The following is a 57671-nucleotide window of genomic DNA, read 5'->3' as shown; positions in this document are numbered from 1 at the left end:
TACGGTCCGTGGTCAGCGATTAACTACAACCTGAAGGTGGATGATGTGCTGCGCCAGCAGCTGCGTGACGAAGCGCGCCAACGCCTGAAAGAGTGGATTGGCCGCAACCCGGACAGTGACAAAAACAGCGATGCGAAAAAGTTACTCAAGGATATGTAAAAGCTGAAGGGTCGACCATTTTTTGCGGTCGACCCGTGCGGATGTTTGCACCGGGCGGACCGAAAAAGAGGGGCCGCCCCTACAGTTATGGGTTGATATTTAACGGAACGATCTGCACTTTCTGCACCCGGTGGCTGTCCACCTGCAGGGTACGGAACAGATACTGGCCCACCTCCACCTCTTCTCCCTCCTGCGGCACGTGCTGCAAATGTTCCATCAGCAGGCCCGCCAGGGTGTGGTACTCACGCTTATCATCCAGTTCCAGCGGCAGATGCATGGCTAAATCATCCAGCGGCATATGGCCGTTGGCGGTCCAGCTGCCGTCGCTGTGCTGCTCAATATCATAGCGCGGGTCGGTTTTCTCCCCCTCATTGGGCAGATTACCGGCAATGGTTTCCATGACGTCACTCAGCGTGACCACGCCCTCGACCGAACCGAATTCATCGACCACAAAGGCAAAGTGGGTACGCGCGTTGCGAAACTGCTCAAGCGCGGGCAGCAGGGAGAGCTGCTCCGGGAACACCAGCGGCTGGCGAATTAACCCCCGCAGGTCGAGATCGTTGCCGTGCAGCGCCTGCTTCAGCAGGTCAATGACATGTACCACGCCGAGCGGGTCGTCATTGCCCTCGGTAATAATCAATCGCGTGTGCTGGTTATTATCCAGCAACGCCATAATTTGCTGCGGCGTTTCGGCGAGATCAATATGCTCAATATCGTGGCGTGAAGTCATAATGCTGCTGACGCTGCGCTGGCCCATGGCCAGCACGCGTGCAATCATCATGCGCTCCTGCTTATTAAAGATCGCTTTACGCCCCGGATTATCGGCCACCAGCGAGGCGGTCTCAGCATCCAGCTCTGACTCTTCATGATGCCCGCGCAGCAGGCGCAGGACGGCTTCTGCGGTGCGTTTGCGCAGCGGGGCATTGCCTGACAGGAAGCGTCGGCGGTTAAAGTGCGCCAGCTGGTTGAGCGCTTCAATAATTACCGAGAAGCCAATCGCCGCGTACAGATAGCCTTTCGGGATCGCGTAGCCAAAGCCGTCAGCCACCAGGCTAAAGCCAATCATCAGCAGGAAGCTCAGGCAGAGAATAATAATCGTGGGGTGGCCGTTGACGAAGCGGGTGAGCGGCTTACTGGCCAGCAGCATCAGCAGGATCGCGATAATCACTGCGGCCATCATCACGGCCAGGTGGTCCACCATTCCGACGGCAGTAATCACCGAGTCGAGTGAGAATACCGCATCCAGCACCACGATTTGCGCCACCACTGGCCAGAAACGTGCGCCACGCTTCTGCGGCCCCTCTTCATCATCCTTGCCTTCCAGCCGCTCATTCAACTCCATGGTGGCCTTAAAAAGCAGGAATAATCCGCCGACCAGCATGATCAGATCGCGTGCACTAAAGGGGTGCGCGCCCACGCTGAATAATGGTGCGGTCAGTGAAGAGAGCCAGGAAATTGAAGCCAGCAGCAGCAGGCGCATCACCAGCGCCAGCAGTAATCCGGTTACGCGCGCCCGGTCGCGCAGGGCAGGGGGGAGTTTTTCCGCCAGAATGGCAATGAACACCAGGTTGTCAATGCCCAGCACCAGTTCCAGTACCACTAACGTGACCAGGCCAGCCCATATTGACGGGTCGGCGATCCATTCGAACATTGTTTTCACCTGAACAGCATTTGCAATATTTCAATGATGGGACGCTTTGCCGGGCATTTCAACCTGCAACGGCATTTCTGCGGCTTTTGCTTAGCAGGCTGGCGAACAAAAAAACAGCAATCACGCTGTGTTATTAACCCATTACTTCCGAAATTCTTAATCTGATGGCTTTCAGGAATAATCGTATAGGGGCTATCTGATTAAAGCGTGATACTTAACGGGTAATAACGCACCGAGCAGGATTAGTCTTAAATTGCTATATGGGCTAATTCCGAATTTTACTGTGTAAGGGGTGGGGCTATGAGTGGTACTGACACAGTCGTAAGGTAGTCTTATTCCTAAAAGAAGGTACGGGCGCAGGGAGCCTCTTGTAAACAGGCCAGTTATAACTAGTATAGCAACGTGTTACTGAATGTCTGCGTGGATGTTGTATTTAGCGCAGTGCTGAGCGGTTGGATGTTGATTTATGTGATTCGACACGCAACTTGCTGATAAACGCTAAAGCCTGCCGTAAGAGATGACGGGTGAACAACATGATACGGAAACATTTACAGCGCATTGGCAGCTACAAGCCAGGGGCGGTAGCGTGTCCTGACGAGTCTTGAGACTGTTCAGGAAGCGCCGCGGACAGTAAACGTTTATGTTGATTTTATTGCCAAAATCTCTTGCCGCTATGCAGCTATAATGACCTTTTTGCCAGACTCCCTAAATAAGTTTCCTGTGTAATAACCGCCGTGTTGCTAAGACACGCATCTTCAGGTTTGAAACCAATAAAACACAGGCTTCCTAAGATAAAAATTACGAGTTAACTATGCGCGATATTGAATTTACCTTTAAAGGGTTGTTAATAAAACTGTCATTGGCTCTTTCAGATCTCATCTGTTTTAATGCAGCATTGGCAATTGCCATTATGCTGATTAATAGTTTGCCTGGTGATATTCTGTCAGAAATACCGGCTCACGATCTAAACCTGAAAATAGCAACACATATTTTACTCTCTGTAGTTTGTGTTGGCTGGTTCTGGGTGAGATTACGCCATTACACTTACCGCAAGCCGTTCTGGTTTGAGTTAAAAGAAGTCTTCAGAACAATTCTGGTGTTCTCCATTGTTGATCTGTCGATTAGCGCACTGTCCAAATGGGAACTCTCCCGCTGGATCTGGGTATTAACCTGGCTGCTGGCGATGGTGATGATTCCAATCGGGCGCTCGGTAGTGAAACGCGTGCTTAACCGCAACAAGTTATGGAAGAAACAGTCCATTATTCTTGGCAGCGGTAAGAATGCGGAAGAGGCGTATAAAGCGCTGCAAAGCGAAGAAGTGATGGGCTTCGACGTGGTGGCATTCTTTGATGTTGACGGTAGCCAGCCTGCTCTGGAGCTGTTTGGTATTCCGGTACTCAAAGATGAGCAGCAGCTATGGTCACTGGTAAACAGCGAAACGCAGTTTATCGTGGCCGTGGAATATGAGCAGAGCCAGTCGCGCGATCTGTGGCTGAAAAATCTGGCTAAACATAACTGCCGTTCTGTTTCGGTCATCCCTTCTTTACGCGGCGTTCCGCTTTATGGCACGGATATGGCATATATCTTCAGTCATGAAGTGATGATCCTGCGCGTAAATAACAATCTCGCCAAGCGCACTTCGCGTTTCCTGAAACGCAGCTTCGATATTGTGGGTGCGCTGAGCATTATCACCATGCTGATGCCCGCATTGGCTGTCCTGATCTTTATGGTCTCCCGCGATGGTGGGGCGCCTATCTACGGTCACGAACGCGTGGGCCTTAACGGCCGCAAATTCAAATGTCTGAAGTTCCGCTCAATGGTAGTGAACTCCAAGGAGGTTCTGGAGGAGGTGCTGCGAACCGACCCGGCAGCGCGTGAAGAATGGGATAAAGACTTTAAGCTGAAAAATGACCCGCGCATTACCCGCGTTGGCCATTTCATCCGCAAAACCAGCCTTGATGAACTGCCGCAGCTGTGGAACGTGGTGCGCGGTGAGATGAGCCTGGTGGGTCCACGTCCGGTGATTGAAGCCGAACTGGAGCGTTATGCGGGGGATGTTGATTACTACTTTATGGCTAAACCAGGCATGACTGGATTGTGGCAGGTGAGTGGGCGTAACGACGTGGACTATGAAACCCGTGTTTACTTCGACTCCTGGTACGTGAAGAACTGGTCACTGTGGAACGATATCGCCATCTTATTTAAAACCGTCGGCGTGGTGTTGAAACGCGATGGGGCTTATTAAAACGAAGCCAGGGGGCTAAAGATAATGACCAACAGTACCAGTGCCTGATTTGAGCAATTAGCTACTTTTAGACGCTACACAGCGGCGGTCTCGCCACTATCATTCAAATTACTGATAGCGATGAACTAGATGATTACAATCAAAACTAAATTGATACCCCTGCTGGTATCGGCAGCACTCCTTTCCGGCTGTACTATCGAGCCGGGCAGTCATCTCTCTACCATGGGGAAAGATGTCGTCAAGCAACAGGACAGCGACTTCGACATTGATAAATACGTCAATGTCTACCCGCTGACGCCAAGCCTGGTAGAACGCATGAAGCCGAAGCCCGTTGTGGCGCAGGCCAATGCCGGTCTGCAGCGCGAGGTGCAGAACTATGAATACCGCGTTGGTGTGGGCGATGTCCTGACCGTGACCGTCTGGGATCACCCGGAACTGACCACGCCAGCCGGTCAGTATCGTAGCGCCAGCGACACCGGTAACTGGGTACATTCCGACGGCACCATCTTCTATCCGTACATCGGCCGCGTGCGCGTTGCCGGCCGTACCGTGCAGGAAGTGCGCGATGAGATTGCCCGCCGTCTGGCGCAGTACATCGAAAGCCCGCAGGTGGATGTCAGCATCGCCTCGTTCAAATCGCAAAAAACTTACGTGACCGGGGAAGTGACCACCTCTGGCCAGCAGCCAATCACTAACGTGCCGTTGACGATTCTGGATGCGATCAATGCCGCGGGTGGTCTGACTGCCAACGCCGACTGGCGCAACGTGGTGCTGACGCACAACGGCCAGGAGCAGCCGATCTCGCTGCAGGCGCTGATGCAGAATGGCGACCTGTCGCAAAACCATCTGCTCTACCCGGGCGACATTCTCTATGTGCCGCGTAATGACGATCTCAAAGTGTTTGTGATGGGTGAAGTCAAGCAGCAGGCCACGCTGAAAATGGACCGCAGCGGTATGACGCTGTCGGAAGCGCTGGGTAATGCACAGGGTATGGACCAGACCGTGGCAGATGCAACGGGCGTCTTCGTTATCCGTCCGATTCGTGGACAAAACCGCAGTAAAATCGCCAACATCTATCAGCTTAATACTAAAGATGCCGCCGCGATGGTAATGGGAACTGAGTTCCAGCTAGAACCTTATGACATCGTTTATGTCACCTCGACGCCTCTGGCACGTTGGAACCGCGTGATTTCACAGCTGGTCCCAACCATCAGTGGTGTTTACGATGCGACACGAACCGTGCAGACGCTTCATAACTGGTAACCCTCGGGGATCATTATGATTAATTCAATCTTAGTCGTTTGTGTAGGCAACATCTGCCGCTCCCCGACCGGGGAACGGCTGCTGAAAACCGCACTGCCTGAGAAGAATATCGCTTCCGCAGGGCTGGGCGCTCTGGTTGATCACGCTGCTGACGAAACCGCCAGCAGCGTGGCCAGTGAGCATGGTGTGTCGCTGGAAGGTCATGCGGCACAGCAGCTCACCTCGAACATGTGCCGGGATTATGACCTGATCCTGGTGATGGAAAAAAAACATGTCGACCAGGTGTGCCGCATCAACCCCTCCGTACGTGGCAAAACCATGCTGTTTGGACACTGGATCAATCAGCAGGAAATAGCGGACCCGTATAAGAAAAGCCGCGATGCCTTTGAAGCCGTGTACGGAATCCTTGAAAACGCTGCCCAGAAATGGGTCAACGCATTAAGCCGATAGTTGGGACCTCCATGAAAATAAAAAGTAAGGCACCGTCAGCGCCTAAAGACGATTCTAGCGGATTCGATCTGGCGCACCTTGTGGGACAACTTATTGACCATCGCTGGATCATTGTGGCTGTCACAGCGCTGTTTATGCTGATGGGCACGCTGTACAGCCTGTTCGCAACACCGATTTATAGCGCCGATGCGATGGTGCAGGTGGAGTCGAAAAACGCCAACACCGTCCTGAATGATTTGACGCAGATGATGCCGAATTCACAGCCGGCCTCCGCGACCGAAGTGGAAATCGTGACCTCGCGTATGGTGCTGGGCAAAACGGTTCAGGACCTTGGCCTCGACGTGCTGGTGCAGGAAGACTTCTTCCCGCTGATCGGTAAAGGTTTGTCGCGCATGATGGGCAACAAACCGGCGCAGATCGCCATCTCGCGCATGAAAGTGCCGGCGGTGTGGGAAAAGCGTCAGCTGACCGTTGAAGTTGATGGCCCGGACAGCTACACCGTCAGCAAAGATGGTGATGAGCTGTTTAAAGGTAAAGTGGGTCAGTTCGAGCAGCACGGCGATGTCACCATGCTGGTCAGCGACATTAAAGCGGATGAGGGTACCAGCTTCACCGTGACCAAACTCAGCGACCTGCAGGCGATCAAACTGGTCAGCAGCAACCTGACCGTGGCCGATATGGGTAAAGACACCGGCGTGCTGGGCCTGACCTATAACGGTGAAGATCCGCAGCAGATCAGCCTGGTCCTGAACCAGATTATTAACAACTATCTGTATCAGAACGTTGAGCGTAAATCTGAAGAAGCCGAGAAGAGCCTCGAGTTCCTTAAGCACCAGCTGCCGGAAGTGCGCGCTAAGCTGGACCAGGCTGAAGATAAGCTCAACAGCTACCGTCGCCAGAATGACTCGGTGGATATGTCGCTGGAAGCCAAGTCGGCGCTCGACTCTTCCGTCAGCATCCAGAGCCAGCTGAACGAGCTGACCTTCCGTGAAGCAGAAGTGTCCCAGCTGTTCAAGAAAGATCACCCAACCTACCGTGCGCTGCTGGAAAAACGCCAGACGCTGGAAGATCAGCAGAAAAAGCTGAACGGCAAAATCAGCCAGATGCCGCAAACCCAGCAGGAAATCGTGCGTCTGACGCGTGATGTGCAGGCCGGGCAGGAGATCTACATGCAGCTGCTGAACCGTCAGCAGGAACTGAACATCAGCAAAGCCAGCACCGTCGGTGATGTGCGTATTATCGACCATGCGGAAACTGCCGGTACGCCTGTGGCACCGAAGAAACTGCTGCTGATTGCCGCCAGCCTGATTGTTGGCCTGGTGGTCTCCGTAGGCGTGATTCTGCTGAAGGCACTGTTCCACCACGGTATCGACAACCCTGAGCAGCTGGAAGAGCTGGGCCTGAGCGTTTACGCCAGCGTGCCGCTCTCCGACTGGCAGCGTAAGAAAGATGCTGAAGCGCTGGCCAAACGCGGCCTGAAAGCCAAAGCTGACCCGCACAATACGCTGCTGGCGCTGGGTAACCCGACCGACCTCTCTATCGAAGCGATCCGCAGCCTGCGTACCAGCCTGCACTTTGCGATGATGGAAGCGAAAAACAACATTCTGATGATTACCGGTGCCAGCCCGGGGATTGGTAAAACCTTTATCAGTACCAACCTGGCGACACTGGTGGCTCAGGCCGGTCAGAAAGTGCTGTTCATCGATGGTGATATGCGCCGTGGATACACCCACGACCTGCTGGGTGCGGAAACCAAAAGCGGTTTGTCGAACATCCTGTCCGGTAAAACACCGCTCAGCAGTGAACTGGTGCAGCACGGTCCGTACGGCTTTGACTTTATCGCCCGCGGCCAGGTGCCACCGAATCCGTCCGAACTGTTGATGCATAACCGCATGAGCGAGCTGCTCGACTGGGCCAGCAAGAACTACGATCTGGTGCTGATCGATACGCCACCGATTCTGGCTGTGACCGATGCCTCGATCATCGGCAAGATGGCAGGGACTTCACTGATGGTGGCGCGTTTCGAAACCAACACCGTGAAAGAGGTCGAGTTCAGCTACAAGCGCTTCGCCCAGAATGGTATCGATATTAAAGGGGTGATCCTCAATGCCGTAGTGCGTAAGGCCGCTAATTCTCATGGTTATGGCTATGACTATTACGACTACAGCTACAAGCAGGATGCGAAAAGCTAAGTAAACCCTGAGGAACCTTCTTTGAAGGTTCCTTTATTTTTTAGAATGTTGTTTTGGACGATTAAAAGGTGCCTGACAATGAAGGATATTTTATTTTCCATCGTCATTCCTGCATATAATGCATCCGAATCTATCGTGACCACCCTGGATTGTGTGGCAGCGCAGAGTTACCAGAATTTTGAAGTGATCATCATTGATGATAAATCCGCCGATGCCGAACAGCTGGCTGCGGTGGTGCAGTCAGAGCGTTACGCGCAGCTGAAGATCAACCTGGTGCTGTCGCAGGAGAAGCTCAACGGCTCCGGCGCGCGCAATAAAGGCATCGAACTGGCGACCGGCGACTATATCAGCTTCCTCGATGCCGATGACGAATGGCACAAGGACAAGCTGCAGGAGAGCCTGAAGCTCATCCGGCAGCTGGAAGGGCAGGGTAAGCAGAAGTTTATTATCTATAGCCAGGTTAACATTATTCAGGACGGTCACTTCCTGAAAGTGCTGCCGCTACAGCAGGTGTCGCGCACTGAAACCGTGGCCGAATATCTGTTTGGCTGCTACGGCTTTATCCAGACCAGCACCATTGTGCTGAAGCGCGAATATGCGCAGGAGATCCGCTTTGATCAGAAGTACATCCGCCATCAGGATTACGATTTCTGCATCCGCGCCGATCGCCTTGGCTATGAGTTCGTGATGATTGCGCAGCCGCTGGCGAACTATCATCTGGTGACCAAGTTTGGCTCCAAGCATAAGGGTGAGTCGGTGAAGTACTCTTACTTCTGGCTCGATAATATGAAGCCGTACCTGACTCGCCGTGATATCCACACCTATAAAGCGTACAAGCTGCCGTTACGTTATAAGATGGATGGCAAGTCATTTCAGGCCAGCCTCAGCTTTGCCCGCTACTTTTTCTTAACCAATAAAGATAACCGCACTTACTTCCTTAATCGTCTGAAAGATAAATTCAGGGCGCGTTTAGGGGGGAAGTAGCACTATAAGAATTATAAAGAACGGGCGGATTAGAACATGGCAATATATTGGATAATTAGCTACACCATTCTCGTTTTCTGTTTTTTTGAACTGGCATCGATTAACCAGGCCAATGAACCAAAAATGAAGCGCGTGCTGACCTACTTCTTCTTTATTGGTACGGTGGCGCTGATCATGTTTGCCGGTTTCAGGGGGCCAAATTCGGGTATCGATGACTGGCAGTATCTTGGCTTCTTCCACGATTTCTCGCGGCAGACCACTATCAGTGGCTACGCCACCGTGGCGGATATCTACCGCTATGAAAACCTGTTTATGCTGCTGGCATGGGTGCTGGGCTGGTTCACGCATGAAAGCTACTACTTCCTGCTGTTTGTCGCATTTATTGCCGTATCGACCAACGCCTGGATTTATAAGAAGTATTCGCCGTTAATCCTCTGTTCGCTGTGCCTGTACTCAGCGCACCTGTTTATCAACAAGGATATGAACCAGATCCGTTTCGGCCTGTCGAGTGCTTTCGCCGTGGCCTGTATCTGTTCGGCGGCCGGGCGCAAGTACTTCATGGCGTTTGTCTTCCTGGCATTCAGTACCCAGTCGCACTCCACTGGCTATGCGGTGCTGATGGTGCTGCCGTTCCTGTTCCTGAAAGAGCGTAAGTACTTCGGTCTGGCGATGGTGTTTGCCGCTATCCCATTAGGCCTGGTCGGCGGTAAAAAGCTGTTCCTTGACTCGCTGGGTATTGTGCCGGTGATCGGCGACCGCGCCATGGGCTATAGCGGTACGGTGTTTGATGCTGCCTCGCCGGTGTTTGGCCTGGCGAACCTGAAAAACATCGCCTTTATTGCCTTCTTCACCGTGGTCTACTTCCGCCAGCCGATTAAAGAAGAAGATCGCATCGCCTATATTCTGTTTATCGCCTATTCGGCGGGTGCGGCGGTGCGTATCGTCTTCTCAGACTTCTCAATCCTGGGTGGGCGCGTAGGTAACCTGTTCCTGCACTGCGAGCCGTTGCTGCTGGCCTTCCTGATGATGCGCATCCGTAACGTGCTGCTGAACTTTGGGCTGCTGTTTGCCATGACGTCTTATTACCTGGCTTACAACACCATCCTGTCGGTGCAGTCGATTAACGGTTACAGCATCGCGCCAATATTCAGATTGTTTTAATTAACGTCGCGGCCGGGCATACCCGGCCCTGAAAATTTAATAATTTATAAACCTCAGATTCAGGGTATCAGATGAATAATCAAATCGGCACGGTCGGGATTATTATCCCCATGTACAACGCGCGCGCGACCATTTTGCGGGCGGTGCAGTCGGTGATTGATCAGACCTATACTGACTGGCGGATCTACCTGATTAACGATAAATCTACCGATGATTCACTGGAGTTCGTGCGCCAGCACTGCACCGACGAGCGCATCACGATCCTCAGCAATGAGGTCAACCTCGGCGCGGCGGAAACCCGCAATGTCGGCCTGAAAGCGGCGCGCGAACCGTTTATTGCTTTCCTCGACAGTGATGATGAGTGGTTCAGTGACAAGCTGATGCTGCAAACGCGGGCGCTGGCCTCCGGCGACGATCTGGTGATCAGCGATTACAGCTACCGTTCGCGCACCAAATCCTATGACGTGCGCTACGGCAAACCCTATCTGATGCAGGATAGCTTCGTGAAAAAGCAGTTCCGTATCTGCTTCTCTTCCGTCTGCTATCGCCGCCCGGCGAAAACGGTGCTGTTTAAGAAAAAGGGCCACGAAGACTTCCTGTTCCTGTACGAGCTGTTTGAACAATATAAGCAGGCGCGGGTGATCGATAAAAATCTGGTGACCTATTACGAGATGGGTGACTCGCTGTCGCGCAATAAAAATAAAGCGGCCAAATGGCATCTCGACCTGTTGAAGTTCATTTTTAAAAATAACCCGCTGAAAGTCTATTACTACTATGTCTGGTACATGGTTAATGGCGTGTTGTTCACTTTGAAACACAGATAAATTTGGCAGTTCTTGAGGTGGTTTTAATCATGAAAAAAATCGTGCTGGTTATCAAAGATGCCTATTCCTATGCCGGAACGGAGAACATCTGTAACTTTATGTCGGAGTGTTTAGGCCCGCAGCATGAGGTTACCGTCTATTCGCTGGAAGGCTCGGGGCAGCCGTTCTATCCCTTTGAGCATGTGCAGCAAATTGTCAGTTTTGCCGGTGAAAAGCAGCCGCTGAAAAGCGTGGTGAAACGCATTCATCAGGAGCAGTTTGACGCAGTGTTTCTGATCAGCATGGGGCGCCTCAGCGTGATGTTTGCCCTGTACAGCATGATGACGCTGAAAAAGAAAACGGCCAAAGTGTACGCCTGCGAGCACGTGGCGATTAACTCCTTCAGTAAACCGATCAAACTCCTCAAGTACCTGATGCTGCGCTATTACGACCGCGTAATTGTGCTGACGGATAAAGACCATCAGGTGTTCAACGGCTGGAATATCGCCAGCAAAACCATCCCCAATCCTGTGGTGTACAAAAATCATCACCGCACTCAGCGCCACTACCAGGCGCTGGCCGTCGGCCGTCTGGATCATCAGAAAGGTTTCGATCTGCTGCTGGATGTCTGGCAGGGCTTTGTGGCGACCAATCCTGACTGGAAGCTGGTGATTGCCGGTGACGGTGAGTTGAAAGAGCAGCTGATAGCCCAGGCGGCGCGTCTGAATATCAGCAACAGCGTCAATTTTGTCGGCCGCGTCAGCAATATCAACGACTACTATCGCGACAGCGATATGGCGCTGATGACCTCGCGCTATGAAGGCTTGCCGCTGGTGCTGCTGGAAGCGAAATCCTGGTCCCTGCCGGTGGTGGCGTATGACTGCCCGACCGGGCCGCAGGAGATCGTTAATCATCAGCAGGATGGATTCCTGGTGGCGATGAACGATAAAGCGCGCTTTATCGAAAGCATGAATCAGCTTGCCCATGACGATGAGCTGTTTTACGCCATGAGCGCCAGTACCCAAACGACCGCCCTCAAGTTTGACGGCAAGGTCATCAAAGAAGCCTGGCTGTCGCTGATTTAATGACGGCACGGGCTCGCGCCTGACCTCTGGAAGTCTGTTTCATACCTGCTGTGCTGCAGGACCAAAAATTGACCACGGGACAACATCATGAAAAGAAGAGAATTACTCACTGCGTTCTCATCGATTCTTGCAGGGTTCACTGTAAGCTCATTCACCGCTAATGCGGCCAAAAGTAACCCCACACTGGCCCTGAAAAGTGTCAATCCTGGCGATCTGCCGAAGGGTGATGTGCCTATTCTGACGCCGGAAAATGTCTTTACCATGCCGGATCAGTTCTGGAAAAATTTCAGCGGCAAACTCTATATCGGTAAAGCCGGCAGCGACCCGACCCAAGCGGGCAATCTGATTAGCCTCTACCTGCGCGATGCCAAAGGCAACGTGTCTGAAGTGCAGCAGCCGGTGGCGCTGAATAAAGGCAGCTTCGAACAGTTTATTGCCGATAATGCCGCGCTGATTGCTGACCCGTCGCACTCGATGGCGGTGGTGGATGACGGCGGACAAACGCTGTTTAACATCCCTGACGTGACGCGCGGCAGTAACAACTTCAGCCAGCGCCTGGCTCAGCCCGCCGGTTACCAGCTGATCGGTGAAATTGCCTCGGTGGATGACTTGCGTAAAACCCGCCCGCTGTTCAGCGGTGCCAAGATCAAGCTGAAGAGCTGGCATGAAGGGCTGGAGGTCGGCGGCGGCGAGTTTGTCGGTAACCTCAGCGCCGCCAAAGATGATGGCGGGGTGATTATCGCAGGCAACGGCGACTTCCACTGGCGCCGCGTGGTTGAGGACTTCAACCGCCTGACCCTGTTTGACTTCGGGGCGATTGACGATGGCAAAACCGACAGCGCACCGGCAATCAAGGCCATGTACCAGTGGGCGCAGGATGCCAATCAGCAAATCTGCCTGCAGTTCCCTGCGGGGACGTTCTTCGTCAGCGCCTGCGATTTCTCTGCACAGCAAACGCGCTTCTTCCGCATCTCTGGTGCGATGGTCAACTTTGGCTACTTCCCGGCCACCACCATTGTTTCCGACGGCGATTCAGACTTTGTCTTTAAGGTGAATACCCGCTGGGTGGAAGTCAGCAACCTGCAGTTCAACGGCCGTACCGACGAGCGCCCGAACAGGCAGGGCTTCTTCGACAATAAATGCGCCGGCGGCCAGTATTTCCGCGGCGCCTGCCTGCGCTTCGTGCGCGTTGGCGGCACCTCGCTCAGCCTGATGGACACCCTCGACTGTAAAATTGACCAGTGGTATGCGCTGCGCTGCAGCGGTGACGTAATCAAATCCGTCTGGTCGAACGCGCCGCAGGGCAAGTGGGACCACAGCACCGCCATCGAGCTGTCTAACTTTAACGCGCAGTACTGCACCGAAGGGAAAGTCCTTAACCTGCAGCGCTGCGGTCAGTCGCTGATCCACAACGGCTGGATCGAGCATACCGAATTCCCCGGCGACATCTCCAACGGCCAGTGGATTATCGATGCCCTGAGCCTGGAAACCTGTAAGAACCCGCTGATCGCCCATAACTCGCGCCTGAATACGCGCCAGACGAATCTGCAGGCCGGCAGCTGGATCGATAACTCGCTGGCGGAAGGTGAGTGGCTGGGCGCCTGGGAGCGCGGTTCAACCCGCGTGGAATCCTACGGTATCGCGGTCGACGGCAGCATGAAGTACAACTACCTGACTTCGCGTTTCCGCATCGAAAACAACAGCAATCAGCAGAAATGGGTTGAGCTGGGCAACATCTATACCCCGGATGTCGGCGATGCGTGGGAGATTGAAATCTTCGGCCAGTCCTCATTCAGTAACGGCAGCAGCAGCGCGCCGCTTAATAAGGTGGTCGGCGATAAGACTACCGGCGGGCGGGCGATCGTCAGCCTGCAGCGCAAAACCCACAAGTTTGAAGCCTCATGGCATGCGGAAGGTGCCAGTCCGGTGCTCGACGTGATGATCGTGACGCCGCACGACACCGATGTGCAGGTCTTCGTCAAAATTGACGGCTGGGTTGCTTCTGCCGGGGTGCTGATCAAAACCACGGCTAAAGACCGCTTCAAGACCGGACGCTGCGCGCGCTTCGACAGCAGCATGAAATTTGGCGCGGCGCCAACGGGCAAAGACGCCAGCCGTGCGGTGCAGCGCTTCAGCCTGCACAACGGTAAAGCGGGCATCGGCGCTAATGAAAATGGCGATTTGCTGATGGCTTCCCGCCCGCTGAGCGCCGATCAGGTAAATACCGACCATCCCGAGGGGTTTGTCTCGATTGTTCTTAACGGCAAGCAGGTAGCTATTCCCTATTTCGCATTGAAATAGTGTCAGTTTTTCGTTAAGACCACGGTTTTTCAGAGTTATCAGGCTGTTTTTCTGATGCCTGGAAAGGCAGCCTGTTTTAAGCGGTTAAGACGTATTGATGGGTGTTTGGCAGTTTTTAAACAATAAGACTTGTTAATTAACCACTTAAGGTCATTTAGGCCTGTAAGAATTATAAAATTTTTTCTGGAGTAGTTATGAAGATTTTGTTAGTTGGCAATCATACATGTGGAAATCGTGGTGATGGCGCTATTTTACGCGGGATTATTGATTCGTTAAACCTGGCAAGGAACGACCTCGATATTGACGTTATTAGCCGTTATCCAACCAGTTCTGGTTACCTGCTCCAGCAAGATATTCTGCCAGATGCGCTCTTTTTGCAGACTAAAAAGGGCAAAAACAAGCTGGTAGATAAAATTAAGCGCCGTCTGATGCCGAAAATCATGATGGCGCATATCGCCAAACGCGGCGTGTTTAAGCTGTTTCCTGTGCCGCAGTATCTGCAGGAGTTCAGCGACAACTTGAAGCAGTATGACGCGATTATTCAGGTCGGTGGCTCGTTCTTCGTTGACCTTTACGGCCCGTTGCAGTTTGAACACTCACTGTGTGCGCTGCTGGCCGGCAAGCCGATTCATATGATTGGGCACAGCGTGGGTCCTTTCCAGAAGCCGCGCTTTAATGAAATCGCCAATTTTGTCTTTGACCGCGTAAACAGCCTGGTGCTGCGTGAAAGCGTCAGCCTGGAGATGATGAAGCAGGGCGGTATCACCACCGGGAAAGTGGTAAAAGGTGCTGATACCGCCTTTCTGGTGCGCGCACGTGAAGTGGCGGAGCCGGGCCATAACCTGCTGCACTGGCAGCAGGTTATCGGCCAGCAAAAGACCATTGCCATCACCGTGCGTGAACTGGCCCCGTTCGACAAGCGACTGGGCGTTACGCAGCAGCAGTATGAAGAAGCCTTTGGCAAAGTGATCAACGCCATGATCGCCCGCGGCTACCAGGTGGTGGCGTTCTCGACCTGTACCGGCATCGACAGCTACAACAAAGATGACCGTATGGTGGCGATGACCCTGAGCGACCATATCGAACAGAAAGATAAGTACCACGTCATCATGGATGAGTTTAACGACCTTGAGCTGGGTATCCTGCTGGGTCAGTGCCACCTGACGATTGGTACACGCCTGCACTCGGCGATTATCTCAATGAACTTTGGTACGCCAGCCGTGGCGATTAACTATGAGCACAAATCCCTTGGGGTGATGAACCAGCTGGGTCTGCCAGAGATGGCCAGCGATGTGAAGAGCCTGATGGACGGCAGCATTATCACGAAAGTGAATACCGTACTGGATAACTACGATGCGGTGAAACAGCAGGTAGACAGCGCTGTGGAACAGGAACGGATGCTGGGTAACCGGATCACTGACGACGTGGTTAAACTCTTAGGGTGAATCAATGAAATTAACATTTTTCACGATGCGTTTTCCGGTCAGCTCTGAAACTTTCGTGCTGAACCAGGTGACGCATTTTATTGATATCGGCTATGACGTTGAGGTTATCTCGGTGTTCCCGGGCGATCTGGTAAACCGACACGGGGCCTTTGACCGCTATAATCTGGCGGAAAAAACCCACTATCTGCTGCCGGAAGAGAAGGTGACCAATGCGGACAAGCTGAAGCAGCGTCTGCAGATCGTGTTGCCGAAAATTCTTAGCTCCGCCACCCTGAAATCATTCAATATCGGGCGCTACGGCGCGCAGTCGAGCAAGCTGCTGTTGCCGGCGATTGTTGCCGCCAACAAGACGCCGTTTGTCGCGGACGTGTTCCTGGTGCACTTCGGCTACGCCGGGGCGCTGGCGAACAAGCTGCGCGAGCTTGGCGTACTGCAGGGCAAGCAGGCCACCGTATTCCACGGGGCGGATATCTCCCGCCGCCATATCCTTGAAGAGCACAAAGAGGATTACGCGCGCCTGTTTACCCAGAGCGAACTGCTGTTGCCGATCAGTCATCTGTGGGAGCGCAAGCTGATCGAGATGGGCTGCCCGCCGGAGAAGATCCATGTGACGCGCATGGGGATCGAGCCGGAGAAATTTAATCTGCAGGCCCGTGATTCGCTTCACCAGCCGCTGCGCATTCTCTCCGTGGCTCGCCTGACCGAGAAAAAAGGGCTGGGCGTGGCGATTGATGCCTGCAAAATCCTGAAAGCGCAGGGCGGTCACTTCGAGTACACCATCGTCGGTAACGGCGACCTTGAAGATGAGCTGCGTGCCACCATCACCAACGCCAAGTTGGAAGAGTGCGTGAAGATGGTTGGCTTCAAACCGCAGGAGGAGATTAAACGCTATCTGGATGAAGCCGATATCTTCCTGCTGCCGTCGCTGACCGCTGCCGATGGCGATATGGAAGGGATCCCTGTCGCGCTGATGGAGGCGATGGCCGTCGGGCTGCCGGTGGTGTCGAGCGAGCACAGCGGTATTCCTGAGCTGATCGAGCACAAAGTCTCCGGCTGGCTGGCGCCAGAGGGCGACGCCGAAGCGCTGGCCGACATCCTGCTGAAATTGTCGAAGGGCGAGGCCGATGTAGCCCCGGTGGTGGCCGCAGCCCGTCTTAAGGTTGAAACCGAGTTTAACCAGCATATTGCCTACCGCAGGCTGGCCGAAATTCTGGAGCAATTAGCGTGAGTAGTTTAAAAAACCAGGCCGTATGGCTGTTTGGTGGTACCTGTTTTGCTGCGGTACTGCAAGTTGTTCAGCTGGGCGTACTGGCGCGCAAACTGGAAGCGCATGAACTGGGTATTCTGGCAATTATCAATGCCATCCTCGCGGTGGCCATGGTGTTGCAGGATATGGGGATGAGCAGCTATATCGTGCATCGCCAGAACATTACCCGCAAAGAGCAGAGCACCATCTATTGGGTGAACGTGCTGCTCAGCCTGCTAACCGGGCTGCTGCTGATCGCCATTGCCTGGCCGATTGCGTACTTTTATCATCTGCCGCAGCTCACCGGGTTGATTATGCTGACCAGCCTGAACTTCCTGGTGCTCGGCTCGCTGTCGCAGTATCAGGCGCACTTTATCAAAGCCAAGCGCATGGTGCTGCTGGCGAAGATAGAGATGGTGACTAAGTTCCTCGCTTTCGCTCTGACGGTCGCGCTGCTGTACCTCACGCCGCTTAACGTTTCGGCGGTGATCCTCGGCCTGTTCGCCAATGCCGCCATGCGTATTCTCTGCATGATCTGGTTTGGTGAGAAGTCGTGGCGTCCAACCTTTGAGTTTGATAAAGGCACCTTCTTCAGTTCGATGAAGTACGGCGTGTATCAGCTCGGCTCGCAGACCATTAACCAGCTGCGCACCCAGGCCGACTCCCTGATTGTCGGCAAGGTGATGGGCGCCGAGATGCTCGGGGTTTACTCGCTGGCAAAAGAGCTGGTGCTGCAACCGCTGAAGCTGGTGACGCCGGTCATTAACCGCCTGGCACTGCCACGCTTTGCTGAAAAACAGCATGAGCCTGCGCAGCTGCAGAAGCTGTTCCTCAAGGGCACGCTGGCGATTATGCTGTTCAGCAGCCTGATGTATCTGGCGATTGGTATTCTCTCCCCGGTGATTGTTCGCGTGCTTTACGGTACGGCTCATGAGGCGGTAGGGCACCTGATCCCACTGATGCTGCTGTTCGGCATGCTGCGCCCGATGGGCGGGCTGACCGGCGCGATCTCCCAGGCCAATGGCCGCACCAACGTCGAGTTCTACTGGAATATTGTTGCCAGTCTAATCGTGGTTGCGGTGCTGGCGACAACCTGGATCTGGCCAAATGTCGCTTACGTGGCGTTGACGCTGTCGATTTCACAGGTGCTGATTTCTGGCTTCGCGCATCCGTTCTTTATTAAGCCAGTGATTGGGATCCGCTTCATTCCGTACGCCCGCCAGTGGGTGTCGGTGTCGGTGGTGTTCGTCGGGATCATGGCGCTGGTCAGTTATTATAATTTATTTGTGATGCCCGAATGGTTCAGCGGCATCCTGTAACCCGGTAATAAATATAAGGTCACCCTGGCGGTGGCCTTTTTTATAGCTGGCCCTGGCGCTATTTTTTCAGATTAAGATTATACTTGTGAATCATCCCTTTAATGCATAATGAGTGAACGTTTTTTACTTCATTTATATGGAAAAAATATGACCAAGCTTAAAGCAGTTATCCCGGTTGCGGGTCTCGGTATGCATATGCTCCCTGCTACAAAAGCCATTCCTAAAGAGATGTTGCCGGTAGTCGATAAGCCGATGATTCAGTACATCATCGACGAGTGCGTGGCAGCAGGTATCAAGGAAATTGTTCTGGTCACCCACGCGTCCAAGAATGCGGTCGAAAACCATTTTGATACTTCCTACGAACTGGAAGCCCTGCTCGAAGCGCGCGTTAAGCGTTCCCTGCTGAGCGAAGTGAAATCTATCTGCCCACCGGGCGTGACCATTATGAACGTGCGCCAGCCTCAGCCGCTGGGCCTGGCGAATGCGCTGCTGTGCGCGCGCCCGATGCTGCATGACGAAGCGTTTGTTGTGGTACTGCCGGACGTGTTGCTGGACAACGCCAGCGCCGACCCACTGCGCTATAACCTGGCTGCCATGGTGGCACGTTTCGAAGAGACCGGCCGCAGCCAGGTACTGGCACACCACATGCCGGAAGCCGATCTCTCCGAATACTCGGTGATCACCACCGACGAGCCGCTGGATTTTGCCGGTAAAGTGGCCTCTATTGTTGAGTTCGTCGAGAAACCTGAAAACCCACAGACGCTGAACTCCGATCTGGCTGCGGTAGGTCGCTACGTGCTGTCTGCGGATATCTGGACCGAGCTGGAAAACCTTGAGCCGGGTGCCTGGGGCCGTTATCAGCTGACCGACGCCATTGCCAACCTGAATAAAAAACAGCCGGTTGACGCGCACCTGCTGAGCGGCGACAGCTTTGACTGTGGTCGTAAGCTGGGTTACATGAAAGCCTTCGTGACCTGGGGCCTGCGTAACCATGACCAGGGCCGCGATTTCCGCGAAGAAATTCAGAAGATTTTAGCGAAACAACCTTAACCCGAACGTGGCCACGCCCGGCGTGGTTGCAAGGAGTCAACATGGCTATTTTAGTAACGGGCGGAGCTGGCTACATCGGTTCCCACACGGTGCTGGCGCTGCTTGAGCGCGGCGACGACGTTGTAGTACTGGATAACCTGAGCAACGCATCACGTGAATCAATCAGCCGGGTTGAGAAGCTGACCGGCAGGAAAGCGGTGTTTTGCGAAGGTGATATCCTCGATCGCGCCTGCCTGCGTGATATCTTCGCCAGTAACAGCATCAGCGCGGTGATCCACTTTGCCGGCCTGAAGGCGGTAGGGGAGTCAACCCGCATGCCGCTGGAGTATTACCAGAACAACGTCACCGGTACGCTGGTGCTGTTGGAAGAGATGCGCAGTGCCGGTGTGAACCAGTTTATCTTCAGCTCCTCCGCCACTGTGTACGGCGCTGATGCCCCGGTTCCCTACGTGGAAACCACGCCAATCGGCGGCACCACCAGCCCTTACGGCACCTCCAAGCTGATGGTTGAGCTGATCCTGCGCGATTACGCTAAAGCCAACCCGGAGTTCAAAACCATCGCGCTGCGCTACTTTAACCCGGTTGGCGCGCATGAGTCTGGCCAGATTGGCGAAGATCCGAACGGTATCCCGAACAACCTGCTGCCATACATTGCGCAGGTCGCTATCGGTCGCCTGGAAAAGCTCGGCATCTTTGGTGGCGATTACCCAACAAAAGACGGCACGGGTGAACGTGACTATATCCACGTCATGGATCTGGCAGAAGGGCATCTGAAGGCGCTGGACCATATCGCGGCGGTTGACGGCTATAAAGCCTATAACCTCGGTGCCGGCGTTGGCTACTCGGTGCTGGAGATGGTGAAAGCCTTTGAGAAAGCGGCGGGTAAACCGGTGCCGTATCAGATTTCACCGCGCCGCGCTGGCGACCTGCCGGCATTCTGGGCGGATGCCTCGTTGGCGGACAAAGAGCTGAACTGGCGCGTCTCTCGCGGTATCGATGAGATGATGCGCGATACCTGGAACTGGCAGTCGAACAATCCTAACGGTTACCGATAGTTCAGACATGACTGGCATTGATTAAAAAAACTCCCTGATTTGGGAGTTTTTTCATTTCTGCGGGCAGCGAAATTTTGCACGAGACTGCAACCGATAAGCGCTGGCGTCATGACGGTAGTGGCGTGTCAAAAAATAACCGGTCAGTGATACTTAATTGTTCAACGTGGTTGAGAATGGTAAATTACATAAAAAAGACAGTAGATTAAGCTTGTGTGACCGCGCCAATAGTATAAGAATTGTCGCACAATTTTGTAACGCGACATGTGGATTTGTTTCCAGGATAAATCCAATAAAAAAAAACAAAGCTGGCCGGAATTCACTGGCTATGCTTGTAGGTGAATCAGTGACAGCCAACTGGTAGCTATAGCCAGGGGCGGTAGCGTGGTCAAATTTAGTCAGGATGCTTAAATTTTGTGGGCACGGGTAAACATATGCTAGATATCATTGTTGTCTTTGTAGGCGCACTGGCGCTGCTGTTCGCCGCGCGAAAAATTGCCCGTCGGGTTGGCCTGGTCGACAAGCCGAACGCGCGCAAGCATCACTCCGGACACATCCCGCTGGTGGGTGGGGTTTCTATCTATTTTTCGTTATGGCTACTGTATAGTCTGCAGCCTGGCTGGCTGCCGGGTTTTCCAGTCTACATGCTGTGCATCACGCTGCTGCTACTGGTCGGCGTGATTGACGACCGCTTTGACCTGCCGGTGATGCCGCGCATGCTGGTACAGGCCGGGGTAGCGGGGATTATGATGTGGCAGGGGCTGGCGATTGACTCGCTGGGCACCTTCCTGTTTGGCTACCCGCTGATGTTGGGGGCGCTCGGATATCTGGTAACCCTATTTGCCGTGATCGGTTCGATCAATGCCTTTAATATGGTTGACGGTATCGACGGCTTACTTGGTGCCCTGGCCAGCGTGGCCTTTGCCACCCTGAGCATGCTGTTCTTCTTCGGCGGACAGACGGAGCTGGGGATGTGGTGTCTGGCGCTGGTGGTGGCCTGCATGCCGTATATTCTGCTCAACCTCGGGGTGCCATGGGGGCGGAAATTCAAAATATTTATGGGTGATGCCGGCAGCATGCTGATCGGCTTTACCGTAATCTGGTTACTTATCCTTGCCTCTCAGGGCGAAGACGCGGTGATGGCACCGGTGACCGCACTGTGGATTATCGCTCTGCCGTTGATGGATATGATCCGCGTGATGATCTCCCGCGTACGCCGAGGCAGCAGCCCGTTCCGCCCCGATCGCGAGCACATGCACCACATTCTGATGCGCGCCGGATTCAGCGGGCGTATGACCCTGGCGATGATGACGTCAGGCCAGCTGTTTAGCGGCATGCTCGGTATTATCCTCGAAGGTTGCCACGTGCCGGATAACTGGCAGTTTGCTATCTTCTGCCTGAGTTTTATCGCGTTTATTTATGGCGTACGCATGGTGGCGAGAATAAAGCTAACTTCTGACACTATTATGACGGTGAAATAGAAATTCATCTGATGCAGAAATAAAATTGAATACAGAGAGAATAGAAGCGTGAAAATTCTAGTGACGGGCGGAGCCGGATTTATCGGCTCGGCCGTGGTTCGCCATATTATTAACAGCACCTCTGACAGCGTCATCAATGTCGATAAATTAACCTACGCCGGCAATCTGGAATCTCTGGCGGATGTCAGCAGCAGTGAACGTTATGCCTTTGTGCAGGCAGATATCTGCGACAGCGCGGCAATGAGTGCCATTTTCAGCCAGCATCAGCCTGATGCGGTAATGCACCTGGCGGCGGAGAGCCATGTCGACCGCTCAATCAGCGGCCCGGCAGCATTTATTGAAACCAATATTGTCGGTACCTATGTACTGCTTGAAGCCGCGCGTAGCTACTGGAATGGGTTAGATTCAGACCGTAAAGCGGCGTTTCGCTTCCACCATATCTCGACGGATGAAGTGTATGGTGACCTGCCGCATCCTGATGAAGAGCCAGCGGGTGCTGCGCTGCCATTGTTCACTGAAACCACGCCGTATGCACCCAGCAGCCCTTACTCCGCGTCAAAAGCATCCAGCGACCATCTGGTTCGTGCCTGGCTGCGTACTTACGGATTCCCGACAATCGTCACCAACTGTTCCAATAATTATGGCCCATACCACTTCCCGGAAAAACTGATCCCGCTGGTGATCCTCAACGCGCTGGATGGCAAAGCGCTGCCGGTATACGGTAAAGGCGATCAAATCCGCGACTGGCTGTATGTAGAAGACCATGCGCGCGCGCTCTATACCGTGGTGACGCAAGGGCAGATAGGTGAGACCTATAACATCGGCGGCCACAATGAGAAGCAGAATCTGCAGGTAGTTGAAACCATCTGTGACCTGCTGGACGAACTGGTGCCTAAAGAGTGCAGCTACCGCCAGCAGATTACCTATGTTGCCGACCGTCCGGGCCACGATCGCCGCTACGCCATCGATGCCGCTAAGATTGCAGCAGAACTTAACTGGCAACCGCAGGAAACCTTTGAAAGCGGGATCCGCAAAACGGTGCGGTGGTATCTGACTCACAGTGAGTGGGTTAGCAATGTGAAGAGCGGGGCCTACCAGTCGTGGATTGAGCAGAACTATAGTGAACGTCAGCCATGAATATTCTGCTGTTCGGGAAAAATGGACAGGTGGGCTGGGAGTTACAACGTTCCCTGGCGCCGCTGGGTAACGTCACCGCGCTGGCAACATCCTCTACTGACTACTGTGGTGACTTCACTAACACTGCAGGCATCATTGCCACCATCCGCGCCCTTCGACCTGACGTCATCGTAAATGCAGCCGCTTACACTGCCGTTGATAAAGCGGAAAGTGAGCCGGAACAGGCACGCTTAATTAATGCCGTCACCGTCGAGGCCATCGCTAAAGAAGCTCAGGCGCTGGGTGCATGGCTGGTGCATTACTCCACTGACTACGTTTTTCCCGGTAACGGAGAGCAGGCGTGGGCAGAAGATGATGCCACCGGGCCGCTCAATGTTTATGGCGCAAGCAAGCTGGCAGGTGAGCAGGCAATTAAGCAGCACTGCCACAAGCATCTTATTTTCCGCACCAGCTGGGTTTACGCCACTAAAGGTAATAATTTCGCTAAGACAATGTTACGACTGGCGAAAGAGCGGGCTGAACTGGGGATTATAAACGATCAGTACGGAGCACCAACCGGTGCAGATCTGTTGGCTGATTGTACTGCTCATGCCATTACTGCTGCCCAGCGTGACTCTTCGGTTGCTGGTCTTTATCATCTGGTTGCTTCAGGAACCACCACATGGTTCGACTACGCCAGCCTGGTGTTTACTCAGGCAAGAAAGGCGGGTGTTGCGCTGGCGCTCACAGAGGCGAAACCTCTGCCGACCAGCAGCTATCCCACTCCGGCTCAGCGACCTTTGAATTCTCGCCTTGATAACGCAAAGTTTCAGCAAACTTTTGCACTTGATCTGCCAGAGTGGCAGGCAGGTGTCCGACGCATGCTCGAAGAGCTTGCAGCGTTACGGGCAATTTGACCCATTTAAATTCTGAGATTTGCTCAGAATGACAGATTAGAGATACCCAATGCGTAAAGGAATTATTCTGGCGGGCGGTTCCGGTACCCGCCTGTACCCGGTCACGATGGCCGTCAGCAAGCAGCTGCTACCTATCTACGACAAGCCGATGATCTATTACCCAATCAGCACCCTGATGCTGGCGGGAATTCGCGATATTTTAATTATCAGTACCCCGCAGGATACACCGCGCTTTGAGCAACTGCTGGGCGATGGCAGCCAGTGGGGCTTGAACCTGCAGTACAAAGTGCAGGAAAGCCCGGATGGGCTGGCGCAGGCCTTTATTATCGGCGAAGAGTTTATCGGTGATGATAATGTGGCGCTGGTGCTGGGCGATAACATTTTCTACGGCCACGACCTGCCGAAAGAACTGGAAGCTGCAGTAAACCAGAAATCTGGTGCTACGGTCTTTGCTTACCACGTCAACGATCCAGAACGCTACGGCGTAGTTGAGTTTGATAGAGAGGGCATCGCTGTCTCCCTCGAAGAAAAACCGCTGGAGCCGAAGAGTAACTATGCGGTGACCGGGCTATATTTTTACGATAACAGCGTGGTGAATATGGCTAAAAGCCTTAAACCCTCTCCGCGTGGCGAGTTGGAAATCACCGATATCAACCGTCTGTATATGGAGCAGGGTAGTCTCTCTGTGGCGATGATGGGGCGCGGCTATGCGTGGCTGGATACCGGTACGCATCACAGCCTGATTGAAGCGAGTAATTTTATCCAGACTATTGAACAGCGACAGGGACTAAAAGTCTCCTGCCCGGAAGAGATTGCCTATCGTAAAGGTTTTATCGATGCGGAACAGGTCAAGAAACTGGCTGCACCTTTATCGAAGAATGAGTACGGGCAGTATCTGCTCAAGATGGTGAAAGGATACTGATGCCATGAACGTGATTAAAACTGAAATCCCTGATGTACTAATTTTTGAACCCAAAGTGTTTGGCGATGAGCGCGGTTTCTTCTTTGAAAGTTTCAGCCAGAAAGTGTTCGAAGAGGCAGTAGGGCGCAAAGTTGAGTTTGTTCAGGATAACCATTCTAAGTCTTCCAAAGGAGTTCTGCGCGGACTGCACTATCAGCTGGCGCCACACGCGCAGGGAAAATTAGTACGCTGTGTTGCTGGTGAAGTATTTGATGTGGCTGTTGATATCCGTAAGGACTCTGTGACGTTTGGGAAATGGGTTGGCGTAAATCTTTCTGCTGAAAATAAACGCCAGTTGTGGATACCTGAAGGTTTTGCACATGGTTTTCAAGTATTGAGTGAAAATGCTGAGTTTGTGTATAAAACTACTAATTACTATCATCCTGAAAGCGATAGAGGAATAATCTGGAATGATGCGAAACTAAATATTCAATGGGTAGGCTTAAATGAAATAATATTATCTAACAAAGACCAGAGTATGCCAAGTTTAGATTTCCGTTAATTAACACTGCATTATAATTCTGGTTGGATATCATGATAAAAAACAGCTTTATTCGAAGTGTTTTTATATTAGCGTCTGGGACGGCGTTGGCTCAAATTATCAACTTGGCTTTTATACCGATTATCACTCGTCAATATGGCCCAGAAGCTTACGGTATGATGGGTAGCTTTATGTCTGTAGTGAATATACTTATTCCACTTTCAGCCCTGAGCTACCCGATAGCAGTTGTTTTACCTCAGCAGCGTATAATGGCAGCTACGCTTGTTAGATTGAGCCTATATTTGGGAGTGATGGTAGCAGCTACTTCCTTAATGTTGTTTTTTTTTGTTAGATTATTATTTCCTGAAGTAATTAATACAGAGAAGTTTCCGTTGTGGTTCTGGATGCTCATACCTATGATGCTGCTGATACTACCTTTCCAACAAAGCGGCCAGCAATGGCTTATAAGAACAAGAAGCTACAAAAAGATTGCCCAAATTTCTGTGGTGCAAGCTGGAATATTAAACTCATTGCGTGTTTGCGGTGGTTTACTAGTTCCTTTACCCGTTACTCTGGTATTGATTACAGCAGTTGGATACGTCCTTCAGGCTTTACAGTTATTTTTACGTTCACTAAGCACCGGTCTTGTATTCAACTCGAGATGGTTTTGCGCCCGGGTCATAAAATTAGCTGCAACGCGATACTATGACTTTCCATTATATCGAACTCCCCAGGTACTGGTGAATTCTCTTTCGCAGAGCCTGCCAATTTTTATTATTGCATGGTATTTTGGCGCAGCAGAAGCAGGGTTTTATACTCTCGCACAAACTATTCTTGGTGCACCAGTGACTTTATTAAGTAGTGCAATTAGTAATGTTTATTATCCGAAGGTGAATGAAAAAGTAACTAGCAATGAGATGATTTTCCCCTTTATTAGTAAATCTACTTTGCTAATGTTATCGGCCTCTTTTATGATTTATATAATAGTCATCTTTTGTGGTCCGTGGCTTTTCTCGCTAATATTTGGAGGTAAGTGGCATATGGCAGGTGAGTTTGGGCGTTGGATGGCAATATACTGTGTTTTCTGGCTGGGAGCAAGACCGGCTATTGATTCTATACCCTCACTGAAAATCCAGCACCTCTTCCTAGTGTACGAGTTAACTTCCCTTTTATTAAAATGCACAGCACTTTTTGCTGGGGTCTACTTTATTAGAACCAGCTTAGGTACGATGGCGCTTTTTTCTATTGTGAATGCGCTGGCATATTTTTCACTAATCGCTATGGTTCTTATTATAGCAAAAAAACTAGATTTGAAAAAAATGGAAGAATGTAATGCAAACTGAAGGGATTACCCGAAGTCACACTCCTTATGAAAAATACAATCTACTACTTATAAATGTCATAATTTATGTTAGTTTGTTTAGTGTTGCTTTCCGTATATTGGCGCTTGCTCTTATTACGATGGTTCTAGCAACCTTACTGCTGGTATCGAAGTTTAGAGCAAGAATGCAAAGCTATTTGTTTATTGGTTTTTTTCTAGTTTTTTTTCTTTTGTATTACTTTTTAGGGATTGGCCATTTTGAGCGTGGGCCTGAAAAATTCACTAATTTGATTTTGTTGAATTTGTTTTGTTTTATGTTTTTCTTTATGCTAGGCTACCTTGAAGCTAAACAAAATATAAATAAATATATAAATTTTTTTAGTATAAGTAGCATGCTTTATGTTTATTTGGTCTGTATTTATAGCCAGTTAAATGGCTATCCTGGATATAATCTTGTTTACGACGTAGTAAATGGTAGTGAAGAAAACTCACCTTTGTATGCATTACAGTTGGTTATCTTCAGCGTAGTATACATTAATAACAACAAGGTCAAGGGTAATTTATTAACTATCATCATTATATCATTGCTTACATTTTATTTCAGTGCAATTTATCTAGGTTCGCGTGCTGCATTTATATTACTAGTTTTATATTTCATTTTAACATATAGGTATAATCTAAAGCGTATATTATTATTCGTGATGTTTTTTTTGATTTTAGCGATGCTATACATATTCTCGATCGATAGTTTATCTTGGTTAAATATAAAAGATTTTGGCGGTTTTTCTCAGCGTGGTTTAGATAGCCCACGTTTTAGTATGTTGGTTTATGGCATTGAAAACTTTCTTAACTACCCAACCGGAGGCTTGAAAGTACAGGCCGAGGGTTATACTGGGATCTGGTTTCATAACATGCTTCTGGACTTAGTAAGAGTATCGGGTTTTTATGTGATGTTTATGTGGCTAGCAGTGCTGATATTCGTTGGGATAATTTTCTTAAAATTCCGAGAAAAAAACCATAACTTGATTATATATCTTATCTTAAATATTGCACTCATGCAGGATCTCGCATTTGATGGATTCTTTAATATTATGGCGTTGGAATTCTATTTAATTGGAAATGCGGTCTGGCTAGCTTTTGGCCGCCAGCAAAAAATGAGTCAAATATAATGATTAATAATACATTGTTTATCAATGAGTCTCCTGTTTATGGTGGGCATGAGGAGATGTTTATAAGAATACTGACCTACTTGGATCTAGAAGATGATCAGGAGGTTACAATACTTACGAATTCAAAAAATAAAAAGTTCAATGAAGAGTTAGAAAGAATAAAAGCCCAAAACAAACGAAAGATAAAAATAATATCTCATTCATTTATGGGACTACCTGTTAGGCCATTGACTAATCTTCTGGCATGGCACGATGCACTAATAATTTATCGCGCTATACGCAGTGGTTGCTTTAACCAGGTAGTTGTAGTACAAGGCACAATTGAAATTGGTGGATTGTCATTGTTTGTGGCAAAACTGGCTGGTTGCAAAGTGATCACGTATATTCCAATTACTAAGCGTAGTAAGTCACTAGGTGTTAAATTCGGATATCTAAGAGACTATATTAATAAGTATTTCTACTATAAGTTACCAGATTTATTTATTACAATCTCTTCTTTCAATAAGAAAGAGTTGGTCACCGATTTTAACGTTAATGCTGAGAAAATTGAAATTGTTTATAATTTTACAGAACACTCATCAGAAGTCTCATTGACTAGTCAATCGATAAAACTTCCTTCAGGTATTAATTTCTTGTTAATTGGTCGCATAGATTTTTTACAAAAAAGGCAGGATAAATTTCTGTATAGCTTTTTACGTTTAAAGTCGGGGCGAAATGTTAATTTGCATATCGTTGGTGACAATGATGGCACTCAGTCAAATACATTGAGAGCTAACTTTCAAAATCAAGAGAATATTTTTTTTCACGGGTGGAGAGATCCATTTGAAATTGCAGTTCTCATCCGCGAGTCTGATGGAGTAATCCTACCCTCATTATTCGAAGGTGTACCACTTGTTATGATTGAGGCGGTGAAGATGCACAGAGTAGTTTTTGCCAGTAACGTTGATGGAATGAAAGAATTTTTACCAGCGGAATGGCTTTTTGATGCGAACGATCTTTCTCAGGCAGTGAAGCTTATGGAACAAAGTAAGGTATGTAAGTTTTCAAATGATAAGAAACTTGATGCTCTTAAAACAGATTTTGAAGATAAATTTAATGCTCAACAGACGTGCTCTGCATTTCTTAAGATAATTTCTAGATAGGCTCTTAATGAAAATTTTATTAGATTGCAGGCTTATGACGGCTAGGCCAACAGGTATTTCAAGGTATTCAGAAAAGTTATTATCCTATTATGTTGAAAAATATGGTTACGAAAAAATTACTGCCCTAGTTAACGAGTTTCATCCAGATATAAAATGTCAACAACAGAAAACCAATTTAAAGCCTTTTAATATATTGCACTGGTTAAGGTTCCCGCTCTGGTTGAGAAATTTAAAATTTGATTACTATATAAGTTTCCATTATTCCGGTCTTGCATACAAGGTTAAAGGTATAACATCAGCGATCACTGTTCATGATATGATGTTTGAACTGGTCCCAGGTTTTTTTAGTGGGAGAGTTAAAAAAATAATAGGGAAGATTTATTTTCGGTTTATAGTTAAACGTAGTATGGCATGTAGTAATGCCGTGCTGAGCGTTTCCGAAACAACACGCAAAGATGTCAAAAGTTTGTACGGTTACGATTCAGTAGTCACTGGTGAAGGTCTTTTCCTTAATGCTGCTCCTAATTCGGATATAATATCTCAGCTAAAATTAAATGATAAAAGTTACTATCTTTATATTGGTAATAATAGACCTCATAAAAATATTGGCAGTCTTCTTAAAGCCTTTGAAAATATTCATCAGCAACATCCTGAGCGCTCATTAGTATTGGTAGGGCATCGCAGTGATGTCATGGCAGAAGGAGTCATTTATCCTGGTTTTGTCAGTGACGAGCAATTAGTGAGTTTATATCAGCATGCAAGGGTGTTTGTATTTCCTTCATTGTATGAGGGTTTTGGATTGCCAATTTTGGAAGCACTGTCAAATAATTGTGCTGTTATTGCTTCTGACATTCCCGCATTCCGTGAATTCGAGAACGATAACATTATTTACTTTGACCTCAAGCATCCAACATCACTCTTAGATAAAATGTCAGCAGAAGTAATTTTCAACTCAAGCGAAGCTTCAGTTATTCTTGATAGATTTAGCTGGGCTAACACCTATCGAAATCTCGACCTTTTTTTGAAGAGATTTATATGAAACAGGTATTTGTTTTACACGATTTTGATGGGAAACCATATTTTAAAGCATTAGAAACTGTAGCTAATGTAACCTATCTTAATACTCGCCCTTTTCGTTTTTTGTTACGGGATCTATTTAAGTATAAGAAGGTGCAAGCCGAAACTATACAATCACTTCTGTTCTTTTTTAAAATGCCGTTCGTTAAAGACAAGGTTATATTATTAGGGATGGCACCATTTAACTATCGTATGTTGATTTATGGTTGGTTGTATATGCGTAATAAAATGGTGTTGCATACTTCTTGGCATGAATGGAACGGAGCAGTACCATTTAATTATTCCCAACCATTGAAGAGTGTTTTAAAAAGAGCGTGGCGCTATTTTTTAACGCGCTTTGCATGCACTGTGGCTGTGACACAGCAAACGGCTAATTCATTTAGTACGTTTCTACCTGATGTTTCCGATAGAGTATTAACAATTCCCCATGTTGTAGATATTGAACGTATATCAGAAAAAAAATTAAAGGATAAATGGCAGGGGCAGGCTTTAAATTTTCTTTTTACTGGTCGTCTCACTCAAGCCAAAGGTGTTAGTCAGTATTTACAACTCGCTGAAATTGCTTGCCAGCAGGGTAATGAATTTAAATTTCACATGGCGGGGCGTGGAGAGCTGGAACAAAACGTTCTTGGCTTTATGAATACACACGCAAACCTTTACTTTCATGGTTTCATCAGTGACCGCAAGCAGCTGAAAGAACTTATGGCCCAGAGTCATATTTTACTTCTGCCATCGCGTAGGACTAATGGTTGGGAGGAATTATTCGGTCTGGTGGTAATTGAGGCTATGAGTCAGGGATGCGTGGTAATTGCATCAGATCACATAGGTCCTAGTGAAATAATAACGCATGAAGTGGACGGTATGTTAACTCATGAGGATAAATTTTTCCCAACTGTCAAACTCGTGATCGACCAAATCGGGGTTAATCGGCTAAAGTATTTTAACTATGCTCAAAGAGCTGTCATAACAAGTGAAAAATACTCATTGGATAAGGTTTCGCTGAAGTGGTCTGCGATGCTTGAGAATTTATGATTATTTGGGTACGCCATGAATATTTATATTAGTGTTGTGTCGCACGGTCATGCTGAGCTTATTAAGGAAATCAACTGTCTGCCAGAACTCGCAAAGCATTGCCAGGTTGTTGTAAAAAGTAACAAGCCGGTTGACTCTCTGGCTTTAAATGACTGGTGCCTTTCAAATAACATCCATCTTATATCTGAATTTTATGGTATTGGTTTTGGTGCTAATAACAATATTGTATATCATTATTGCGAAACTGCACTAGACATGAAGGAAGATGATTACTTCATTGTGCTTAATCCTGATTTGTCAATCTCCGCAGAGCAAGTCCTACTGCTAACTCAGTACATGCAGGTTGATAATGTAAAGTTTGGCGCAATAAACCTATTCAAAGATGCAGAGATGACGCTATACGATAATTCAGTCAGACAATTCCCAACTTTAAAGGATTTTATCAAGTCTTTCATCTTTAGAGTGAATGACTGCATTATTGATAAGTCGCAGATTTCGACTCCGTCAAAGGTAGATTGGACTGCAGGCTCTTTTATGGCAATAAATTCTGGGTTATATAAGACACTGGATGGTTTTGACGAAAGATATTTTATGTATTGTGAAGATATAGATATATGCTACCGTTCATCATTATCTGGTGCGCCGGTCGTTTACTATCCTCATGTTAGGGCAGTACATTTGGCTAAGCATGCAAATAGAAGTTTTTTTTCACGCCATTTCATCTGGCATTTGACCAGTGCATTCAGATTTCTTGTTTTCAAATTCAATAATAAGTTGCCTAAAAAATGATTATTCCTGTAATTATGGCTGGTGGTAGCGGCAGTCGTCTATGGCCGCTGTCGCGTGCGCTGTTCCCAAAACAATTTCTATCATTGTTTTCAGAAAAGAGTTTACTACAGGATACTTTACTGAGGAGTTATAATTTAGCGCCCAGTCATCCTATTATTATTTGTAATAATGAACATCGATTTTTGGTGAAAGAGCAGTTATTAGAAGTCGGTATCAACGATGCTGAAATCGTACTTGAGCCTTCAGCAAGGAATACCGCACCTGCCATCGCCTTGGCTGCATTTAGTGCAATGGAACGCTCGGAAGATGCAGTTATATTAGTCATGCCATCAGACCATTTAATTGGTGATAACGAAATATTTTCTCAGAAATGTCATATTGCTTATGACTCTGCAATGAATGGGAAGTTAGTCACTTTTGGAATAGAAGCAACAGCGCCCGAGACTGGCTATGGCTATATTAGCGCTGGTGACGAATTAGAGCCAGGAGTATTCGCGGTCAAAAATTTTTTTGAAAAACCGGATATAGCATTAGCACATTCTTATATCTCAAGTGGAGATTACACTTGGAATAGTGGCATTTTTTTATTTAAAGCTAGCACCTATCTTTCTGAGTTGAAAAAATATCGTCTGGATATCTGGCAAACTTGTCAGGAGGCCTTCGCGCAGTCCTGGCGGGATCTTGATTTTATACGTCTGCCTACTGAACTATTTTCTTCTTGCCCAGCTGAATCAATCGACTATGCGGTGATGGAAAGAACAGATAATGCTGTTGTAATTCCAGTGAACTTTGCTTGGAGTGACATTGGTTCATGGTCAGCACTTTGGGATATGACACCTAAAAACGATTGTGGCAACGTCATTCATGGTGATATATATACCTATGACTCTCATAATAACTACTTGTCTGCACAGGACAAGTTTGTAGCCTGTATAGGCATTGATAATGCAGTTATTGTTGAGACTAGAGATGCGGTTCTAATTGCCGACAAAGATCGAGTTCAGGACGTAAAAAAAGTTGTAGAATATTTAAACGTAAATCATCGTGTAGAGAGTCAAAGCCATCATAAACAGTATCGACCCTGGGGAAATCATGAAACTCTTTCCACAGGTGCTCGTTACAGCGTTAAACATCTTATTGTTAAGCCAGGTGAGCGAAGTGCTTCTCAGATACATTATCACCGCTCAGAACACTGGATTGTAGTTTCTGGTACTGCCTGTGTAGTTCGTGGAGAAGAAACGTTTATTTTGTCAGAAAATCAGTCAACTTACATACCAATAGGCGTACCACACTATTTTGAGAATCCAGGTAAGATCACGCTAGAAATTATTGAGGTGCAGACGGGTTCTTATCTAGCAGAAAATGATGTATTGAGGAACAGCGAAAAATGAATGATGTGGTCAAGCTCAATTGTTTCAAATCTTACGATATTCGCGGACGTTTAAACGAAGAGCTTAACGAAGATATCGCCTGGCGTATAGGGCGTGCATTTGCTGCGTTGTTTAAACCTGTAACTGTGGTTGTCGGTGGTGATTCACGATTGACAAGCAAAAGCTTGAAAGCATCATTGACACGTGGGCTGCTGGAGTCAGGTGTTAACGTTATCGACATCGGTCTCTCAGGAACTGAAGAGATTTATTTTGCTACCGCCTGGTTGAATATTGATGGTGGAATTCAGGTGACAGCCAGCCATAATCCAATCGATTATAACGGTATGAAGATAGTACGTGGTGGCGCGCGTCCCTTAAGCGGTGATAAAGAACTACGAGAATTGCAGAAATGTGTAGAAGAGAATAATTTTCCGCATTTAAAAAATATTAACCCCGGGAACTATTCACAACGCTGCCTCAAAAATGAATATGTAAGTCATCTACTTTCATTTATAACTGGCGAAAATCTAAAGCCACTAAAATTAGTTATCAATTCAGGTAATGGTGCTGCTGGTCCAGTAATTGATGAAATAGAAAATCGATTCAATGATATTGGTGCGCCTATTGAAATTATTAAAGTCCATCATAATCCAGACGGCACTTTCCCAAATGGCATTCCTAATCCTTTATTACCTGAGTGCCGACATTTCACGCGGAATGCAGTCATTAATCATGAAGCCGATATTGGGATTGCTTTTGACGGGGATTTTGATCGTTGCTTTCTCTTTGATGAAAAAGGGAACTTTATTGAAGGGTATTATATTGTTGGTTTGCTCGCCGCCGCTTTTCTAAAAAAACAACCTGGTTCCGTAATTATTCATGATCCACGCTTAACCTGGAATACTCAGGAAGTTGTTAAAATGTCCGGAGGACGCTCACTTCAATCTCAAACAGGCCACGTCTTCATGAAGGAAATGATGCGTATTGAGGATGCTGTTTATGGCGGTGAAATGAGCGCTCATCACTATTTTCGCGATTTCTTTTACTGTGATAGTGGAATGATTCCATGGTTGCTAGTAATAGAATTACTCTCTCTCAGTAATTGTAATTTATCAGATTTAGTTGCCAATTTTATTAATAGTTACCCCTCTTCTGGTGAGGTAAATATACGTCTTAAAAATCCCTCCGATGCAATCGAGAAAGTAAAAGCAGTATATTCGCCGCTGGCTTTGTATATTGATAACAGTGATGGACTTTCTATTGAGTTTAAAGAATGGCGTTTCAATTTAAGGATTTCCAACACAGAGTCGTTGTTAAGGCTGAATGTTGAATCTAGAGGCAATAAGCCACTCATGGATATCAAAACTCATGAAATACTTAGTATTTTGAAGGGCTAACTAGCTGTTTTTTTCTACAAAATTATCTATCGCACCAATCACTACCCTCACCCCCTAAACCTGAGTTAACATGTTCAGAACATTGACCGCAGTCACAGAACTGCTGGTTTTCTCACCTAGACAGGAGTAGGTATGTCCAAGCAACAGATCGGCGTTGTAGGTATGGCTGTGATGGGCCGTAATCTGGCACTCAACATTGAGAGCCGTGGCTACACAGTTTCTATCTTCAACCGCTCGCGTGAAAAAACCGATGAAGTCGTGGCAGAGAACCCTGGTAAGAAGCTGGTTCCGCACTACAGCATCGAAGAGTTTGTTGACTCTCTGGAAAAACCTCGTCGTATCCTTCTGATGGTGCAGGCCGGTGAAGCCACCGACAAAACCATCGCCTCCCTGACTCCGCACCTCGATAAAGGTGACATCCTGATTGATGGTGGTAACACCTTCTATAAAGACACCATTCGCCGCAATCGCGAACTGTCTGAGCAGGGCTTCAACTTCATCGGTACCGGCGTTTCAGGTGGTGAAGAGGGCGCTCTGAAAGGCCCTTCCATCATGCCTGGTGGTCAGAAAGAAGCTTATGAACTGGTTGCGCCAATCCTGACCGAGATCGCGGCAGTTGCAGAAGGTGAAGCCTGCGTCGCTTACATGGGTCCGGACGGTGCGGGTCACTATGTGAAAATGGTGCATAACGGTATCGAATACGGCGACATGCAGCTGATTGCAGAAGCCTATTCCCTGCTGAAAGGCGCGCTGAACCTGAGCAACGAAGAGCTGGCTAAGACCTTCAGCGAGTGGAACGAAGGCGAGCTGAGCAGCTACCTGATCGACATCACCAAAGATATCTTCACCAAGAAAGATGAAGAAGGTAACTACCTGGTTGATGTGATTCTGGATGAAGCAGCGAATAAAGGCACCGGTAAGTGGACCAGCCAGAGCTCTCTGGATCTCGGCGAACCGCTGTCACTGATCACCGAATCGGTATTTGCCCGTTACCTCTCTTCCCTCAAAACCCAGCGCGTTGCGGCTTCCAAAGTACTGAGCGGTCCGAAAGTTCAGGCTGTGAGCGGTGATAAAGCGGAGTTCGTTGAGAAGGTGCGTCGCGCCCTGTATCTGGGTAAAATCGTCTCTTACGCTCAGGGCTTCTCCCAGCTGAAAGCGGCGTCTACCGAGAACAACTGGAACCTGCACTACGGTGAGATTGCTAAGATCTTCCGTGCCGGCTGTATCATCCGTGCCCAGTTCCTGCAGAAAATCACCGATGCCTATGCTGAAGATGCTGACATCGCGAACCTGCTGCTGGCGCCGTACTTCAAGAACATCGCGGATGAGTATCAGCAGGCGCTGCGTGACGTGGTGGCTTATGCCGTGCAGAACGGTATCCCAACGCCGACCTTCTCTGCGGCTATCGCCTACTATGACAGCTACCGTTCAGCGGTACTGCCAGCTAACCTGATCCAGGCTCAGCGTGACTACTTCGGTGCGCACACTTACAAGCGCACTGATAAAGAGGGTGTGTTCCACACCGAGTGGCTCGACTAACTTCCCCTCTAACCTCCCGCAATGCGGGAGGTTTCTTACCTCGTTTTAAGAATCTATCCATAGCGTTTCCCGCCAAACTCCTCTACATTTAGTCAGCTATCGCCTGAGTTTTATCTTATTTTCTTTTGCGCAGAGTTTACTGACTATATGAACCCCGATAATAAAAATGTTGAGCTGTCCCCGCGTCACCAGAACTTTTCCAACACAGCCGATGAAATCGATTTACTGGAAATTATTGCTCAGCTATGGAACGGCAAAAAAACCATCATCATCAGCGTGATTGTTGCTATGGTGCTGGCAGGCATTTACCTGTTTGTCGCGAAAGAAAAATGGACCTCCACCGCGATTGTTGCCACCCCAACGTCAGGGATGATTGCAAACTACAACGCTTCTCTCAGCGTGCTGTATACGCAAACCCCGGCAGACAAACCTTCGCTTCCCGATCTGCAAAACCAGTTCTTTGGCCGATTTGGCGCATCCATGTATGCCCTGTCCTCTGCGCTGCAAAATCTGGAAGAGCCCCAGATGCTGAAAGTGGATCAGGTGGTGAAGGGCAGCAATGACCAGCTCAGCATCGCTTACACCGCACCTACCGCGAAGGATGCGCAGGCGCAGCTGACCAAGTATATCGAACAGGTCAACGATAAAATCGTCGACGGCTACACCGCCGATCTCAGGCGTACGCTTGGGGTAAAAACCAATGAGCTTTCCAGCGCGCTGGATACGCAGAAGCAGGTGGCGATTGATAAACAGCATCAGCGTATGGATGCCATCAAACAGGCGCTGACGATTGCAGAAGCCTCCGGGGTGAAGAGCACGCAGCTGAATCAGGCGGAGTATCTCTCTGACGATACCCTCTACCTGCTGGGTACCAGCGCACTACAGTCAATGATTCAGAATGAGGCGACTAAACCGTTAATTTACGATCAATCCTACTATGATACGCAGAGCGCTTTGCTGGCCGTGACACATATGAAAATCGACCTGTCGCATCTGCAGTCTTACCGCTACATCGCTACCGCCGATTTGCCTATCCGCCGCGATAGCCCGAAAAAGACGCTGGTGATGCTGCTGGCAATTATTCTTGGTGGGGTAGTGGGTTCAGCGATAGTGATTGGCCGCAATGTCAGCGCCAGCTATCGCTTGCGAAAAAGCAGCTAACTCTCAAATATCTAACAGAAGGCCGGGAATTCCCGGCCTTTTTTATTGACGTCAGAACTGCGGCAGCCTACTTATGGCGCTGGCGCAGGTTCTCAATTACCGTCGACAGGTTAAGATCCTGGTCCTGCAGCAGCACCAGAAGATGATAGACCAGGTCCGACGCTTCGTTGGTCAGCTCGTGGCGATCGTTGACGGTGGCGGCCAGCGCAACCTCAACGCCTTCCTCACCGACTTTCTGCGCAATACGCTTAGTGCCGCTGGCATACAGGCTGGCGGTATAGGAGCTTTTTGGGTCGGCGTGCTTGCGCTCTGCCAGCACCTGCTCCAGCTGATAGAGGAATGTCCAGTCACAAGCGGCAGGTGAGAAGCAGCTGGAGGTGCCAAGGTGGCAGGTCGGGCCAACCGGGTTGGCCAGCACCAGCAGCGTGTCGTTATCACAGTCAGGGGTGATGCTGACCACGTTAAGGAAGTGCTCAGAGCTTTCCCCCTTGGTCCACAGGCGCTGTTTGGTGCGCGACCAGAAGGTCACCTTACCCGTTGCCAGCGTCTTATCCAGCGCTTGCTGGTTCATATAGCCGTGCATCAGCACTTCGCCAGAAACGGCGTGCTGGACTATGGCCGGCATCATACCGTCGGTTTTTACCCAGTCCAGCTGGGCGAGCTGTTGTTCTGTTAACACACGCGAATCTCCACACCTTTTTCAATCAGGAACGTTTTCAGTTCGCCGATATTAATAATCTGTTTATGGAACACCGAGGCGGCCAGCGCGCCATCAACGTCCGCATCCCGGAAGGCTTGATGGAAATGTTCCATGGTGCCCGCGCCGCCGGAGGCAATCAGCGGCACCTTACAGCGCGCGCGCACCTTTTGCAGCTGCACCAGGTCGTAGCCGTTACGCACCCCGTCCTGGTTCATCATGTTGAGGACGATCTCGCCTGCGCCGCGCTTCTGCACTTCGTCCACCCAGTCGAGGGTTTCCCAGGTGGTCACTTTGGTGCGGCTCTCATCGCCGGTGTACTGGTTAACGTGGTATTTGCCGCTTTCGCTGTCATACCAGGTATCGATGCCCACCACGATGCACTGCACGCCAAAGCGATCCGCCAGGCGGGTGATCAGCTCCGGGTCGGCAAGCGCCGGGGAGTTAATGGAGATCTTATCTGCGCCGTAGGAGAGCAGCAGGGCGGCGTCTTCCACTGACCTGATACCGCCCGCCACGCAGAAGGGGATATCAATCACTTCTGCCACGCGCGAGATCCAGCTTTTGTCCACCACGCGGCCATCGCTGGAGGCGGTGATATCATAAAACACTAGCTCGTCGGCGCCTTCCTGCGCATAGCGCTGCGCCAGCGGAACGATGTCACCGATAATCTCGTGGTTGCGGAACTGTACGCCTTTGACCACCTGGCCGTCACGCACGTCAAGGCAGGGGATTATCCGTTTTGCCAGCATGTAATCGCCTCCGATACGGTAAATTTATCTTCCAGCAGGGCGCGACCGACAATCACCCCCTGTGCGCCGCAGCCGCGCAGGGCCGCAATATCATCCAGCGAGCCGATGCCGCCGGAGGACTGGAAGGCAATCTGCGGATAGCGCGCGGAGACTTCACGATACAGCGCAACATTAGAGCCGCTCAGCGTGCCATCGCGGGAAATATCGGTGCACAGCACGTGCTTCAGGCCGAACGGCAGAAACTGTTCGATCACTTCTTCCAGCGTGATGCCGCTGGCTTCCTGCCAGCCGCTGATCGCCACTTCTTTGCGGTTATCCGCGTCAATGCGCACGTCCAGCGCCAGTACAATCGCTTCCGCGCCGTACTGCTTAAACCACTGCTGCACCTCTTGCGGCTGTTTCACCGCGGTAGAACCTACTACCACGCGCGTGGCGCCAGCTTTGAGCAGGGCTTCCACATCGTCTTTAGTGCGAATGCCGCCGCCAACCTGCACCGGCACGGATACGCCTGCCAGCAGCTTGGTAAGCAGGGGGATCTGGCGCGCAGCCGGATCTTTCGCACCGGTCAGGTCAACCAGGTGCAGCACTTCCGCGCCCTGGGCCTGATAATCCTGCAGGCGCGGCAGCGGATCGCTCCCATAATCGCGCTGCTGGCCGTAATCGCCCTGATGCAGGCGTACTACCTTGCCATCAATTAAATCTAACGCCGGGATAATCATCCGTTACATCTCCAGGAAATTTTTCAACAGCTGCGCGCCAGCGGCACCGGAACGCTCGGGGTGGAACTGTACGCCGAAGAAGTTATCTTTTTGCACCGCTGCGGTAAACGCTGCGCCGTAGTGACACTGCGCAATGGTGAATTCATTCACCGGCATGGCGTAGCCGTGCACAAAGTAGAAGTAGGCGCCGTCGTCGATGCCGCGAAACAGATGGTTGCCCGCCTGCGAGGCAATCTGGTTCCAGCCCATATGCGGCAGCGGCAGGCCGAGATCCTGCATACGCTCAACCGGGTGTTCAATAATATTCAGCGTAGAGATGCCGCCGCTCTCGTCGCTCTGTGAGCCGAGCAGCTGCATGCCGAGGCAGATACCCAGCACGGGCTGGGTACAGGCTTTGATCAGCTCAATCAGCTCGCGCTCGCGCAGCTGGTCCATCGCCGCCTGCGCGGTGCCGACGCCCGGCAAAAACAGCTTGTCGGCATTAAGTACGATATCGGCTTCCTTACTGACATGCGGCTGGTAGCCAAGGCGCTGCACCGCCCACTTCACTGAAGAGAGGTTGGCGCAGCCGGTATCGAGGATCACCACATCCATCACAGCACTCCTTTCGAGCTTGGCAGGGTATTGCCTTCCACGCGGATCGCCTGGCGCAGCGTGCGGCCAAAGGCTTTAAACAGGCTTTCAACGCGGTGATGGTCGTTTTTACCTTTGGTGCGCAGGTGCAGGGTGCTGGCCATGGTGTAAGAGAGCGAGCTGAAGAAGTGTTCGACCATCTCGGTGCTCAGGTCCCCCACGCGCTGATAGCTGAACTCCGCTTTATATTCAAGGTGCGGGCGGCCGGAGATATCCAGCGCGCAGCGTGCCAGGCACTCGTCCATTGGCAGGACAAAGCCGAAACGGCCGATGCCGCGTTTGTCGCCCAGCGCTTTCAGCAGCGCTTCGCCCAGCGCCAGGCCGGTATCTTCTACGGTGTGATGGTCATCAATGTACAGGTCGCCCTTCACATCAATGTTCATACGGAAGCCGCCGTGGGTGGAGATCTGGTCAAGCATATGATCGAAGAAGCCAACGCCGGTGTTGATTTTGCTCTCGCCTTCGCGGTCCAGCCACACTTCGACTTTAATCTGCGTCTCTTTGGTGTTGCGCTGCACCAGCGCATAGCGGTCGCGTTTGGTTAGCTGCTGTTCGATAGCCTTCCAGTTAAGGTCCTTTCCGTACAGCAGGCCGGTAATGCCCATATTCTGCGCCAGCTGCACGTCGGTGGCACGGTCGCCAATCACATAGCTGTTGGCGGTGTCAATTGCCCCTTCGGCCAGCCAGGCTTCCACCATTTTGGTTTTCGGCTTGCGGCAGTCGCAGTTATCTTCCGGCAGATGCGGGCAGATCAGAATATCGTCGAACTTCACGCCCTGGGAGCTGAGGATCTGCATCATCAGGTTATGCGGGCCGTCGAAATCCGCCTGCGGGAAGCTGCGGGTGCCCAGACCATCCTGATTGGTGATCATCACCAGCTGATAGCCCGCCTTTTGTAACGACAGCAGGGCCGGGATCACGTCCGGCTCGAAGGCCAGTTTGTCCATGCGGTCGACCTGATAATCTTCCGGCGGCTCAGAAATAAGGGTGCCATCGCGATCGATAAAGAGGACTTTCTGACTCATGCTTGCTCCTGAGAAACGGGGGTACCGGGTAATGATTTCAATGCGGCAACGGCGCGCTGGCACTCTTCACGGGTGCCGATAGAGATGCGCAGGCAGCCGGCCAGGCCGGGCTGCTTATTCTGGTCACGCAGAATAATGCCCTGGTCCCACAGCGTTTTAAAGACCTGACTGGAAGCGGTAAAGCGCGCCAGAATATAGTTGGTGTCACTCTCATAGACCTGCTCAACGCAGTCGAGGCTGCGCAGGTCGGCTATCAACTGTTCGCGGGTGGCGATGAGCTCGGCAACGTGCTGGCGCATCAGGGCGATACCCTGGTCGCTTAAGGCCTGACCGGCGATATCGGCGACAGGAGTAGAGAGCGGATAAGGCGCGATCACCTTCATCAGCAGCGCGATCACCTCTGCGCTGGCGAGGGTGAAACCGCAGCGCAGCCCGGCGAGCGCGAAGGCTTTCGACAGCGTGCGCAGAATAACCAGGTGCGGGTAATCCTTCAGCCAGCCAGCGAGTGACGCCTGCGGGCAGAACTCGATATAGGCTTCATCCGCCACCACCAGCGCTTTGCCCTGGGTCATCTCCAGTAGCTGACGCAGATCGTCCGGGTTGATGAGGTTACCGGTTGGGTTGTTTGGGCTGCAAACGTACACCAGCTTGACGCCGTCCAGCTGGTCGGCAATCGCAGGCAGGTTCAACTGCCAGTCCTCGCCTGCTTCCACCGTGCGATATTCAATGCCGATGGTTTCCGCGCTGACACTGTACATACCGTAAGTCGGCGGGCAGAACAGTACCGCGTCCTGGCCAGGCTCGCAGAAGGCGCGCATCAGCAGTTCGATGCCTTCATCCGCGCCGCGGCTCACCAATACCTGCTCAGGCGTCAGTCCGGCATAGGCGGCGTAGCGTTCAATCACCAACTTTGGCTGGCACTCCGGGTAGCGGTTCAGCGTCTGCTGGCTGAGCTCAAACGGCACGGCCAGCGGATATTCATTGGCGTTCAGCCACACGTCGCCGTTACCGCCAAGGCGGCGCGCCGACTGGTAAGGGGTGAGGGCGCGCACGTTGGCGCGAGCCAGGTCTTGAATTGTGCTGCTCATGGCTTCTCCTTCAGTGCAGCCACGCGCAGGGTGACGGCATTTTTGTGGGCGGTTAACTGTTCGGCCGCGGCCAGCGTCTCAATGGTTGCCGCCAGCCCCATAAAGCCGGCAGGCGTCAGCTCCTGCACCGTCATGCGCTTCTGGAAATCAGCCAGCCCCAGGCTTGAGCAGGTGGCGGTATAGCCATAGGTCGGCAGCACGTGGTTGGTGCCGGAGGCATAGTCGCCAGCGGATTCCGGTGACCAGTCACCAAGAAATACCGAACCGGCGCTGGTAATGCTGTCGACCAGATCCCGTGCGCGGCGCGTCTGAATAATCAGGTGCTCCGGTCCGTAGCGGTTGCTGATCTCGACGCACTGCTGAAGATCGCGTGCCACAATCAGGCGGCTGCTCTCCAGCGCCTTAGCCGCGGTGGCGGCGCGTGGCAGTTCTGCCAGCTGGCGCTCGACGGCCTGCGCCACCGCTTCTGCCATCGTGAGGGAAGGGGTCAGCAGGATCACCTGTGAATCAGGACCGTGCTCTGCCTGTGACAGCAGGTCGGAAGCGACGAAGTCAGGCGTGGCGCCCTCATCGGCAATCACCAGCACTTCGGAAGGCCCTGCCGGCATATCAATTGCTGCACCGTCCAGGCGCTGGCTGACCTGGCGCTTGGCCTCGGTCACATACGCATTGCCCGGGCCAAAGATTTTGTCGACCTTCGGTACTGATTCAGTGCCGAGGGCGAGGGCGGCAATCGCCTGCGCCCCGCCAACCTGAAACACTTCCTGCACGCCGCACAGCTTAGCGGCATAGAGAATTTCATCGGCAATCGGCGGTGGCGAGCACAGCACCACGCGGCCACATCCGGCGATGCGTGCCGGGGTTGCCAGCATCAGCACGGTGGAGAAGAGCGGGGCAGAACCGCCGGGAATATAGAGCCCGACAGAGGCCACCGGGCGCGTAATCTGCTGGCAGCGCACGCCCGGCTGCGTTTCAATATCAACCGCTGGCAGCATCTGCGCCACGTGGAATTTATCGATGTTGGCGACCGCGACGGCCATCGCCTGTTTGATCTCATCACCCAGTCGCGCGCAGGCATCGGCAATCTGCTGCTCGCTGACGCGCAGGGCATCCACCTGAGTTTTATCGAAGGTCGCGCTGTAGTAGCGCAGCGCGTCATCGCCCTCGGCTTTTACCTTTTCAAGAATGCCACGCACGGTGGCAGTAATGCTTTCAGAGGCAGAGATCGCCGGGCGCATCAGCAGCGCCTGCTGCTCTTCCGCGCTGCACTGCTGCCAGCTAATGGGGGTCATCAGGGTCGCCATCGAATTACTCCATCATCTTCTCAATGGGCAGCACCAGAATCGAGCTGGCACCCAGGGCTTTGAGTTTTTCCATGGTTTCCCAGAACAGCGTTTCGCTGCTGACCATGTGCATCGCCACGCGGCTCTTATCACCCGCCAGCGGCAGTACGGTAGGGCGCTCGGCCCCCGGCAGCAGGGCAATGATGTCTTCCAGACGTTCGCCCGGCGCGTGCAGCATGATGTACTTCGATTCACGCGCCTGGATCACGCCCTGAATACGCGTCATTAGTTTGTCGATCAGCTCCTGCTTGGCAGCCGGCATTTCGCCATCGCGCTGGATCAGGCAGGCCTTCGAGCGGTAAATGACTTCCACTTCGCGCAGACCGTTGGCTTCCAGCGTGGCGCCGGTTGACACCAGGTCACAGATGGCATCGGCCAGACCGGCGCGCGGAGCCACTTCAACAGAACCGTTCAGCAGGCAGGATTTGAAGCTGACGCCCTGCTTGTCGAGGTACTTTTTCAGCAGGTGCGGGTAAGAGGTGGCAATGCGGGAGTTTTGCAAACACTGCGGGCCGGTATATTCGTCATCAACCGACATCGCCAGCGACAGGCGGCAGCCGCCGAAGTCCAGACGGCGCAGGGTGAAATAGCGCGGGTCTTCGCCCTGAGCACGACGGGTCAGCAGCTCTTCTTCCAGCACGTTTTCACCAATGATGCCGAGGTCAACCACACCATCCATCACCAGGCCCGGGATATCGTCATCGCGCACGCGCAGAATATCAATCGGCATGTTCTCGGCAAACGCGATCAGGCGCTGCTGCTGCAGATTGATTTTGATGCCGCAGCGCGCGAGCAATTCGCGTGATTCATCGCTTAAACGGCCTGATTTCTGCATAGCTATGCGTAAACGGGTGTTATCTAACATCGGGGATAATCCTCTTTTCCTGTCTGCTTAAGTTCACTATGCCAGCGTTTCAATTTCATCGGGCCAAAAAAAAGCCCCCGGAAGGCGATCTTCCGGGGGCTGATTTCGCGTTCTGCACCACTGGAAGATCCTGATCGTCTTCCAGCACACATCGCCTGAAAGACTAGTCAGGGTGATGGTGATGATGGTGATTGAACTGAACGCGTGTCATAAAATTCTCTTGGATGAATGGATATTCATATCGTGACAAATAACCTAACCAGAATGGACGCGTGGCGCAACCCTTTTTTGTCAATGTTGAAAGATTCTCTTATCAACGGGCAGTTGTCACTGACTTCAGGCTGGCGTAGCCTGAAACTCTGACGGTGTGAGTTCAAAGGAGTAAAGGGATGAAAAAAGTTGCGATAGTCGGGCTGGGGTGGCTGGGCATGCCGCTGGCCATGTCGCTGACGGCGGCTGGCTGGCAGGTGACCGGCACTAAAACCACGCAGGACGGGGTAGCGGCGGCACGGATGAGCGGTATCGACAGCTATCTGCTGGAGCTGACGCCGGAGCTCATCTGCGAGTCTGAAGACCTGGAGTCTCTGCTCAGCCATGTAGATGCTCTGGTGATAACGTTACCGGCCAGCAGAACCGCGTCAGGCGGTGAGAGCTATCAGTTGGCAGTACAGCAGCTGGTGGACAGCGCGCTGGCCTTCAGCGTGCCGCGCATAATATTTACCAGCTCCACTTCTGTGTACGGCGACAGCGTAGGTAATACCAAAGAGAGTACGCCGCTTGAGCCGGTGAGCGTTGCCGGGCGCACCTTACAGGATTTGGAGAGCTGGCTTCATAATCTGCCTAATACCTCGGTGGATATTTTGCGCCTCGCCGGGCTGGTAGGGCCAAACCGCCATCCGGGGCGTTTCCTCGCCGGAAAAACGGGGCTGGCGAACGGGTCACAGGGCGTAAACCTGGTGCATCTGGAAGATGTGATCGAGGCGATTACGCTGCTGCTGCAAACGCCGAAGGGCGGACATATTTACAACCTCAGTGCCGCGCAGCATCCGGCGCGAGCGCAGTTTTATCCGCAGGTGGCACGCCAGCTGGGGCTGCAACCTCCCACCTTCCTCGCGGATGACAGCGGTAACAGCGGCAAGCTGATCGACGGCAGTAAAATTTGCCGCGAACTGGGCTTTGAGTACCGTTACCCCGACCCGAACAAGATGCCGTTAGCGTGAAATAACGGGCTGACCCTGAAACAACGGGCTGACCCTAAAACAACGGGCTGACCGAAAAAGAGGGTCAGCCCCTACCGGCGAGTTGCCACAAAACCGTAGGGGTCGATCTTCTTTTCCGATCGACCCATAAACTTCCAGGTTACCAGCGAGTTGCCACTAAAACCGTAGGGGGCGATCTTCTTTTCCGATCGCCCCATAACCTTCCAGGTTGCGCCTATACCCCCAGCCTGTCGCGCAACGCATACCACGCGGCACCCATTGCGGTTAACGGCACGCGCAGCCGCCGTCCGCCCGGGAAGGGCAGGTGCGGCAGCCTGGCAAAGGCATCAAAGCGCTCTGCGTCGCCGCGCATCGCCTCCGCAATCAGCTTCCCGGCCAGGTGGGTGCAGGTCACGCCGTGCCCGCTGTCACCCTGCATATAGTAAACGCCGTTCTCCAGCCGTCCGAACTGCGGCATGCGCGACAGGGTCAACAGAAAATTGCCGCTCCACGCAAAGTCAAATTTTACCCCTGCCAGCTGCGGGAAGGTTTTCAGCAGCTTCGGGCGGATCAGGGCATCAATATCGCCCGGATCGCGCGCGCCGTAGATGACCCCGCCGCCGTACAGCAGGCGGTTATCGGCGGTCAGGCGGAAGTAGTCCAGCAGGTAGTTACAGTCCTCGACGCAGCAGTTGTTCGGCAGCAGCGACAGCGCCTGGTCCGCAGAGAGCGGCTCGGTGGCGACAATCTGCGAGCCGCAGGGCAGGCTTTTGTTCGCCAGCCGGGGTTCCAGATGCGGGGCCAGATAGGCATTGCCGGCAAAAATCACAAAGCGGGCTTTCACTTCGCCCTGCTCCGTGCGGATCAGATGCGGGTTACCGTAGTTCACCGCGGTGACCGCCGAGTTCTCATAGATGCGCCCGCCGTGGCGACGAATGGCTTCGGCTTCACCCAGCGCCAGATTGAGCGGGTGAATATGGCCGCCGCGCTTGTCCAACAGGCCACCGACATAGCGATCGCTGCCCACTTCCCGGCGAATACCGGTCTGGTCGAGCAGTTCAAGGTCATAATTGCCGTAGCGCTGCCACAGCTTGTGCTGCCTGCTGAGGTGCTGCATTTGTCGGTTGTTTAACGCGGCAAAAATACCGCCGGGCCGGTAATCACAACGGATGGCGTAGCGGTCGATGCGGTCACGGATAATCGCTGCCCCCTCGAACATCATGCTGCCGAGCAGGCGCGCGGTCTCTTTGCCGTAGCGCTGCTCAATCACATCAACGTCGCGACTGTAGGAGTTCACCACCTGGCCGCCGTTGCGCCCGCTGGCGCCAAACCCGACGCGCGCGGCTTCCAGCAGCACCACGTCGTATCCCGCCTCGGTGAGAAACAGCGCGGACGACAGCCCGGTAAAGCCGCCGCCAATCACGCAAACATCGCACTCTATTGCCCCTTCGAGCCGTAGCCAGGGATCGTGTGCATTGGTGGTTGCCGAATAGTAGCTGTTGATATGTTCCATGCAGTCTCCCTGTTAAAACGTGGCCGGCGTATGTGCGCTGATAATGCGGCAGGGCCGGGTCGACGTATTGGTAAAGCTGTGCGGCTGGCTGGTATTAATCACGTAGCTCTGCCCGGCGCGCAGCGGGTAACTCTGACCGCTGATGGTCAGGATGATCTCCCCCTCCAGTAGCGTGCCGGTCTCTTCGCCCTGATGACGAATTTTTTCACCGGTGGTCGCGCCGGGTTCATAGGTCTCCAGCAGCATCGCCAGCGTGCGCTGCGGATTACCGTTGTGGATTAGCCGCAGTGAAACGCCCTGGCTGCCAATATCGATCAGCTCGTGCGCATCGATCACCACTTTCGGCGGCTCATCCTGCACCTTCTCGGCAAAAAATTCGGACAGCGACAGGCCATAAACCTTCAGCAGTTTCTGCAGGGTGCTGACGGCCGGGCTGACCTTGTCCTGCTCAATGGTGCTGATGGCGCTGTGCGTCAGGCCGGAAAGCTCGGCGACGCGCCGCTGAGACAGGCCCATCTGCTGGCGGATCTCCGCCAGGCGCCTTCCCGGTGCCAGCAGGGTCTCGCTCACAGCCGCGATCCTTTCTGAAACTGCTGGCAGGCGTGAATAAACCCATCAAACAGCTGGCGCGAGAGCGCGGAGCTGTCGCTGTGCCATTCCGGGTGCCACTGCACCGCCAGTGCGAAGGGATGCTGGCGATGGCTGACGGCTTCGATTAAACCATCTGCGGCACGCGCTTCGACCCGCAGCGCGCTGCCCGTTTCGCGAATGCCCTGACCATGCAGCGAGTTGACCCAAAACGTCTCAGCGTAATTGACCAGTGGGGCCAGCAGCCCGCCGGGTTCCAGCCACACCTCGTGAGCCGGAGCGTACTGCTCATCCAGCGTTTGCGCTTCATCCTCCCGGTGTTCCTGCAGGCCGGGGATCTGATGCAGCTGGCGGTGCAGCTTACCGCCGGTAGCGACCACCAGCTCCTGCAGGCCACGGCAGATCGCCAGCAGCGGCAGCTGCTGCTCCAGAGCATAATCTATCAGCGCAAAAGAGAGACGGTCGCGCCCCGGATCGGCCAGCGGCTCGTTCCCCGGCTCGCCGTAGTGATGCGGTTCGATATTGCTCGGGCTGCCGGTAAGCAGAATGCCGTCGAGGACAGCCATAGCATTTTCTAATAGATGAGGGGCCGACATCAGGCCGTGGGGCAGGGCGAATGGCACACCGCCAGCGCCGAGCACCGCTTCCAGATATTTGTTATGCACCATCTGCGTGGGGTGCCCGCCAATTTCTGTCTGACACATCACTACGCCAATCAAAGGCTTGTCAAAAATAATGCCCATTCACCCCCCGTCATACTGTTAAAAATATCAGCCGGTATCGCGCAAAATGGCGCAAAAGTGTGCAATATATTTTCAATCTAGCAATCAGTTGGTGAATATTCAAACGCAATGCGGGCAAAAATAAAGCTGTCAGTAACATTTGCACACTTTTTATGTTGACGCTATGTTAAGGGAGTGGCCGTTATTTTGAGCGGGCGCCGACTACATAAACCTCATGCGGGCAGGTGCATCATGACTAATATCGTCGAAGTAGAAGACTTCACGCGGCACAGTGAAGAGAAACGAACCAGCGCGTTCCGGAATGAAGTGAAAGCTTATCTGGAACGCCATCCTGAAACTCAGTACGTCGATATTCTGCTTAATGATTTAAACGGTGTTTTTCGCGGTAAGCGCATCCCCATCGCCAGCCTGCTCAAGCTCGACAAAGGCTGCTACTTCCCGGCTTCGGTGTTCGCCATGGACATTCTGGGCAATACAGTGGAAGAGGCGGGGCTCGGTCAGGCGCTGGGCGAGCCTGATAATATCTGCATGCCGGTTGAAGGCACCCTTATCCCCTCTGCGGCTGACCCGCAACATCTGGCACAGCTCCTGCTGACCATGTGTAATCAAGATGGCACTCCCTTTGACGTTGAACCCCGTAATGTCCTCAATCAGCTGTGGCAACAGCTGCGCAATCGAGGACTGTTCCCGGTGGTAGCGGTAGAGCTGGAGTTCTATCTGGTCGACAAGCAGCGCGATGCAGAGGGCTATATCCAGCCGCCGTGCTCGCCGGGAAGCGACGAGCGCAATATGCAAAGCCAGGTTTACTCCGTCGATAATCTTGACCACTTCTCTGACGTGCTGCGGGATATTGACTCGATTGCCCGTCAGCAGGGCATCCCCGCCGACGGGGCGCTGGCAGAGGCTTCGCCAGGCCAGTTTGAGATTAACCTGCACCACACCCGCAACGTGCTAAACGCCTGCGACCATGCGGTGCAGCTGAAACGCCTGGTGCGCCAGGTGGCCGAGCAGCACGGCATGAACGCCACCTTTATGGCGAAGCCGTATGAGGAGTACGCGGGCAGCGGCATGCACGTGCATATCAGCATGCTGGATGCCGCCGACCACAATGCCTTTGCCTGCGATGACGGCAGCGACTCGCCGCTGCTGAAGCGTGCGCTGGCTGGGATGATCGACCTGATGCCCGCCTCGATGGCGCTACTGGCCCCTAACGTCAATGCCTACCGCCGCTTCCTGCCGGATGCCTTCGTTCCGCTTCAGGCTTCCTGGGGGCACAACAACCGCACCGTCGCGCTGCGCATTCCCTGTGGTGATAGCGATAATCATCGCGTGGAGTATCGCGTGGCGGGGGCCGATGCCAATCCTTATCTGGTGATGGCGGCGATTCTCGCCGGTATCCTGCACGGCATCGATAATCAGCTGCCGCTGCCGCCCGCGGTAAAAGGTAACGGCCACCAGGCCGAAGGTAACCCACTGCCGATCCGTCAGAGCGATGCGCTCTACGAGTTTGAGCAGAATCATGCCCTGCAGAAACTGTTAGGGAAGCGCTTCGGCTTTGTCTGGCACAGCTGCAAGCATCACGAACTGATGCACTTTGAGCGCCTGATTACCGCCACCGAAATCGACTGGATGCTGAAAAACGCCTAAGTGCCGCAGGGGGCGAGCAGGCCTTAGCCGCTCTTTTCGGCAAAAAAATGGCATTAAACGTCTCTGACGCTTGTCATACTGCTTTGTTATGGTGCAAAATATGCGCCTTGCAATTTGCAACATAAAACCGACGCTGGATTTACCCCGGCGGCGGTATTTTTTTATCTGTATGCAAAGCGCAGGACTTTCGCATTCTAATGAGGCCGGTCCAGAACCGGATGGATATACGCTTTTAAAAACACGGTGACGTGTACATTGAGGAAACAAACATGGGGCAACATCTTCTTACTCCGGTATCGGCTGGGATTCGCCAGCGCGATGACTACGGCGCCACAGCAGGTTACACCATCACTCCTGCCTGTCGTTCCATGAATCCTCTTTCGAAAAGCTCTCGCATAATGCGAAGTTTCCCTGTGGTTCAACCCAGAAAGGTTGACGCTATGGGGAGGCTGAACCATGTCGCATAGTACCGCTACTCCAGCCGCACAGCCGCGTGCACATCTGAAAAAAACGCTGACGTTACTGCCTGTTGTTATGATGGGTCTGGCTTATATGCAGCCGATGACACTGTTCGATACTTTCGGCATTGTTTCCGGCCTGACTGACGGCCACGTCGCGACCGCATACGCATTCGCGCTGATTGCTATTCTGTTTACCGCGCTGAGCTACGGCCAGCTGGTGCGCCGTTTCCCGTCTGCGGGTTCGGCCTATACCTATGCGCAGAAAGCCATCAGTCCGCACGTCGGCTTTATGGTCGGCTGGTCTTCGCTGCTTGATTATCTGTTTATGCCGATGATCAACATTCTGCTGGCGAAAATTTACTGGGAAGCTTTGGTTCCCGGCATTCCATCATGGATCTTTGTGGTACTGCTGGTGGGCTTTATGACGCTCTCCAACCTCAAAGGCATCAAAACCGTGGCCAACTTTAACAGCGTGATCGTGGTGCTGCAGGTGGCGGTGATGGTGGTTATCATGGGGATGGTGGTGTATGGCGTGGCGCACGGCGAAGGTGCCGGGACGCTGGTCAGCAGTAAACCATTCTGGTCTGAGAATGCTCATGTGGTGCCGATGATCACCGGGGCGACGATACTCTGCTTCTCGTTCCTTGGCTTTGACGGTATCAGCTCACTGTCGGAAGAGACCAAAGACGCAGAGCGCGTGATCCCGAAAGCGATTTTCCTTACCGCACTGATTGGCGGCGTGATCTTTGTCGTAGTCTCCTATTTCCTGCAGCTGTACTTCCCGGATATCTCACGCTTCAAAGATCCGGACGCGTCGCAGCCGGAAATCATGCTGTACGTGGCGGGTAAAGCCTTCCAGTTCGGCATCCTGATCTTCTCCTGCGTCACCGTGCTGGCATCCGGCATGGCAGCCCATGCGGGCGTGTCGCGTCTGATGTACGTGATGGGCCGTGACGGCGTGTTCCCGGAGCGTTTCTTCGGCTATATCCATCCGAAGTGGCGCACCCCGGCGCTGAACGTGCTGCTGGTTGGCGCGATTGCCCTGTCGTCGATCACCTTCGACCTGGTGACCGCAACGGCGCTGATTAACTTCGGTGCGCTGGTGGCGTTTACCTTCGTTAACCTGTCGGTGATCTCGCAGTTCTGGATCCGTGAGAAGCGCAATAAGACTCTGAAAGACAACTTCAAGTTCCTGATCCTGCCGCTGCTTGGCGCACTGACCGTAGGTGCTCTGTGGGCGAACCTGGAAGAGAGCTCGATGGTGCTGGGGCTGGTGTGGGCCGCAATCGGCCTGGTCTACCTGGCGTTCGTTACCCGCAGCTTCCGTAACCCGGTGCCGCAGTGGAGCGAAGAAGGGCTATAATTCTCGATGATATGATCGTAGGGGTCAGGCATGCCTGACCCTGGGCGAGGTTTACCTCGCCCCTACGACACCAGCTCTCGCGCATACTCGAACAACGCCTTCAGCTGATCCAGCTTCTCCTGCTCCCCTTCGTACTGATTAAACAGCATCTCCAGCTCCTGCACATAGCTTTGCACCCGTTCAGGGTTCAGCATCTCACGGCGATGCTGCAGCCAGCGCTTTTGCTCGGCGTCATCCAGCGTGCCGAAGAAGTTGCGCGCGCGGTAGCGGAACAGCAGCTTTTCAATACGCGCATCGTTGAAGGTCAGATCGAGCGCCGGCAGATTTTCCGCGGCAGTCTGGCGAATAATATTCATCGCGTTGCGATCGGCATCGCTGAAAAAGCCGTTGTAGATCTGCGCATCGACATCTTCCGACGGGGTAAAGGGTTCGGCTTCCGCAAACAGCGCCACCACTTTTTCACGCACTTCCGGATGCTGACGCAGCAGGGCGAGATTATCCAGGCAGCGCTGGCGGTCAATGCCGATGCGCTCGGCATCTTCCGGGCGCAGGGTATTCGCCGGGGCAACCACCGGGCATTTGTTGATATGCACCAGTTTAAGCGGTACCGGGGAGGCATCCCCCAGCTCGTCGCGGCGGGTGTACAGGCGTTCGCGCAGCGCATCGGCGTCCAGCTCCAGCAGCGGCGACATATCACCGCCGAGATCGCAGGTTATCAGCGCATTGCGGTTTTCCGGGTGCCAGGCAAGCGGGGCGATCCAGCTGGTATTACCGCGCGCTGCGCCAAACATGCCGGAAATATGCACCAGCGGTTTCATCTGCGGAATATCGACCAGCGCGGTGATCTTCTGCTTATTGCGGTGGCTGAACAGGAAGTCATACAGGCGCGGCTGCTTCTCTTTGACCAGCCTGGCCATGGCAATGGTGGCATAAACGTCCGACATAGCATCATGGGCGTTGTCATGGGCCACGCCGTTGGCTTTGGTCAGGTGCTCAAGGCGGAAGCTGGGGAAGCCATCCTCATTTTCCGGCCACGCAATCCCGTCCGGGCGCAGGGCATAGCAGGCGCGCATCACGTCCAGCAGGTCCCAGCGGCTGTTACCGTGCTGCCAGCTCCACGCGTAAGGGTCGTAAAAGTTGCGATAAAACAGGTTACGGCTGACTTCGTCGTCAAAACGCACGTTGTTGTACCCCACCACGCAGGTGTTTGGCTCACTGAACAGCTGATGAATACGGCGGGTGAACTCCACTTCCGGCACCCCACGGGCGCGGGCAATCTGCGGGGTAATCCCGGTGATCATTACCGCTTCCGGCTGCGGCAGATAGTCATCCGCAGGCTGGCAGTAAAACACCTCCGGCTCGCCAATGATGTTGAAATCCATATCGGTACGGATGCCGGCAAACTGCGCAGGACGGTCCAGCGACGGGCTTTTACCAAAGGTTTCGTAATCGTGAAAAAGGAAGGTGGGCTGGCTGGTGGCGTTTTTCATGATGTTATGGCGGTCCACTTAATAATTAACTTCCTGAAAACGCAGCATTGAGTCTGGCGGGAAAATCCCTCTACCTTCATCCTGAGCTCTCTCCTGAGCGATGCGTTTTAGTGATATGCCTTATGGTAAACCATATCCCCTACAGGCTGAAGCGTCGCAGCAGCGGTGTCAGACGAAAAAAAACCGGCATTTCGCCGGTCAGGTAAGGTCAGGCGCAGGATTACTGCGGTATGCGCAGTTTCTGGCCCGGGTAGATCTTGTCCGGATGGCTCAGCATCGGCTTGTTGGCTTCGAAAATTTTATTGTAGTCGTTGGCGTTGCCATACTCTTTCTTAGCGATAGCACTCAGGGTATCACCGGAAACAACGGTATAGAATCTGGCCTCAACGGCTACCGAGGTGACGGTAATCTTGTCATCTACGCTGCTGATACCCTTCACGTTGCCGGCGGCGACGATGATCTTCTCTTTCTCCTCCTGCGTCAGGCCATCACCGGTAACCACGACCTTGTCACCATTGACCTCAACCTTGACCTTATCAGCACCGGGGATCCCCGATTTTTTCAGGTCATCTTCAATTGCAGTCGCCTGCGCGTGTGCATTGCCGGAGAAGGCCTCGATAATTTTGCTTCCGGCCTCTTTAACGAAATCAAGCAGTCCCATGTCCATAACTCCTGTTAGTGGGTGAGTAGAGCAGCTTAAGTTTAGACGCCCCGGCACGTTTTGCGCAGCAGATGCCCGACCCGGTTAAAATTTTATCGGAAATGAGACCCGACTTTCATCGCTGCCAAAGTCCGGCGGCAGCCCCTGGCGTGCACGAATTTTTTCATCGCGGGTCGGCTTGTGGGTAGCTGATGAGGATGAGTGTTTACCGGGCGGGGTGTTACAGCCGAAACCCTGACAAATGACCGGGCCCTGACGGCTATCAAGGGGGGCTGCGCTATCGGCACAGCCGTTCAGGCAAAGTGCAAGTAAGGCCAAGGGTATTAACTTCATTTTTAATCACGCTCCTGTCATTAAAGTGTCGACGTAAAACTACATCAGGCCGCTGCAATGGTGATATCCAGAAGAGGGCATTTCCCTGTGGAAAAATTTCAGCGCCACACCAGGGGCAGCTCCATCAGCTAATCGGCTGATTTATTCATATTTTCTTGCAATTTATTCGCACAAAATGCCAAAGGATCCCGTACAACATGCGCAGTTTTTTTATCTGTTACCGTATTGAGGATTGAGCGTTGAAAAAGCGTCAGCTTGTAAGTTTAACCGTGGTTATGGCCCTGAGTACCGTAGCCCATGCCGAAAACAACCCGGGCGTTGACGCACTGGCGTTCCCAATGACTTCCCCGGCGATTGATGCCGCTTCCTGGGTGCTGATGGATGCCACTACCGGGCAAATCCTCTCTTCCGGCAACCCGGATGAGCGCCGCAATCCGGCCAGCCTGACCAAGCTGATGACCGGCTATGTGGTTGACCGCGCTATTGATAAAAAGCGGATTAGCCGTGATGACATGGTCACCGTCGGGCAGGATGCCTGGGGAGCAGGCAACCCGGTATTTAAAGGTTCTTCGCTGATGTTCCTCAAGCCGGGGGAGAAGGTCTCGGTGCGCGATTTAAGCCGCGGCGTGATTATCGATTCGGGCAATGATGCCTGCGTGGCGCTTGCCGATTATGTTGCGGGCAGCGAGGCAAACTTTGTCACCATGATGAATCAGTATGTTGAAAAGCTTGGCCTGAGTAATACCCACTTTGAAACCGTTCACGGGCTTGATGCACCGGGCCAGTTCACCACCGCGCGCGACCTGGCGAAGCTGTCACGGGCGATCATCAGCGGCGAGCCGGACTTCTACCAGATGTACAGCGAGAAGTCGCTCACCTGGAACGGCATTACCCAGCAGAACCGCAACGGCCTGCTGTGGGACAAAACCCTGCACGTCGACGGGCTGAAGACCGGCCACACCGAAAGCGCCGGCTTTAATATCATTGCCTCCAGCGTGGACGGTCAGCGCCGCCTTATTGCCGTGGTGATGGGGGGTAAAAGCCCGAAAGGGCGTGAAGAGCAGGCGCGCAAACTGCTGATCTGGGGCCAGAGCAATTTCGATACCGTCCAGCTGTTCCACGCGGGCAAAGAGATTGGCCATGAAAATGTCTGGTACGGCAACCCGCACCGCATTTCTCTGGGCAGTGAAAATGACGTCTATCTTACCCTGCCACGCGATGCAGTGCAGAAGGTCAAAGCCAAGTACGTCATCGACCGCAAGGATCTGGAAGCGCCGATTAAGCTGCACGAGCAGGTCGGCACTATTCAACTGGTTGAGGGCGATAAGCAGCTGGCCAGCTACCCGCTGGTGGCGCTGCAGCCGATAGAAGAGGCAGGCGTTATCACGCGCATTTCAGACTATATCAAGCGCAAGCTGTAAGGCTGATTTTTCCATGGCCGCCTCCCTGCGGCCATGTTATTTAAAAGTTAATAAATTCATCGGCAAGGTAATGGATTATTAACGGGCTGTATCTCCCCGTTAAACTCAATGTTTTCTGCCGTTAACTCGTCATAAATGAGTGAAAAAACATCCGAAAAGCGTCGCTCTACGCCTTTTCCCGACCCCGACTTCAGGTATCATGGCGCGCAGAGACCCCCATCTTTCGGAGCCTGTTTTGCGACCGGACAAGCCGATTTCGGCCCTGCAGTTCAACGTATATCGTAATTACCGCACAGTGCACGGCGTGCGTATCGCGCTGGCTTTCGTGCTTACCTTCCTGCTGGTCAGGCTGATGGAGATCCCCGAGGGCAGCTGGCCGCTGATCACGCTGGTGGTGGTGATGGGGCCGATATCCTTCTGGGGCAATGTCTTTCCGCGCGCGCTGCAGCGCATTGGCGGCACCCTGTATGGCTCTATCTCCGGGCTGATCGCGCTCAGGCTGGAGCTGATCTCGCTGCCGGGCATGCTGCTGTGGTGCGCGGCGATCATGTTTATCAGCGGCTTTCTGACGCTGGGCAAACAGCCCTATATGGCGCTGCTGATTGGCATCACCCTGGCGGTGATCTGCGGCGGGATCCCGGGGGATATGACCACCGCCCTGTGGCGCGGCGGTGATGTGATCCTCGGCTCGCTGCTGGCGCTGCTGTTCACCAGCATCTGGCCGCAAAAAGCCTACACCCACTGGCGCATTCAGCTGTCCGATCTGCTGCTGGAAACCGCGCGGGTTTATCACGCCGGTTTCTCTCCCAACCTTGTTGAAAAACCGCGCCTGACGCGCCCGTTACAGCGCCTGCTCAGTAATGTGATTAAGATGCGCGCGCTGATCGAGCCTTCCAGTAAAGAGACGCGCACGCCGCGCTCGGTATTTGAAGGGATACAGACGCTGAACCGCAATCTGGTCTGCACGCTGGAGCTGCAGCTCAATGCCTGGTGGGCGTCGCGCCAGAGCCACCTGATTATGCTGAACGCCCCGGCGCTGCGCCGCACCCAGCAGATGACCGAAAATACGCTGCGGGCGCTGTCGCAGGCTATCGTGGAGGGGAATACCGACAAGATTGGGGCAAACAGCGAAGAACTGGTGGAGATTACGCGGGAACTGCGCCAGCTGATCGCCGAGTCTGACAGTGACGAACTGGTGGAAACCCCCATTCACGGCTACGTCTGGCTCAGTCTGGAGATGGTCCGGCAGCTGGAGCGGTTATCGGAACTTATTCGCCTGGCGCTGCGAAAATAGAATGATCCAGCAACAACTTACTGCGAGGCGGGTCGCTTCAGGGTAAGATAGGCCCAATCCGATTCTGCAAGTTTAAAATTGCCATCGCCAGCGGCGCGCCGCTAATCTGATGGCTACGACAATGATGCCTGTGTAAGCAGGCCCAAATGAAAGGTGTCTTCATGGAAAATGCAAAGCAATCATTTCAGGACGTACTGGAGTTCGTGCGTATGTTTCGTCGTAAGAACAAGCTGCAACGTGAAATTCACGACAACGAAAAGAAAATCCGTGATAACCAGAAGCGTGTTCTGCTGCTCGACAACCTGGGTGAGTACATTAAACCCGGCATGAGCGTGGAAGCTATCCAGGAGATTATCTCCAGCATGCGCAGCGATTACGAAGATCGCGTGGATGATTACATCATCAAAAATGCCGACCTTTCTAAAGAGCGTCGCGATCTGTCGAAGAAGCTGAAAGCAATGGGCGAGCCGAAAGCGT

The 57671-nt window shown here is 52.3% G+C and carries 51 protein-coding genes and 1 other annotated feature (2 of these 52 cut by a window edge); of the genes, 36 read left to right on the top strand and 15 right to left on the bottom strand.

The window, feature by feature from the left end; all coding sequences use genetic code 11:
* On the top strand, nucleotides 1–159 hold the 3' end of the coding sequence (asmA, locus tag ID864_RS07920) for an outer membrane assembly protein AsmA (RefSeq protein WP_191149689.1). The gene continues 1689 nt to the left of window position 1, outside the view; 159 of the gene's 1848 nt are visible here — the last part of the coding sequence; the start codon falls outside the window, past its left edge; the stop codon is at nucleotides 157–159.
* Between the two features lie 85 nt (nucleotides 160–244).
* Here asmA and ID864_RS07915 read toward each other — a convergent pair whose 3' ends face one another.
* Nucleotides 245–1810: a TerC family protein gene (locus ID864_RS07915; RefSeq protein ID WP_191149688.1), complete on the bottom strand. Its 1566-nt coding sequence runs from the start codon at nucleotides 1808–1810 to the stop codon at nucleotides 245–247.
* An 811-nt stretch (nucleotides 1811–2621) separates the two neighbouring features.
* On the opposite strand from ID864_RS07915, the gene wbaP reads away from it, so the two are divergent.
* The 29 genes from wbaP (at nucleotide 2622) to wzzB (ending at nucleotide 37359) form a co-directional block, all read left to right on the top strand.
* The gene (gene wbaP / locus ID864_RS07910) at nucleotides 2622–4055 is read left to right on the top strand and encodes an undecaprenyl-phosphate galactose phosphotransferase WbaP (protein ID WP_048915572.1); all 1434 of its coding nucleotides are present in this window, start codon (nucleotides 2622–2624) and stop codon (nucleotides 4053–4055) included.
* Between the two features lie 129 nt (nucleotides 4056–4184).
* The gene (locus ID864_RS07905; RefSeq protein WP_048915573.1) at nucleotides 4185–5318 is read left to right on the top strand and encodes a polysaccharide export protein; all 1134 of its coding nucleotides are present in this window, start codon (nucleotides 4185–4187) and stop codon (nucleotides 5316–5318) included.
* 15 nt (nucleotides 5319–5333) lie between these two features.
* Entirely contained in the window at nucleotides 5334–5768 is a 435-nt protein-coding gene (locus ID864_RS07900; protein ID WP_048915574.1) for an arsenate reductase/protein-tyrosine-phosphatase family protein, read from the top strand.
* A gap of 11 nt (nucleotides 5769–5779) precedes the next feature.
* Nucleotides 5780–7960, top strand: a complete 2181-nt coding sequence (wzc, locus tag ID864_RS07895) for a tyrosine-protein kinase Wzc (protein ID WP_099754596.1) — start codon at nucleotides 5780–5782, stop codon at nucleotides 7958–7960.
* A gap of 78 nt (nucleotides 7961–8038) precedes the next feature.
* The gene (locus tag ID864_RS07890; protein ID WP_048915576.1) at nucleotides 8039–8944 is read left to right on the top strand and encodes a glycosyltransferase family 2 protein; all 906 of its coding nucleotides are present in this window, start codon (nucleotides 8039–8041) and stop codon (nucleotides 8942–8944) included.
* A 36-nt stretch (nucleotides 8945–8980) separates the two neighbouring features.
* Nucleotides 8981–10105, top strand: coding sequence for an EpsG family protein (locus ID864_RS07885; protein ID WP_048915577.1), 1125 nt, complete (start codon nucleotides 8981–8983; stop codon nucleotides 10103–10105).
* A 71-nt stretch (nucleotides 10106–10176) separates the two neighbouring features.
* On the top strand, nucleotides 10177–10929 hold the full coding sequence (locus ID864_RS07880; protein WP_048915578.1) for a glycosyltransferase family 2 protein: 753 nt from the start codon (nucleotides 10177–10179) through the stop codon (nucleotides 10927–10929).
* A gap of 29 nt (nucleotides 10930–10958) precedes the next feature.
* The gene (locus ID864_RS07875; protein WP_048915579.1) at nucleotides 10959–11993 is read left to right on the top strand and encodes a glycosyltransferase; all 1035 of its coding nucleotides are present in this window, start codon (nucleotides 10959–10961) and stop codon (nucleotides 11991–11993) included.
* Between the two features lie 87 nt (nucleotides 11994–12080).
* Complete coding sequence (locus ID864_RS07870) at nucleotides 12081–14294, top strand: phage tailspike protein (protein WP_099754594.1); 2214 nt, start codon at nucleotides 12081–12083, stop codon at nucleotides 14292–14294.
* 194 nt (nucleotides 14295–14488) lie between these two features.
* Nucleotides 14489–15739 carry a colanic acid biosynthesis pyruvyl transferase WcaK gene (gene wcaK / locus ID864_RS07865; protein ID WP_048915581.1) on the top strand — a complete coding sequence of 417 codons (1251 nt, stop codon included), beginning with the start codon at nucleotides 14489–14491 and terminating at the stop codon, nucleotides 15737–15739.
* 4 nt (nucleotides 15740–15743) lie between these two features.
* Complete coding sequence (locus ID864_RS07860; protein WP_191149687.1) at nucleotides 15744–16967, top strand: glycosyltransferase; 1224 nt, start codon at nucleotides 15744–15746, stop codon at nucleotides 16965–16967.
* Nucleotides 16964–18304 carry a lipopolysaccharide biosynthesis protein gene (locus ID864_RS07855; protein ID WP_048915583.1) on the top strand — a complete coding sequence of 447 codons (1341 nt, stop codon included), beginning with the start codon at nucleotides 16964–16966 and terminating at the stop codon, nucleotides 18302–18304. Before ID864_RS07860 ends, ID864_RS07855 begins: the two co-directional genes overlap by 4 nt.
* A 147-nt stretch (nucleotides 18305–18451) precedes the next feature.
* Nucleotides 18452–19354, top strand: coding sequence for a UTP--glucose-1-phosphate uridylyltransferase GalF (gene galF / locus ID864_RS07850; protein WP_048915584.1), 903 nt, complete (start codon nucleotides 18452–18454; stop codon nucleotides 19352–19354).
* A gap of 41 nt (nucleotides 19355–19395) precedes the next feature.
* Nucleotides 19396–20409, top strand: coding sequence for a UDP-glucose 4-epimerase GalE (gene galE / locus ID864_RS07845; RefSeq protein WP_187496836.1), 1014 nt, complete (start codon nucleotides 19396–19398; stop codon nucleotides 20407–20409).
* A gap of 431 nt (nucleotides 20410–20840) precedes the next feature.
* A complete protein-coding gene (wecA, locus tag ID864_RS07840; RefSeq protein ID WP_191149686.1) occupies nucleotides 20841–21887 on the top strand; it encodes a UDP-N-acetylglucosamine--undecaprenyl-phosphate N-acetylglucosaminephosphotransferase in 1047 nt (348 codons plus the stop codon).
* Nucleotides 21888–21935: 48 nt separating this feature from the next.
* On the top strand, nucleotides 21936–23024 hold the full coding sequence (rfbB, locus tag ID864_RS07835) for a dTDP-glucose 4,6-dehydratase (protein ID WP_191149685.1): 1089 nt from the start codon (nucleotides 21936–21938) through the stop codon (nucleotides 23022–23024).
* Nucleotides 23021–23920 (top strand): dTDP-4-dehydrorhamnose reductase, encoded by a 900-nt coding sequence (gene rfbD, locus ID864_RS07830; protein ID WP_191149684.1) that lies wholly within the window; start codon nucleotides 23021–23023, stop codon nucleotides 23918–23920. Before rfbB ends, rfbD begins: the two co-directional genes overlap by 4 nt.
* Nucleotides 23921–23969: 49 nt before the next feature.
* Nucleotides 23970–24842 (top strand): glucose-1-phosphate thymidylyltransferase RfbA, encoded by an 873-nt coding sequence (rfbA, locus tag ID864_RS07825; RefSeq protein ID WP_191149683.1) that lies wholly within the window; start codon nucleotides 23970–23972, stop codon nucleotides 24840–24842.
* Nucleotides 24843–24846: 4 nt separating this feature from the next.
* The gene (gene rfbC, locus ID864_RS07820) at nucleotides 24847–25383 is read left to right on the top strand and encodes a dTDP-4-dehydrorhamnose 3,5-epimerase (RefSeq protein WP_191149682.1); all 537 of its coding nucleotides are present in this window, start codon (nucleotides 24847–24849) and stop codon (nucleotides 25381–25383) included.
* 32 nt (nucleotides 25384–25415) lie between these two features.
* Nucleotides 25416–26705 carry a lipopolysaccharide biosynthesis protein gene (locus ID864_RS07815; protein ID WP_191149681.1) on the top strand — a complete coding sequence of 430 codons (1290 nt, stop codon included), beginning with the start codon at nucleotides 25416–25418 and terminating at the stop codon, nucleotides 26703–26705.
* Nucleotides 26695–27852 carry a hypothetical protein gene (locus ID864_RS07810; protein ID WP_191149680.1) on the top strand — a complete coding sequence of 386 codons (1158 nt, stop codon included), beginning with the start codon at nucleotides 26695–26697 and terminating at the stop codon, nucleotides 27850–27852. Before ID864_RS07815 ends, ID864_RS07810 begins: the two co-directional genes overlap by 11 nt.
* Nucleotides 27852–28994 (top strand): glycosyltransferase family 4 protein, encoded by a 1143-nt coding sequence (locus tag ID864_RS07805; RefSeq protein WP_191149679.1) that lies wholly within the window; start codon nucleotides 27852–27854, stop codon nucleotides 28992–28994. Before ID864_RS07810 ends, ID864_RS07805 begins: the two co-directional genes overlap by 1 nt.
* A 7-nt stretch (nucleotides 28995–29001) precedes the next feature.
* Nucleotides 29002–30033 (top strand): glycosyltransferase family 4 protein, encoded by a 1032-nt coding sequence (locus ID864_RS07800; RefSeq protein WP_191149678.1) that lies wholly within the window; start codon nucleotides 29002–29004, stop codon nucleotides 30031–30033.
* Nucleotides 30030–31103 carry a glycosyltransferase gene (locus tag ID864_RS07795; RefSeq protein ID WP_191149677.1) on the top strand — a complete coding sequence of 358 codons (1074 nt, stop codon included), beginning with the start codon at nucleotides 30030–30032 and terminating at the stop codon, nucleotides 31101–31103. Before ID864_RS07800 ends, ID864_RS07795 begins: the two co-directional genes overlap by 4 nt.
* Nucleotides 31104–31118: 15 nt before the next feature.
* Nucleotides 31119–31892, top strand: coding sequence for a glycosyltransferase (locus tag ID864_RS07790; protein WP_191149676.1), 774 nt, complete (start codon nucleotides 31119–31121; stop codon nucleotides 31890–31892).
* Nucleotides 31889–33283, top strand: a complete 1395-nt coding sequence (locus tag ID864_RS07785) for a mannose-1-phosphate guanylyltransferase/mannose-6-phosphate isomerase (RefSeq protein ID WP_191149675.1) — start codon at nucleotides 31889–31891, stop codon at nucleotides 33281–33283. The genes ID864_RS07790 and ID864_RS07785 overlap by 4 nt, the downstream gene beginning before the upstream one ends.
* A 5-nt stretch (nucleotides 33284–33288) precedes the next feature.
* Nucleotides 33289–34659, top strand: coding sequence for a phosphohexomutase domain-containing protein (locus tag ID864_RS07780; protein WP_191149791.1), 1371 nt, complete (start codon nucleotides 33289–33291; stop codon nucleotides 34657–34659).
* Nucleotides 34660–34791: 132 nt separating this feature from the next.
* Entirely contained in the window at nucleotides 34792–36198 is a 1407-nt protein-coding gene (gene gndA, locus ID864_RS07775) for an NADP-dependent phosphogluconate dehydrogenase (protein ID WP_191149674.1), read from the top strand.
* Nucleotides 36199–36345: 147 nt separating this feature from the next.
* Nucleotides 36346–37359: an LPS O-antigen chain length determinant protein WzzB gene (gene wzzB / locus ID864_RS07770; protein ID WP_191149673.1), complete on the top strand. Its 1014-nt coding sequence runs from the start codon at nucleotides 36346–36348 to the stop codon at nucleotides 37357–37359.
* Nucleotides 37360–37426: 67 nt separating this feature from the next.
* Here wzzB and hisIE read toward each other — a convergent pair whose 3' ends face one another.
* From hisIE to hisL, 9 genes are all read right to left on the bottom strand, one after another.
* Nucleotides 37427–38038 (bottom strand): bifunctional phosphoribosyl-AMP cyclohydrolase/phosphoribosyl-ATP diphosphatase HisIE, encoded by a 612-nt coding sequence (hisIE, locus tag ID864_RS07765; protein ID WP_191149672.1) that lies wholly within the window; start codon nucleotides 38036–38038, stop codon nucleotides 37427–37429.
* The gene (gene hisF / locus ID864_RS07760) at nucleotides 38032–38808 is read right to left on the bottom strand and encodes an imidazole glycerol phosphate synthase subunit HisF (protein WP_062818170.1); all 777 of its coding nucleotides are present in this window, start codon (nucleotides 38806–38808) and stop codon (nucleotides 38032–38034) included. The genes hisIE and hisF overlap by 7 nt, the downstream gene beginning before the upstream one ends.
* Nucleotides 38790–39527 (bottom strand): 1-(5-phosphoribosyl)-5-[(5-phosphoribosylamino)methylideneamino]imidazole-4-carboxamide isomerase, encoded by a 738-nt coding sequence (gene hisA / locus ID864_RS07755; RefSeq protein ID WP_191149671.1) that lies wholly within the window; start codon nucleotides 39525–39527, stop codon nucleotides 38790–38792. The genes hisF and hisA overlap by 19 nt, the downstream gene beginning before the upstream one ends.
* A 3-nt stretch (nucleotides 39528–39530) precedes the next feature.
* A complete protein-coding gene (gene hisH / locus ID864_RS07750) occupies nucleotides 39531–40121 on the bottom strand; it encodes an imidazole glycerol phosphate synthase subunit HisH (protein ID WP_048915598.1) in 591 nt (196 codons plus the stop codon).
* Complete coding sequence (hisB, locus tag ID864_RS07745; RefSeq protein WP_048915599.1) at nucleotides 40121–41185, bottom strand: bifunctional histidinol-phosphatase/imidazoleglycerol-phosphate dehydratase HisB; 1065 nt, start codon at nucleotides 41183–41185, stop codon at nucleotides 40121–40123. Before hisB ends, hisH begins: the two co-directional genes overlap by 1 nt.
* Nucleotides 41182–42273: a histidinol-phosphate transaminase gene (gene hisC / locus ID864_RS07740; RefSeq protein WP_048915600.1), complete on the bottom strand. Its 1092-nt coding sequence runs from the start codon at nucleotides 42271–42273 to the stop codon at nucleotides 41182–41184. Before hisC ends, hisB begins: the two co-directional genes overlap by 4 nt.
* Nucleotides 42270–43577, bottom strand: coding sequence for a histidinol dehydrogenase (hisD, locus tag ID864_RS07735; protein WP_191149670.1), 1308 nt, complete (start codon nucleotides 43575–43577; stop codon nucleotides 42270–42272). The genes hisC and hisD overlap by 4 nt, the downstream gene beginning before the upstream one ends.
* A gap of 4 nt (nucleotides 43578–43581) precedes the next feature.
* The gene (gene hisG / locus ID864_RS07730; protein ID WP_048915602.1) at nucleotides 43582–44481 is read right to left on the bottom strand and encodes an ATP phosphoribosyltransferase; all 900 of its coding nucleotides are present in this window, start codon (nucleotides 44479–44481) and stop codon (nucleotides 43582–43584) included.
* Between the two features lie 65 nt (nucleotides 44482–44546).
* Nucleotides 44547–44669, bottom strand: a sequence feature (His leader region).
* Nucleotides 44645–44692 (bottom strand): his operon leader peptide, encoded by a 48-nt coding sequence (hisL, locus tag ID864_RS07725; RefSeq protein WP_100396937.1) that lies wholly within the window; start codon nucleotides 44690–44692, stop codon nucleotides 44645–44647. It overlaps the preceding feature by 25 nt.
* 178 nt (nucleotides 44693–44870) lie before the next feature.
* Between hisL and ID864_RS07720 the strand changes: the two genes are divergently transcribed.
* Nucleotides 44871–45701, top strand: a complete 831-nt coding sequence (locus ID864_RS07720; RefSeq protein WP_099754650.1) for an SDR family oxidoreductase — start codon at nucleotides 44871–44873, stop codon at nucleotides 45699–45701.
* Between the two features lie 214 nt (nucleotides 45702–45915).
* On the opposite strand, the gene ID864_RS07715 is transcribed toward ID864_RS07720, so the two are convergent.
* From ID864_RS07715 to puuD, 3 genes are read right to left on the bottom strand one after another with little or no spacing between them, the layout of a single operon-like run.
* On the bottom strand, nucleotides 45916–47193 hold the full coding sequence (locus ID864_RS07715; protein ID WP_191149669.1) for an NAD(P)/FAD-dependent oxidoreductase: 1278 nt from the start codon (nucleotides 47191–47193) through the stop codon (nucleotides 45916–45918).
* A gap of 12 nt (nucleotides 47194–47205) precedes the next feature.
* Entirely contained in the window at nucleotides 47206–47763 is a 558-nt protein-coding gene (gene puuR / locus ID864_RS07710; protein ID WP_048915605.1) for an HTH-type transcriptional regulator PuuR, read from the bottom strand.
* Nucleotides 47760–48524 (bottom strand): gamma-glutamyl-gamma-aminobutyrate hydrolase, encoded by a 765-nt coding sequence (gene puuD, locus ID864_RS07705; RefSeq protein WP_191149668.1) that lies wholly within the window; start codon nucleotides 48522–48524, stop codon nucleotides 47760–47762. The genes puuR and puuD overlap by 4 nt, the downstream gene beginning before the upstream one ends.
* Before the next feature lie 228 nt (nucleotides 48525–48752).
* Here puuD and ID864_RS07700 point away from each other — a divergent pair, with 228 nt between their 5' ends.
* The gene (locus tag ID864_RS07700; protein WP_180276787.1) at nucleotides 48753–50171 is read left to right on the top strand and encodes a glutamine synthetase family protein; all 1419 of its coding nucleotides are present in this window, start codon (nucleotides 48753–48755) and stop codon (nucleotides 50169–50171) included.
* A 456-nt stretch (nucleotides 50172–50627) separates the two neighbouring features.
* Nucleotides 50628–51995, top strand: a complete 1368-nt coding sequence (locus ID864_RS07695; protein ID WP_048915608.1) for an APC family permease — start codon at nucleotides 50628–50630, stop codon at nucleotides 51993–51995.
* Nucleotides 51996–52057: 62 nt separating this feature from the next.
* On the opposite strand, the gene sbcB is transcribed toward ID864_RS07695, so the two are convergent.
* Nucleotides 52058–53485, bottom strand: a complete 1428-nt coding sequence (sbcB, locus tag ID864_RS07690) for an exodeoxyribonuclease I (protein WP_048915609.1) — start codon at nucleotides 53483–53485, stop codon at nucleotides 52058–52060.
* Nucleotides 53486–53705: 220 nt separating this feature from the next.
* The gene (gene lysM, locus ID864_RS07685) at nucleotides 53706–54146 is read right to left on the bottom strand and encodes a peptidoglycan-binding protein LysM (protein ID WP_048915610.1); all 441 of its coding nucleotides are present in this window, start codon (nucleotides 54144–54146) and stop codon (nucleotides 53706–53708) included.
* A 572-nt stretch (nucleotides 54147–54718) separates the two neighbouring features.
* Between lysM and dacD the strand changes: the two genes are divergently transcribed.
* From dacD to ID864_RS07670, 3 genes are all read left to right on the top strand, one after another.
* A complete protein-coding gene (dacD, locus tag ID864_RS07680) occupies nucleotides 54719–55900 on the top strand; it encodes a serine-type D-Ala-D-Ala carboxypeptidase DacD (protein WP_099753279.1) in 1182 nt (393 codons plus the stop codon).
* Between the two features lie 235 nt (nucleotides 55901–56135).
* Nucleotides 56136–57194 (top strand): FUSC family protein, encoded by a 1059-nt coding sequence (locus ID864_RS07675; protein ID WP_099753280.1) that lies wholly within the window; start codon nucleotides 56136–56138, stop codon nucleotides 57192–57194.
* Nucleotides 57195–57355: 161 nt separating this feature from the next.
* Nucleotides 57356–57671 carry the 5' portion of a DUF496 family protein gene (locus ID864_RS07670; protein WP_048915616.1) on the top strand. Its footprint extends 2 nt past the window's final position, so 316 of the gene's 318 nt are visible here — the first part of the coding sequence; the start codon lies at nucleotides 57356–57358; its stop codon straddles the right edge of the window (only 1 of its three bases is visible, at nucleotide 57671).

Origin of the sequence: Erwinia aphidicola (assembly GCF_014773485.1) — a bacterium.
Taxonomy (GTDB): Bacteria; Pseudomonadota; Gammaproteobacteria; order Enterobacterales; family Enterobacteriaceae; genus Erwinia; species Erwinia aphidicola.
Note: the sequence above shows the minus strand (reverse complement) of the source record. Positions and strands in the feature narration are given on the sequence as shown.

Bases quoted from the DNA above. Each gene is read 5' to 3' on its own strand.
- ID864_RS07915 (WP_191149688.1), bottom strand. From the start codon at position 1,810: ATGTTCGAATGGATCGCCGACCCGTCAATATGGGCTGGCCTGGTCACG.
- wbaP (WP_048915572.1), top strand. From the start codon at position 2,622: ATGCGCGATATTGAATTTACCTTTAAAGGGTTGTTAATAAAACTGTCA.
- ID864_RS07905 (WP_048915573.1), top strand. From the start codon at position 4,185: ATGATTACAATCAAAACTAAATTGATACCCCTGCTGGTATCGGCAGCA.
- ID864_RS07900 (WP_048915574.1), top strand. From the start codon at position 5,334: ATGATTAATTCAATCTTAGTCGTTTGTGTAGGCAACATCTGCCGCTCC.
- wzc (WP_099754596.1), top strand. From the start codon at position 5,780: ATGAAAATAAAAAGTAAGGCACCGTCAGCGCCTAAAGACGATTCTAGC.
- ID864_RS07890 (WP_048915576.1), top strand. From the start codon at position 8,039: ATGAAGGATATTTTATTTTCCATCGTCATTCCTGCATATAATGCATCC.
- ID864_RS07885 (WP_048915577.1), top strand. From the start codon at position 8,981: ATGGCAATATATTGGATAATTAGCTACACCATTCTCGTTTTCTGTTTT.
- ID864_RS07880 (WP_048915578.1), top strand. From the start codon at position 10,177: ATGAATAATCAAATCGGCACGGTCGGGATTATTATCCCCATGTACAAC.
- ID864_RS07875 (WP_048915579.1), top strand. From the start codon at position 10,959: ATGAAAAAAATCGTGCTGGTTATCAAAGATGCCTATTCCTATGCCGGA.
- ID864_RS07870 (WP_099754594.1), top strand. From the start codon at position 12,081: ATGAAAAGAAGAGAATTACTCACTGCGTTCTCATCGATTCTTGCAGGG.
- wcaK (WP_048915581.1), top strand. From the start codon at position 14,489: ATGAAGATTTTGTTAGTTGGCAATCATACATGTGGAAATCGTGGTGAT.
- ID864_RS07860 (WP_191149687.1), top strand. From the start codon at position 15,744: ATGAAATTAACATTTTTCACGATGCGTTTTCCGGTCAGCTCTGAAACT.
- galF (WP_048915584.1), top strand. From the start codon at position 18,452: ATGACCAAGCTTAAAGCAGTTATCCCGGTTGCGGGTCTCGGTATGCAT.
- galE (WP_187496836.1), top strand. From the start codon at position 19,396: ATGGCTATTTTAGTAACGGGCGGAGCTGGCTACATCGGTTCCCACACG.
- wecA (WP_191149686.1), top strand. From the start codon at position 20,841: ATGCTAGATATCATTGTTGTCTTTGTAGGCGCACTGGCGCTGCTGTTC.
- rfbD (WP_191149684.1), top strand. From the start codon at position 23,021: ATGAATATTCTGCTGTTCGGGAAAAATGGACAGGTGGGCTGGGAGTTA.
- rfbA (WP_191149683.1), top strand. From the start codon at position 23,970: ATGCGTAAAGGAATTATTCTGGCGGGCGGTTCCGGTACCCGCCTGTAC.
- rfbC (WP_191149682.1), top strand. From the start codon at position 24,847: ATGAACGTGATTAAAACTGAAATCCCTGATGTACTAATTTTTGAACCC.
- ID864_RS07815 (WP_191149681.1), top strand. From the start codon at position 25,416: ATGATAAAAAACAGCTTTATTCGAAGTGTTTTTATATTAGCGTCTGGG.
- ID864_RS07810 (WP_191149680.1), top strand. From the start codon at position 26,695: ATGCAAACTGAAGGGATTACCCGAAGTCACACTCCTTATGAAAAATAC.
- ID864_RS07805 (WP_191149679.1), top strand. From the start codon at position 27,852: ATGATTAATAATACATTGTTTATCAATGAGTCTCCTGTTTATGGTGGG.
- ID864_RS07800 (WP_191149678.1), top strand. From the start codon at position 29,002: ATGAAAATTTTATTAGATTGCAGGCTTATGACGGCTAGGCCAACAGGT.
- ID864_RS07795 (WP_191149677.1), top strand. From the start codon at position 30,030: ATGAAACAGGTATTTGTTTTACACGATTTTGATGGGAAACCATATTTT.
- ID864_RS07790 (WP_191149676.1), top strand. From the start codon at position 31,119: ATGAATATTTATATTAGTGTTGTGTCGCACGGTCATGCTGAGCTTATT.
- ID864_RS07785 (WP_191149675.1), top strand. From the start codon at position 31,889: ATGATTATTCCTGTAATTATGGCTGGTGGTAGCGGCAGTCGTCTATGG.
- gndA (WP_191149674.1), top strand. From the start codon at position 34,792: ATGTCCAAGCAACAGATCGGCGTTGTAGGTATGGCTGTGATGGGCCGT.
- wzzB (WP_191149673.1), top strand. From the start codon at position 36,346: ATGAACCCCGATAATAAAAATGTTGAGCTGTCCCCGCGTCACCAGAAC.
- hisF (WP_062818170.1), bottom strand. From the start codon at position 38,808: ATGCTGGCAAAACGGATAATCCCCTGCCTTGACGTGCGTGACGGCCAG.
- hisA (WP_191149671.1), bottom strand. From the start codon at position 39,527: ATGATTATCCCGGCGTTAGATTTAATTGATGGCAAGGTAGTACGCCTG.
- hisH (WP_048915598.1), bottom strand. From the start codon at position 40,121: ATGGATGTGGTGATCCTCGATACCGGCTGCGCCAACCTCTCTTCAGTG.
- hisB (WP_048915599.1), bottom strand. From the start codon at position 41,185: ATGAGTCAGAAAGTCCTCTTTATCGATCGCGATGGCACCCTTATTTCT.
- hisC (WP_048915600.1), bottom strand. From the start codon at position 42,273: ATGAGCAGCACAATTCAAGACCTGGCTCGCGCCAACGTGCGCGCCCTC.
- hisD (WP_191149670.1), bottom strand. From the start codon at position 43,577: ATGGCGACCCTGATGACCCCCATTAGCTGGCAGCAGTGCAGCGCGGAA.
- hisG (WP_048915602.1), bottom strand. From the start codon at position 44,481: ATGTTAGATAACACCCGTTTACGCATAGCTATGCAGAAATCAGGCCGT.
- ID864_RS07720 (WP_099754650.1), top strand. From the start codon at position 44,871: ATGAAAAAAGTTGCGATAGTCGGGCTGGGGTGGCTGGGCATGCCGCTG.
- ID864_RS07715 (WP_191149669.1), bottom strand. From the start codon at position 47,193: ATGGAACATATCAACAGCTACTATTCGGCAACCACCAATGCACACGAT.
- puuD (WP_191149668.1), bottom strand. From the start codon at position 48,524: ATGGGCATTATTTTTGACAAGCCTTTGATTGGCGTAGTGATGTGTCAG.
- ID864_RS07695 (WP_048915608.1), top strand. From the start codon at position 50,628: ATGTCGCATAGTACCGCTACTCCAGCCGCACAGCCGCGTGCACATCTG.
- sbcB (WP_048915609.1), bottom strand. From the start codon at position 53,485: ATGAAAAACGCCACCAGCCAGCCCACCTTCCTTTTTCACGATTACGAA.
- lysM (WP_048915610.1), bottom strand. From the start codon at position 54,146: ATGGGACTGCTTGATTTCGTTAAAGAGGCCGGAAGCAAAATTATCGAG.